Source organism: Daejeonella sp., from assembly GCF_030695525.1.
Lineage (GTDB): Bacteria > Bacteroidota > Bacteroidia > Sphingobacteriales > Sphingobacteriaceae > Daejeonella.
The window spans coordinates 1-57,671 of record NZ_JAUYSS010000020.1; the positions used below are offsets into that span (position 1 = coordinate 1).

49 protein-coding genes (1 of these 49 running past the window's edge) are annotated in these 57,671 nt (G+C 37.8%); 2 read left to right on the forward strand and 47 right to left on the reverse strand.

The annotated features are described in order from the left end of the window. Positions 1–581 precede the first annotated feature (581 nt). Positions 582–1,742, forward strand: a complete 1,161-nt coding sequence (locus tag Q8S11_RS04140) for a glycosyltransferase family 4 protein (protein WP_305660804.1) — start codon at positions 582–584, stop codon at positions 1,740–1,742. Continuing rightward, the gene (locus tag Q8S11_RS04145; protein WP_305660805.1) at positions 1,735–2,961 is read left to right on the forward strand and encodes a flippase; all 1,227 of its coding nucleotides are present in this window, start codon (positions 1,735–1,737) and stop codon (positions 2,959–2,961) included. The genes Q8S11_RS04140 and Q8S11_RS04145 overlap by 8 nt, the downstream gene beginning before the upstream one ends. A gap of 490 nt (positions 2,962–3,451) precedes the next feature. On the opposite strand, the gene Q8S11_RS04150 is transcribed toward Q8S11_RS04145, so the two are convergent. The 47 genes from Q8S11_RS04150 to gmd form a co-directional block, all read right to left on the reverse strand. Then, complete coding sequence (locus Q8S11_RS04150; protein ID WP_305660806.1) at positions 3,452–4,660, reverse strand: ATP-binding protein; 1,209 nt, start codon at positions 4,658–4,660, stop codon at positions 3,452–3,454. Between the two features lie 522 nt (positions 4,661–5,182). Beyond that, the gene (locus Q8S11_RS04155; protein ID WP_305660807.1) at positions 5,183–6,847 is read right to left on the reverse strand and encodes a capsule assembly Wzi family protein; all 1,665 of its coding nucleotides are present in this window, start codon (positions 6,845–6,847) and stop codon (positions 5,183–5,185) included. Between the two features lies 1 nt (position 6,848). Continuing rightward, positions 6,849–7,511, reverse strand: coding sequence for a hypothetical protein (locus tag Q8S11_RS04160; protein WP_305660808.1), 663 nt, complete (start codon positions 7,509–7,511; stop codon positions 6,849–6,851). Positions 7,512–8,307: 796 nt separating this feature from the next. Beyond that, positions 8,308–9,912, reverse strand: a complete 1,605-nt coding sequence (locus Q8S11_RS04165) for a capsule assembly Wzi family protein (protein WP_305660809.1) — start codon at positions 9,910–9,912, stop codon at positions 8,308–8,310. A 30-nt stretch (positions 9,913–9,942) separates the two neighbouring features. Beyond that, on the reverse strand, positions 9,943–11,913 hold the full coding sequence (locus Q8S11_RS04170) for a nucleoside-diphosphate sugar epimerase/dehydratase (protein ID WP_305660810.1): 1,971 nt from the start codon (positions 11,911–11,913) through the stop codon (positions 9,943–9,945). A 590-nt stretch (positions 11,914–12,503) separates the two neighbouring features. Further along, positions 12,504–13,643 carry a DegT/DnrJ/EryC1/StrS aminotransferase family protein gene (locus Q8S11_RS04175; protein ID WP_305660811.1) on the reverse strand — a complete coding sequence of 380 codons (1,140 nt, stop codon included), beginning with the start codon at positions 13,641–13,643 and terminating at the stop codon, positions 12,504–12,506. Beyond that, positions 13,636–14,331: a metallophosphoesterase gene (locus tag Q8S11_RS04180; protein WP_305660812.1), complete on the reverse strand. Its 696-nt coding sequence runs from the start codon at positions 14,329–14,331 to the stop codon at positions 13,636–13,638. Before Q8S11_RS04180 ends, Q8S11_RS04175 begins: the two co-directional genes overlap by 8 nt. Then, complete coding sequence (locus tag Q8S11_RS04185; RefSeq protein ID WP_305660813.1) at positions 14,280–15,089, reverse strand: NAD(P)-dependent oxidoreductase; 810 nt, start codon at positions 15,087–15,089, stop codon at positions 14,280–14,282. The genes Q8S11_RS04180 and Q8S11_RS04185 overlap by 52 nt, the downstream gene beginning before the upstream one ends. Position 15,090: 1 nt before the next feature. Continuing rightward, positions 15,091–16,128, reverse strand: a complete 1,038-nt coding sequence (locus Q8S11_RS04190; protein ID WP_305660814.1) for an ATP-grasp domain-containing protein — start codon at positions 16,126–16,128, stop codon at positions 15,091–15,093. A 1-nt stretch (position 16,129) separates the two neighbouring features. Beyond that, positions 16,130–16,744 (reverse strand): sugar transferase, encoded by a 615-nt coding sequence (locus tag Q8S11_RS04195; RefSeq protein WP_305660815.1) that lies wholly within the window; start codon positions 16,742–16,744, stop codon positions 16,130–16,132. After that, a complete protein-coding gene (locus Q8S11_RS04200; protein ID WP_305660816.1) occupies positions 16,737–17,948 on the reverse strand; it encodes a glycosyltransferase family 4 protein in 1,212 nt (403 codons plus the stop codon). Before Q8S11_RS04200 ends, Q8S11_RS04195 begins: the two co-directional genes overlap by 8 nt. Continuing rightward, positions 17,949–19,085, reverse strand: a complete 1,137-nt coding sequence (wecB, locus tag Q8S11_RS04205; protein ID WP_305660817.1) for a non-hydrolyzing UDP-N-acetylglucosamine 2-epimerase — start codon at positions 19,083–19,085, stop codon at positions 17,949–17,951. Positions 19,086–19,097: 12 nt separating this feature from the next. Next, positions 19,098–20,219 (reverse strand): NAD-dependent epimerase/dehydratase family protein, encoded by a 1,122-nt coding sequence (locus tag Q8S11_RS04210; protein ID WP_305660818.1) that lies wholly within the window; start codon positions 20,217–20,219, stop codon positions 19,098–19,100. A gap of 176 nt (positions 20,220–20,395) precedes the next feature. Continuing rightward, on the reverse strand, positions 20,396–21,433 hold the full coding sequence (locus Q8S11_RS04215; protein WP_305660819.1) for a polysaccharide biosynthesis protein: 1,038 nt from the start codon (positions 21,431–21,433) through the stop codon (positions 20,396–20,398). Between the two features lie 463 nt (positions 21,434–21,896). Continuing rightward, the gene (locus tag Q8S11_RS04220) at positions 21,897–22,982 is read right to left on the reverse strand and encodes a glycosyltransferase (RefSeq protein WP_305660820.1); all 1,086 of its coding nucleotides are present in this window, start codon (positions 22,980–22,982) and stop codon (positions 21,897–21,899) included. A gap of 1,089 nt (positions 22,983–24,071) precedes the next feature. After that, positions 24,072–25,013, reverse strand: coding sequence for a glycosyltransferase family 2 protein (locus Q8S11_RS04225; RefSeq protein ID WP_305660821.1), 942 nt, complete (start codon positions 25,011–25,013; stop codon positions 24,072–24,074). Positions 25,014–25,189: 176 nt separating this feature from the next. Beyond that, positions 25,190–26,197 (reverse strand): hypothetical protein, encoded by a 1,008-nt coding sequence (locus Q8S11_RS04230; RefSeq protein WP_305660822.1) that lies wholly within the window; start codon positions 26,195–26,197, stop codon positions 25,190–25,192. A 1-nt stretch (position 26,198) separates the two neighbouring features. Beyond that, positions 26,199–26,837, reverse strand: coding sequence for a hypothetical protein (locus tag Q8S11_RS04235; RefSeq protein ID WP_305660823.1), 639 nt, complete (start codon positions 26,835–26,837; stop codon positions 26,199–26,201). 39 nt (positions 26,838–26,876) lie between these two features. Beyond that, on the reverse strand, positions 26,877–27,698 hold the full coding sequence (locus tag Q8S11_RS04240) for an SDR family oxidoreductase (protein ID WP_305660824.1): 822 nt from the start codon (positions 27,696–27,698) through the stop codon (positions 26,877–26,879). 5 nt (positions 27,699–27,703) lie between these two features. Beyond that, the gene (locus Q8S11_RS04245; protein WP_305660825.1) at positions 27,704–28,468 is read right to left on the reverse strand and encodes an SDR family NAD(P)-dependent oxidoreductase; all 765 of its coding nucleotides are present in this window, start codon (positions 28,466–28,468) and stop codon (positions 27,704–27,706) included. 3 nt (positions 28,469–28,471) lie between these two features. Beyond that, on the reverse strand, positions 28,472–29,158 hold the full coding sequence (locus Q8S11_RS04250) for a cytidylyltransferase domain-containing protein (RefSeq protein WP_305660826.1): 687 nt from the start codon (positions 29,156–29,158) through the stop codon (positions 28,472–28,474). Then, positions 29,159–29,965 (reverse strand): sugar phosphate isomerase/epimerase, encoded by an 807-nt coding sequence (locus tag Q8S11_RS04255; protein WP_305660827.1) that lies wholly within the window; start codon positions 29,963–29,965, stop codon positions 29,159–29,161. Between the two features lie 39 nt (positions 29,966–30,004). Continuing rightward, on the reverse strand, positions 30,005–30,988 hold the full coding sequence (locus Q8S11_RS04260) for an aminotransferase class IV (RefSeq protein ID WP_305660828.1): 984 nt from the start codon (positions 30,986–30,988) through the stop codon (positions 30,005–30,007). A 2-nt stretch (positions 30,989–30,990) separates the two neighbouring features. After that, positions 30,991–31,647 (reverse strand): trans-aconitate 2-methyltransferase, encoded by a 657-nt coding sequence (locus Q8S11_RS04265; protein WP_305660829.1) that lies wholly within the window; start codon positions 31,645–31,647, stop codon positions 30,991–30,993. 9 nt (positions 31,648–31,656) lie between these two features. Beyond that, on the reverse strand, positions 31,657–32,514 hold the full coding sequence (locus Q8S11_RS04270; protein ID WP_305660830.1) for a class I SAM-dependent methyltransferase: 858 nt from the start codon (positions 32,512–32,514) through the stop codon (positions 31,657–31,659). Between the two features lie 129 nt (positions 32,515–32,643). Then, positions 32,644–34,536 carry an N-acetylneuraminate synthase family protein gene (locus Q8S11_RS04275; RefSeq protein WP_305660831.1) on the reverse strand — a complete coding sequence of 631 codons (1,893 nt, stop codon included), beginning with the start codon at positions 34,534–34,536 and terminating at the stop codon, positions 32,644–32,646. 1 nt (position 34,537) lies between these two features. Beyond that, positions 34,538–35,917, reverse strand: a complete 1,380-nt coding sequence (locus tag Q8S11_RS04280; RefSeq protein ID WP_305660832.1) for a CBS domain-containing protein — start codon at positions 35,915–35,917, stop codon at positions 34,538–34,540. Positions 35,918–36,038: 121 nt separating this feature from the next. Further along, entirely contained in the window at positions 36,039–37,460 is a 1,422-nt protein-coding gene (locus Q8S11_RS04285) for a hypothetical protein (RefSeq protein WP_305660833.1), read from the reverse strand. A 320-nt stretch (positions 37,461–37,780) separates the two neighbouring features. After that, a complete protein-coding gene (locus Q8S11_RS04290) occupies positions 37,781–38,497 on the reverse strand; it encodes a PIG-L deacetylase family protein (RefSeq protein WP_305660834.1) in 717 nt (238 codons plus the stop codon). Then, positions 38,487–39,224: a metallophosphoesterase gene (locus Q8S11_RS04295; protein WP_305660835.1), complete on the reverse strand. Its 738-nt coding sequence runs from the start codon at positions 39,222–39,224 to the stop codon at positions 38,487–38,489. The genes Q8S11_RS04290 and Q8S11_RS04295 overlap by 11 nt, the downstream gene beginning before the upstream one ends. Next, entirely contained in the window at positions 39,221–40,102 is an 882-nt protein-coding gene (locus Q8S11_RS04300; RefSeq protein WP_305660836.1) for an NAD(P)-dependent oxidoreductase, read from the reverse strand. The genes Q8S11_RS04295 and Q8S11_RS04300 overlap by 4 nt, the downstream gene beginning before the upstream one ends. Further along, on the reverse strand, positions 40,095–40,889 hold the full coding sequence (locus Q8S11_RS04305) for an ATP-grasp domain-containing protein (RefSeq protein ID WP_305660837.1): 795 nt from the start codon (positions 40,887–40,889) through the stop codon (positions 40,095–40,097). The genes Q8S11_RS04300 and Q8S11_RS04305 overlap by 8 nt, the downstream gene beginning before the upstream one ends. Positions 40,890–41,039: 150 nt before the next feature. Then, positions 41,040–41,756, reverse strand: a complete 717-nt coding sequence (locus tag Q8S11_RS04310) for a TylF/MycF/NovP-related O-methyltransferase (protein WP_305660838.1) — start codon at positions 41,754–41,756, stop codon at positions 41,040–41,042. Between the two features lie 22 nt (positions 41,757–41,778). Then, on the reverse strand, positions 41,779–42,810 hold the full coding sequence (locus Q8S11_RS04315; RefSeq protein WP_305660839.1) for an N-acetylneuraminate synthase family protein: 1,032 nt from the start codon (positions 42,808–42,810) through the stop codon (positions 41,779–41,781). A gap of 33 nt (positions 42,811–42,843) precedes the next feature. Next, complete coding sequence (gene pseG / locus Q8S11_RS04320) at positions 42,844–44,259, reverse strand: UDP-2,4-diacetamido-2,4,6-trideoxy-beta-L-altropyranose hydrolase (protein ID WP_305660840.1); 1,416 nt, start codon at positions 44,257–44,259, stop codon at positions 42,844–42,846. Next, positions 44,256–45,620, reverse strand: a complete 1,365-nt coding sequence (locus Q8S11_RS04325; RefSeq protein WP_305660841.1) for a glutamate-1-semialdehyde 2,1-aminomutase — start codon at positions 45,618–45,620, stop codon at positions 44,256–44,258. Before Q8S11_RS04325 ends, pseG begins: the two co-directional genes overlap by 4 nt. 36 nt (positions 45,621–45,656) lie before the next feature. After that, complete coding sequence (locus Q8S11_RS04330) at positions 45,657–46,409, reverse strand: cytidylyltransferase domain-containing protein (RefSeq protein ID WP_305660842.1); 753 nt, start codon at positions 46,407–46,409, stop codon at positions 45,657–45,659. 5 nt (positions 46,410–46,414) lie between these two features. Beyond that, positions 46,415–47,416 carry an N-acetylneuraminate synthase family protein gene (locus tag Q8S11_RS04335; RefSeq protein WP_305660843.1) on the reverse strand — a complete coding sequence of 334 codons (1,002 nt, stop codon included), beginning with the start codon at positions 47,414–47,416 and terminating at the stop codon, positions 46,415–46,417. A gap of 15 nt (positions 47,417–47,431) precedes the next feature. Further along, positions 47,432–48,301 carry an aldo/keto reductase gene (locus tag Q8S11_RS04340; RefSeq protein ID WP_305660844.1) on the reverse strand — a complete coding sequence of 290 codons (870 nt, stop codon included), beginning with the start codon at positions 48,299–48,301 and terminating at the stop codon, positions 47,432–47,434. A gap of 108 nt (positions 48,302–48,409) precedes the next feature. Next, on the reverse strand, positions 48,410–49,579 hold the full coding sequence (gene pseC / locus Q8S11_RS04345) for a UDP-4-amino-4,6-dideoxy-N-acetyl-beta-L-altrosamine transaminase (RefSeq protein WP_305660845.1): 1,170 nt from the start codon (positions 49,577–49,579) through the stop codon (positions 48,410–48,412). Between the two features lie 203 nt (positions 49,580–49,782). Continuing rightward, on the reverse strand, positions 49,783–51,552 hold the full coding sequence (locus tag Q8S11_RS04350; protein WP_305660846.1) for an ABC transporter ATP-binding protein: 1,770 nt from the start codon (positions 51,550–51,552) through the stop codon (positions 49,783–49,785). 95 nt (positions 51,553–51,647) lie between these two features. Further along, positions 51,648–52,142, reverse strand: a complete 495-nt coding sequence (gmhA, locus tag Q8S11_RS04355) for a D-sedoheptulose 7-phosphate isomerase (protein ID WP_305660847.1) — start codon at positions 52,140–52,142, stop codon at positions 51,648–51,650. A gap of 112 nt (positions 52,143–52,254) precedes the next feature. Further along, a complete protein-coding gene (locus Q8S11_RS04360) occupies positions 52,255–52,971 on the reverse strand; it encodes a sugar phosphate nucleotidyltransferase (RefSeq protein ID WP_305660848.1) in 717 nt (238 codons plus the stop codon). Beyond that, positions 52,961–53,503 (reverse strand): HAD-IIIA family hydrolase, encoded by a 543-nt coding sequence (locus Q8S11_RS04365; RefSeq protein ID WP_305660849.1) that lies wholly within the window; start codon positions 53,501–53,503, stop codon positions 52,961–52,963. Before Q8S11_RS04365 ends, Q8S11_RS04360 begins: the two co-directional genes overlap by 11 nt. A 4-nt stretch (positions 53,504–53,507) precedes the next feature. Then, complete coding sequence (locus Q8S11_RS04370) at positions 53,508–54,698, reverse strand: lipopolysaccharide biosynthesis protein (RefSeq protein WP_305660850.1); 1,191 nt, start codon at positions 54,696–54,698, stop codon at positions 53,508–53,510. Positions 54,699–54,700: 2 nt separating this feature from the next. Beyond that, positions 54,701–57,193 (reverse strand): SLBB domain-containing protein, encoded by a 2,493-nt coding sequence (locus Q8S11_RS04375; protein WP_305660851.1) that lies wholly within the window; start codon positions 57,191–57,193, stop codon positions 54,701–54,703. A 120-nt stretch (positions 57,194–57,313) separates the two neighbouring features. Then, on the reverse strand, positions 57,314–57,671 hold the 3' end of the coding sequence (gmd, locus tag Q8S11_RS04380) for a GDP-mannose 4,6-dehydratase (RefSeq protein WP_305660852.1). The gene runs 779 nt beyond the window's last position; only the last 358 of its 1,137 coding nucleotides appear in the window; its start codon lies beyond the right edge, outside the window; the stop codon is at positions 57,314–57,316.

Sequence of the window (57,671 nt, forward strand, 5' to 3'; positions counted from 1 at the left end):
AAGGCCATAAGCTGGACTGATTCAGTTAGAATCAATTTCTCCGACTTCGTTGCAATGGAACAGAAACAGCAAAGTGCAAAAAATAACCCAATACATTCACTGTCTAACTTGTTTTACGCTCGTAATTAGCCAAACTTTAGAACCCGCCTAAAGGCGGGTCCTATTGAGCGATACTTCTATACCCGAGATTAAAATAAACAATCATTAAGAAAATACCCTCATTCCTAAATATGGCAAGAGTTTCAATTCTGCTGCTCGGATAAACCTTAATAAAAAATTTCCCCGGACACTAGTAATTTGTGAATGAGCAACCCAGATAGCTATCGGGTTAGCAAATGGGGGAAACCGTTCTCCATCTAACATAATGCCGAGGAGCGATATTTATTCACTTACTTGCTTAGGCCTTTCATTTTGTCTGAACCATGATTCAGATGATTTAGGTGATTATTATGAATCATTACAATCAGGCTAATCGGACTAATCAAAAAAATGGCAGTTCAAACAAAATACTGCTTATTAAATCATTAATTTTAAAACCAACCTGACAGGCAAAATTAAATAATAAACACCTGCCACGCTGCATGAAACAAAAACCCACATTTCATACCATATTTACAGATACAGAGAACTTCCATTTGGTTAAGGATGTTGGGCAGATTCCATACTTCATGTACAAAACAGAAGGCTATGATGCAGAACTAATCAGCTATAGAAATAATGAAGCCTATCCTTACATAAATAAAGAAGTTAAGGGCCTAAAACTAAGGTTCATCCCTGATAAGGGCAGACTCTTTTATTTTGAATTGGGAATAGTATCCTACCTGTGGTCCTTTGCAAAATCAATTGATGTTTTAAACCTCTTCCATTTCAAAAAAGATCATTTACTTTATCTGCTTCTCTATAAAATACTAAATCCGAAAGGAAAAGCTTATATAAAACTGGATATGGATATCCTGTTTTTTAAAGATTACAATGCTTTTCTCTATTCCAGGTATTCCGTCAAAAACTACCTTCTAAAAGGTATAACAAAATGGATGTTTAAATTAACACATGTTTTTTCTGTTGAAACTGAGGAAGCCAGATCATACCTTATTAAAGTGTACCCGGAGCTGGAGCAAAAATTAATCTGCATCCCAAATGGGGTAGATAACCTCTATCTGGATGAAGAAATTAAATTAAAACCCTGGGAAGAGAAAGAGGATATTATCATCACAGTCGGTAGAATAGGAACCCTTCAAAAAAACACTGAACTATTTCTTGAAGCATTGAAAATAACAAAGCTTAATAATTGGAAAGTATATATTCTGGGGCCTGTTGAGGAAGATTTTCAGAATTATATTAAACAATATTTTCTGGAAAATCCCCAATTAAAAAACAGCATCATATTCACAGGAAATGTCACTGACAGAAAGGAGCTTTTTGAATGGTATAACCGGGCTAAAATATTCTGTTTAACATCCCGCTTCGAAGGATTCCCGATTGCGTTTCCCGAAGCACTATACTTTGGGGATTACATTATCAGTACCCCAGTTTCAAGTTCAGTACACATCACAAATAATGGTCAGTTCGGAAAGGTAGTAAAGGCTGACACACCTGATTTTGCAGCAGCAATTATTGAATGTATAGCAGATGGCTTTTTGACTTCCGAACAGTTTGAGAATACAATAAAATTCTCCAGAGCTAATTTCACCTGGCCCGGTATCGCTAAAAAACTCTCTGAAAAGCTGAAAGAAAATGCGTAAGCAAATACTGAAAGATTCAGCCACTTATTTAAGTGGAAGCATCATCGTCCAGATTCTGGGATTTATCGGATTAATCTGTTTAATGCGCTTTCTTCCGGTTGCAGAGTATGGGAAGTATACCTATATCATTGAATTCATTTCCATTTTTGGCTTTTTCTCTGATGGGGGGTTTACTCAGCATATTATTAAAGAAAGCAGTCAAAATCCGGGATCGGTCGAAAAAATATATGCTAAAGCACAATCAGCTCAGTTGCTGATCAGCGGATTCATGCTTGCTCTTATCCTTAGTATCAGCTATCCTACGAATTCGATACAGGACTTTTATTATCTCTCTGTTTTCGGACTTAGTGTTGTAATCAGTGCCTGGTTTGCACCAATGCTTGCTATATTAATTGCATCAGGCAGAAAAGACCTGATATTTTTTAAGGATGTTACTTTGAGTGTTACAAGACTGCTGTTTATCCTTCTTGGAATCTACCTGCAAGCCCCTTTTGCTTACTTTATTTACCTCGGCTTTATTAACTGCCTCGTTTTATTCATACTGTTCCTATATACCAGGCGACAGACAGAGTTTAAGCACATTCTAAACTTTAAGCCGACAGTGTCAGATAGTATGGGATTTATCAGGCATGGTTTTCTATTTACCGTCCTGATGGCTGCTAATGTGATCTACAATAAAATTGATATCATTATGCTGGAGAAGATGATTGGGAGTACAGAAGTAGGTTATTATTCGGGTGCAACCCGATTCATCTATCCCTTTATGTTCATTTCGGGCGCATTTATGACTGCCATATTCCCAAAACTGGCAAAACATTCCGAAGAAAAAGATAAATTCAGGAGCATCCAAAACCTTGCTTTATATTATCTGGGGGGGATCGGGATATTACTTAGCAGCTCACTTTTCTTTGGTGCAGATCTGATCTTTCAATTATTTTTTGGAGATAAATACGATAATTCGATCCCAGTGTTTAAAATACTGGTTTGGTACCTCGCTATTGTTTTCATTTACGGACCGATCAGTAATAGCCTGGTGGCCAAAAACAAGGTTCAATTTCTGGTATACCTGAACCTGATTATGATTGTTCTAAATGTTGCATTGAATTTCTTTCTTATCCCGGTTTACGGAGCAAAAGGTGCGGCAATGGCTACTATTATTTGTGAAATACTGATACTGGGTTCTGCGGTAATATATTGGAAGGGAATTGAGACACCTTAGCTTTCGGGTGGAGATCCGTCATTGAAATGACGGGATGGGTGTCCGTCATTTGCTCAGTAGGATGTGACTTACGAAATCACTTTCCGCTCGCCCATGTGATTTCGGTAAGTCTTTTCATTGTCAACTGTCCTTGCCTGTCAACTCTCAATTATCAACCATCTGTCTCCGGGGAAAGCTTGAAATGGAATTTCATGAGCGTTAGGAGGTTCCAGCCTTCGCTGGAATGACCGGCGTTGTTTGAAGGATTGAGGAGGTTTTCGCTTTCGCGAGAATGACAAGCATGGGGGGGATGAAGGAGATTCCGGCCTTCGCCGGAATCTGATTGGTATCAATTTCTAGTTTTAATGAAGGAATTTTTCAGGCAAACGATCCTGACGAAGGTCAGGATCTCCCCAATACTAAAAAAATGCATTGTCATCCGATAGGTATCGGATCTGGCGAAGGCCAGAACCCCCTGCCTCTTAAATAATGCCTGATAAAAACCAAAACCTTATAATTTCATCCATTCATTACAAGATATCACATCCACAGCAAGTCCTTTCCTTTCTAAACGGTCATTTTGATTCAGGGTAACAATTGTCCCTCGTTTTAGTTTGAAAAACTCCATAGCTTCAATCATTCCATTCAGCTCACGATCAAGATTGTCCTGATCTAAATGATAACATACCTGTACTGCCTGAACTATAGCTCCTTTACTAAATACAATAAAATCACATTCTCCTTTCTCTGAGAAATAATAGATTTCTTTATAATGTCTTCTTAAATGTAAATAAATGAGATTCTCAAATTTGTGTCCTTTATCATCAGTAAAAGAACCTGAATTTACACTTACCATACCCGTATCAATAGCATATACTTTCCGGGGATTAACCAATTGTTTTCTGATAGAATAGCTGAATTTGGGGACAAGCTGTATTAAATATGCATATTCCAAATGCGATAAATATTCCATTATCGTACTGGTAGAGGCAATATCAAACATACTTTTCAAGCGATTACCGGTGATTAGCTTTCCTACATTAGAAACAAGATACAATGCCAGCCGCTGCAAATTTTTTACATCTCTTATTCCATACCTTATGGCAATGTCTCTTATGAGGATATCCTCAAATAAATGCTGAAGGATCTCATCTTTCTCATGTTTCACATATTCGGGGAAGCCTCCGGTATCCAGATACTTTAATATAGAATCTTCATTTGATTTTAGTTTGTTAAATAACTTGAATTCGTGATAGGAAAAGGGAAATAACTCTTTGGTTATATGTCTTCCAGTCAATTTTGTTCCTAACTCCCGGCTCAATAAAGAAGCATTAGACCCTGTAACAACTAATTTATACCCCTCATCTAACTTCTGGCGCACATACTTTTCCCATTCGGGTATAATTTGGATTTCATCAAAAAGCAATACTTTAGTTTCCGAATCTTTAATCACCTCATCCAGCCGCAAAAAATCATTAGGCTCAAACTCATATAGTCTTGGATCTTCAAAATTAAGATATAAAGCATCCTGGTATTTATCTTTCAACAATTGGAAAAGTAAGGTACTTTTCCCGCATCTGCGTATTCCGGAAACAATCAATACGTGTGAAGACAGATCAGGAAGTGAGCTTAATGCTTCTCGTTTCAAGCCGGTTTCCTGAATGGAAAGATTTGCTTTTTGAGCATCTATGATCCGGAAAATAGTTGATTTAAGCAACATAATAAAGATGTTTGATATAAATGTACAATTTTATACTTTCATAGCAAACAAAATTGTTTGTTAGTAAACAATAAGTATGTTTGATTATTTAATCCTGGTTGCTTAGAAAAAGCCTGCTGATCTCATGGTTGGCTCACATGCACCGACATAAGTATTAAACCTGGCAATGAAGTATGATATGAAGACGAAATCTACTTTCTGCTCGTCTATTTGATTTAAGTCGGGAAATCAGACCCGATAGCTATCGGGTTACGAATTTACCTGGGCGTCATGCATTTAAATTCGTCAGTCGCCCCTTAATAGTATGTGACTGACGAAATCACTTTCCGCTCGGCTAGGTGATTTCGTAAGTCTTTACTTCACTGTCAATTATCAACTGCCAACCCGATAGTACTATCGGGTGTCAACTAACCTAATTCCACCATATACTACAATTGTACAATGAAGTACTCTTTCCATTTTCAAATTTGCTAATTCTCAAATTTGCTAATTCTCAATTCTCAATTCTCCACTCTCAATTAACTAAAACCTATACATCACCCCCACCTTCACCTGATAATTCAACCTGTCCCAGCCCGTAACAAAATACTCAGGTGGTCGGTTATAGAGCACATATTGATAATTAAGTGAACGGATCATAGCACCCTTAGCACTAAATACCAGATTTTTATAATCCCAGTCGGCCGAAACCGCAGCACTCATATCCACATAATGTTTCCTGAAATCAGGAGGGTCTATGTACATCTGATAATAAAAATCGTTATTATGAAGATATCGTTCAAATTGAAGCCCTATTCTTTTCAAACCCTTAAACCAGCTGATATCCAGCGACTGAAGATTACTTCCGGGACCAATACCCGCTCCCAGAACCTGACCCATCTGCGTATAGCCCTGCCTGACAACAGAACTTGTATACCAGCCACCTTTTTCAGGAAGATGGGTTTGCTGAAGCTCGGTAAACTCCAATGAGGCCTGAATATATTCACCCGGCCGTTTATTCAAAGGCAGAATTTTTCTAAATCCAAGCAAATAAGCTGCTGACCTGTCGGGTTCTCTTAAAAATGCAGTTATACTATGTTTCCCCTGGTGTCCGTATTCCCCATAGATTTCAGCCTTTGCTTCCTGCATGACCCAACGAAAAAACAGACTGGAATACCTGTCTCTAATAGATGCGGCTTCCTTACTTTCAAAGGGCAGCAACAAGGGCAGAAAATCTGAAGGCCTCTTTCCTGCATCCTGATTATACATCTGGGAAACCTGACTTGCACCAATAAACAGTCCCGGAACTCCTTTTGGATTATACGTTAAAACAAATCCCGAAAGATAACGCCAATCATCCCTTTTGGGGATATAAAGCGATTGGCCTTCGTAAACCCTGTTCTCCTGTGGAGGTAAAATTCCGGAGTTCTCCAGACGTCCGGCAATTAACTGAGCCTCAAAGGATCCTATCGGTGTTTGAACCGGTCGACTGGTATTTAGTGTGATATGTTTAAACCCGGGTGCATTATTACTCATCAGCAGGGAACTCCTTCTCCCCGGCCCCCACCAGAGATTTTCATTAGAAATTCCCACAGAAATTGGGTCGAAAGTTAAACGGACGCTGCTTTGTCCCCAGAACAATTTTGAATAGGGATCTTCTCCATAACGTTCCGTGATATCAGACACATTAAAATAATTATTATAATACCTCGCCCAAACCACATCATACTGTTCCGATGGAAAGCCCTCAAATTCTGCATTCTCTGCATAAACATATTCCGGTTTTAATTGAATACTTAAAGGTCCGTATTTAAAGAACGCTCCAAAACTCAATTGAGTCTGATTCCCTTTTGCAGGAATCATGGCTCCATCATTCCAGTCGTAAGGAAGAAGAGAATTGTACTGATGCTGCAAATTAAGAGGAAGTAGTTGAAGGTATGCCTTATCTCCTTCAAGGCTAAAACGGCTGTTGAACTTAAAAAGTCGGTTTTCAGCTGAAAGGGTATCAATTCCGGATCTCAATTGATCCCCGGCAAACAGTGGTCTGATTGTAAAAGAAATGAGTGAATCCTTACTACCCAACAATTGCTCCCTGCGATAAGTATCTTCAAGAACAGGCATACCTACCGGCAGTGTCTGAGCAATGCTTATTCCTGAAAAAATCAGGATTTGCAAGAGGATAAATAATAAGGCCTTTTTCCGCATCATATCATCTGAATTCAATCGTCTTAACCATCATATTATCAACCGACCAGCTTTCATTACAATTCTTATTGGCTGGATCAGGATCTTCAAGCTGTGCATAGCAGCCTATATCCAGAGTGCTTTGGGTATGCTCAAACGTGTATAATATCTTGTACATAGACGTTCCTCCTTTGGTATCCTTTAATATACAGGCTCCCGGCAGATCGGTTTTAATGGCATTACTATTTGGCTTATTATTAAAGAAAACAAATCCTCCATTAACATGGGATGGCTGCAGTACCGGAAAAGCCTGTGAACAATTTGTACACAAACCATTCGCAAAGGTTGAATAGATTGCACTCCAGCCATCTATATTCATGATCCAGATATCGGGACCTTCGGGCTTTGCCGCATTCCCATCCCAGGTATCATGTATATAGAGGTCAAAACTAATTTGAACCATATTATGCTTTGGTAAACTATCTAATTTTAAGAGAAACCCATTTTGAGAATACCTCCCGATAACCTTTGACCCATTATAATCCTCAATTTTACCATCAATAATCCCCGACAAATTACCGCCCTCAAAATCATTCTTGTAAATTATAGTATCCTTTTGCAAGCCTTTGCAGGATGCAAATGAGATTATAAGGATAATTACAAGTATATGTTGAAATCTATTTTGCATTGGTGGAGTATTGAGTAATGAGTATTGAGTATTGAGTATTGAGTATTGAGTAATGAGTATTGAGATTAAATTGTGCTTCATTTAAAATATCCGTCTTAGTACTGTCATTCCTGCCTAGCCGCAGGCAGGCCGAAATAGAAGGGATTTTCTGCCATTTCACTTCAATTATTGTAATGGTACATTTTATTACTATTTGCTAATTATCTAATTTGCTAATTAACTCATTAATAGATTTCTCTTCGCGTTAATCCTTTCTATCCTTTCAAAAATCCCTGTGCGCTTCGTCTGAAGGAGTTTGAATTACAATCACTCTTCTCCGTCTGGGCGGGATGGAACAGGTTCCAGCTTTCACCCAATGTTATTATTTAAGAGACAGGAGGTTCTGGCCTTCGCCAGGATCGCTTGCCCCAAAAAGCACCTGTAACGATACCACTCAGATTCCGGCGAAGGCCGGAATCTCCCTATTCCACCCCTCGGATTGTCATTCCAGCGAAGGCTGGAACCTCCTAAACTCACGAAATTCCATTTCAAGCTTTCCCCGGACATAGTGATTATCTAATTTGCTAATTAACTCATTAACAGATTTCTCTTCGCGTTACTACTTCCTATCCATTCAACAATCCCATTCGCTCATCGAAATGATGAGACCATTTGCTCATTTGCTAATTATCTAATTTGCTAATTCCCTACCCCTCATTTAAACCGGAACATGTGAAGACGAAATCTCTCTTCCGCTCGCCCATGTGTTTTCGTAAGTCTTTCCATTCTCAATTCTCAACTCTCCACTCTCAACTAACTAAAACCTATACATCACCCCCACCTCCCCATTCACATGAAAAACATTTTTATTAGCAGAACCATAAGATCCCGAGAGCCACTGATAATTCACCGACTCTATCGCCTGTAATTTAGCATTCAAAATAAATTTCTTATAGGTCCAATTGCCAACAACGGCGGCGCTGAAATCTATCCATGGGCCATAACCATATACATTTGCAAGATCTCCATTATGCTCATAGCGCTCCAATTGCAGACCGATTTGCTTCAAACCTTTTACCCAAAAAGCATTCACTGACTGAAAATTTCCCCCCGGGCCTATACCTGAACCCAAAACTTCTCCGCGATTCGTATAGCCATGTAATACCAGACCATGAGTATACCATTCACCAGCATCCCTAACTATCCGGTCAATGGACTGTTCCATATGAGTAAGTTCTATACCCAATTGAATGTACTCATCCTTCCTGCCTTTATAAGGAATAAGTTTACTCATCCCCAGAGTATATGCTCTCGAATGTTCAGGACTCATCAGGAAATCGCGGGTATTATAAGCATGGTCATTTTTACCATATTCAAAATAAAGCTCTGCTCTGGATCCGGTCAAAAGCCAGCGAGCGAATACTGAAGTAAGCTGATCCCTTCTTTTAGCATCTTCGTTTGTATTTTTTTTCTGAAAAGCCTGAAAAAGGGGCAGGTAATCAGCAAAACTATCATCCATGTCCTCATGATAGGTCTGAAAACCTCTGGTCAGGCCAAGGAACAGACCCGGAACCCAACGGGGCTGATAGCTCATTACCATTCCTGATAAATACCGCCAGTCATCAGGCATGCCCACAGTAAAACCGGATCCTTCTAAACGGCCTGAAATGATCTGAGCTTCTATAGATCCAACTGGAGTCTTTACCGGTCGACTGGTATTTAGAGTAAGATGTTTAAATCCAGGAGCTGTATTGCTCATCAGAATCGAATTTTGCTTTCCGGGACCCCACCAGAGGTTCTCATTGGAAAGGCCGAAAGAAACCGGGTCAAAATTTAGACGTATACTGCTTTGCCCCCAGGATAGCCTCGAATAGGGATCCTGACCAAAACGTACCGGAAGATCTGCAGAGCCATAATGAGAGCTAAACTCCCTGAATTCTCCATTACCTGCAAAGACGTATTCAGGTCTGATTTGAACACTAAGCGGCCCTGCTTTTGCAAAGAAACCCGCACTTAACAGGCTCTGGTATCCCTTGCCAGGGATCATTGCACCGTCATTCCGGCTGTAAGCCGGATGCCCATTATATCGCTGTTGCCAGGAAAAAGGTAGAATAAGAATTTTGTTTTTGCCGGAAGCTGAGCGATAGAGCTGTTTACCAAAATCTAATAAGGTATCTGCTGCCCTTCCGCTTTCACCCTCAATCGAAAAAGGAGAAATGGGACGTACTGTAAACGAAATGCTCGAGTCCAGATCCCCAATTAACTGCTTTCTTTGTAAATAATTTTCCAAAGCAATTGTACCGGGAGGTAGGCTTTGTGTAAAACCCAATTCACAACTAAATAATAAGGTAAGGAAAAGAATAAAATACTTTCCTCCAATTCTCATGTTTAATCCTAAAAGTACTGAATTAGATCTGATCACAAATTTCAATTATATCTTCAGCTCTACGGATTATAGATCAGATAGGGATTTGTCAGGTATTTCTACGGGGCTGTCAAGCTCCTCGTAAATAGAATTATTACTTTTAAATTCCGGCACAATTTCCTTCATCTTAATAACAACCTGCCTGTCCTTATATTCGCAGCTTAATTTGATCAGCTCTGATATATGCTTACTGATGGTTTGAAAATGATATTCCCTTACCTGTGCGACCATGATCTTTTCATGATGGGTAGGCATGGTATTCTCCAGATCATTTAATAATTCTTCATAAAGTTTTTCACCCGGTCTGAGTCCTGAAAATTCAATCGTGATATCCTGATGAGGCACCAGACCCGACAAACGAATCATTTTCTTCGCCAGTTCAATTATTTTAACCGATTTACCCATGTCGAAGATAAAGATTTCGCCCCCTTCACCCATTGATCCAGCTTCCAGAACCAAACGGCAGGCTTCAGGTATGGTCATAAAATAACGCGTAATATCCGGATGAGTCACAGTAATCGGGCCCCCTTTCTGGATCTGTGCTTTAAATCTTGGGATTACAGAACCATTTGAGCCGAGCACATTACCGAAACGGGTGGTAATAAAGAGTGTGTTTACACTGGAACGACTCTTCTCATTGAGATGGCTCAGACCATTTGTATAAATTGTAGGCTCTATATACTTAAATGAATTAAATAAGGATTGTACATAGATTTCTGCAATTCGTTTGGAAGCTCCCATCACATTGGTCGGGTTAACAGCCTTATCCGTTGAGATCATTACAAATTTATTCACCCCATACTTCACAGACAGATCAGCGACAACCTTGGTTCCCATCACATTGGTCCGTACTGCCTCTCCCGGATTATGTTCCATCAGGGGGACATGTTTATATGCTGCGGCATGGTATACATAATGGGGTTTGAAAGTCTGGAACAGCAGCTCCATACGGCAACGATCCCTCACATCCCCGATAAAAGAATGAAAATTATTTTCCAGATTATTTTCCTGAAGCTCAAGATGGAGTTCATGCAATGGGGTCTCACTCTGATCATTCAGAATGATCATCTGAGGTGCAAACTGGGCGATTTGACGAACGATCTCAGAACCGATAGAACCTGCCGCGCCTGTAACTAACACCCTCTTCCCTTTGATTTGCTCGGAGATGATATCATTATGAATCTCAATAGGCTCTCTTTCAAGCAAATCCTCAATCTTGATATTCTGCAATTGCTTACTCGATAGCTGTCCGTTAATCCAGGAACGTACAGGAGGCAGGGTCAATACTTTTATATCATTCTCAAGGCAAAGATCTACAATCCTGTTTTTCCGGTCGGGATGGATGTTTTGAGAGGCAATAATCAGATCATCAATTTTGTCGTCCCGTATCAGACTCAGAAACTCCCGGGTATGAAAGATCTTGATCCCGTCTATAGCTTTACCTGTTTTACGCTCATCATCATCAATAAAGGCTGTTAAAAGCATATTAACCTTATTATCATGATCCAGAGTCCTTTTGGCCGCAATCCCTGCTTCCCCTGCACCGTAAATAATAACCCGGCGTTTATCCATTCTGAAATTCTTTACATACATAAAGAAGTATTTCACCATCACCCTATAAGTGATCAGTAATAAGAATCCTGTTAATCCATTAATCACCAGAATAACATTGGAAATATAAGGCTCCTTTTTAAAACTGACCAGAACTAAATTAACGAGGACAAATAGGCCATTACTGATCAGAACTGAGAATAATATACGGAAGGAATCCTGCGCACTCGTATAGCGGATAATCCCTGCATAGGTCTTGATAATCAGGAAAACAAAACTATTTAATATAGTGAATACCAGAATATTCCGGCTCAGCTCATTGGCATTAATTTCCTCTGCATTAAAATTATATTTCAGAAAATAAGCAAAACTGAGGGAAAATGCGCAGACAAAAAGATCTAAGCAGAAAATAATCCAGCGCGGTACAATGTTGATATGATTAAACAAAGCTGTTTTCTTAGTTTATTAGCAAATATAGTATAAATTCTATTCAAAATAATTGAATAGAAAATTGATTTGAATAATTGACCGTGGCAATTCAAAGAATTCTGCTAAATAGGTTCTTCGATTAGGAGGTCAGAGGAAAGACAAGCGAACTTATTTTGGGGTTTTATGGAGTGATTGATGTTTGGGAGACTCACCCCTATGAACTGAACAGCATTCGGTTCAGTTAGACCCTCCTTACCGAGTGATCAAGGATTAAAGATTCTATTATGAACACTTTCATAATGGGATATTATCCGGACTAATAAAAAGAGTCATTCCTTTGTAAATCATCTAAGATGTAGAAGCAATCTCACTTTGACATCTTGTTATTAGTCTCCTTGAGTTTCATTCACCTAGTTTCAGTGGGGAAATAGCTGCATTAGAATTTTGATTTTCGAACACTGTTATCTCATTAACTAAAAAAAACTCATTGAAAAAACAATCTCTTACCATTTTCTCTAAAAATCTATAATTAAACCGTTAGAAGAAATTAAACGAAATCCCTTCTGTACCACAAATCCCTGAATTGTTAAATTATATTAAATGTAATATCAAACCTCAGCTTTCTGAAAAACCCTAAGTATAACATTTACAGTCCGTTCCAGTTCCTCTTCTTTAAGGTTTGATCCTGAAGGTAAACACAATCCGTTATTAAACAATTCCTCGCTCATTTTTCCACCATAAAATGGAGAACTACTAAAAACAGGTTGTAAATGCATAGGTTTCCATAGTGGTCTGGATTCTATATTCTCAGCTTCCAGTGCCAAACGTATTGTTTCTCTTGTAATACCATTTTCTGGATTAACCAGAATAGCTGAAAGCCAACGATTGGAAAAATACCCTTTGGGCTCCTCTAAAAAAGATATAGAACTTACCCCCAAAAATGCTTTTTTATAGAATTCAAAGTTTGCTCTTCTTAAGGCAATATGCCTATCCAAAACCTCCATTTGCCCCCTGCCGATTCCTGCACATATATTACTCATCCGATAATTATAGCCGATCTGAGAATGCTGATAATGCGGTGCAGTATCCCTCGCCTGAGTTGCTAAAAAAATAGCACGGTCTGTATTCCTCTTCTCTTTTGCGACTAATGCCCCCCCCCCAGAGGTTGTAATTATTTTATTTCCATTAAAGGAAAGACAAGCCATTTCGCCAAAAGTGCCACAATGTTTGCCATTAATTTCTGAACCTAAGGCCTCTGCTGCATCTTCAAGTACCGGAATGCCATATTTTTCAGCAATAGCCATGATATCAGACATTTTTGCGGGCATACCATATAGATGGACAGGTATAATCGCCTTTGGCTTCCTACCTTTGGAAATCCGATCTCTAATTGCCATCTCGAGGAATTCGGGGGACATATTCCAAGTATCAGGCTCTGAATCAATAAATACTGGAGTCGCCCCTAAATAAGCTATTGGATTAGCTGAAGCTGAGAAGGTCATACTTTGACAAATAACCTCATCGCCCGGAGAAACACCCAAAAGAATTAAAGCCAGGTGTATTGCTGCTGTGCCTGAACACAAAGCTACAACATTTGAATCTGCATTTAAGTATAACTTTAAATCTACTTCAAAACCTGTAACATTGGGGCCCAAAGGTGCGACCCAATTAGTAACGAAAGCCTCCTGTACATATTGCATTTCATTTCCACCCATGTGCGGTGAAGAAAGCCATATTTTATCATCCATTACAAATACTTTTATTTAAATAGTAATTAACACAAATTTCCGGATACTTCCTTAATTTCATTTCATTTATTATAATGAAATGATCATATACAACATTTTTTAAACTAATAGTGTTAGAATCGGTATCATATATCAGATACTGGATAACATTTATCCATTTTCTATTTTGCCCAAGACTCCCAGTATTAATCAAAGAAAAATTATCTACTATACGTTTAAACTGATGATGTGAGTGACCTATTATATAATTTTTATCAATTGATAAGAGTGGAGTATCAGGAAAGATATAACGATTCTGAATTGTATGCTGCACGGTGTAGTCAACACACACCAGAGACGAAGCATAATTTAATATCGATTCCTGATGATAAAAGAAGGGATAGCAAAAATCAAAAAATGCACGAGCCACCTCATTCTGACCAGAGTAAATCCCGGAAAGAAAATATTCTTCATGATTCCCTTTCAGCAATGTAATTTCATCCAGTCCTGCAAGTAGTTGAACGCATTCGTTGCTCCAGGGACCGTAATTAACTACATCCCCATGGCAAACTAATCGGTCGAAATTGCCATGTTCCCTACTTAGCGCAATTTCAAGGGCAGGTAAATTCCCATGGACATCTCCGAAGATTAGTACTCTCATTTCATCATCTGCCTTATTCCATCGGTGAATGCTACTTTTGGTGCCCATTGCAGCTTTTGGAATGATAAGGTTGGATCGAATCGGTAGGAATCCCCCATTTCTATACCGGTATATTGAACTTCACATTTGGAAATCTTTGCTATTTCCTCAGCAACTTCTCTATTGCTTATTGAGATACCGGTAGCACCTAAATAAATATCATTCGATTCGGTTTCCCATACTCTAACACAGAAGTCTACCGCATCGTTGATATAAATATAATCCTGTTTTCTTCCCCCATTCCCAAATAACATAATTTTTCCGTTTTCCTTTGCGCTCTTAATAAGTTTTGGAATAAAAGACTGATTAGTTATTCCTGGTCCATATATGTAGGTAAAACGAATAACCGAGAAATTACTCAAGGAGGTAACAATAAATTCTGCAGCTAATTTTGAAAGAGCGTACAAGGTTGGGTTATTGAAAGAGCTCGTTTCATTTATGATGTCGCTGTGAGAGCCATAAACATTTGAGCTGGATATATACACACATCTGGCATTTACGAATTTTCCAGTGATAGCGGATAGAAGCTCATTAATACTCAACAATTCCTTGTGAGAGCACGTATAGTTACCGATTGCAAAAAATATACACTGGGGATTCATATCCGACTCTAATAGCTCATCCGATGTCATTATAGTAGCCCGTTTGTCTATATTGTCTTTTCTTTGATTATAAACAGCCGTTACATTAACCTTTAAATCTAAGAATCTCCTTACCAATTCAGATCCTAAAAAGCCATTAGCTCCAACTACAGCAATAGTTCTCATACTATTTAAAAAATGGATGATACACGCATGTTGGGTTCTGTAGCGAATTGTTGCTTTTAAAAACCTCCATCTCTTTTTCTTCGACAAAGATATCTGCCCATGCTCTCATTATAACTCCATTTTTTAGCTTTGGCTGAACGACATTCTTACTCTCAAAAAGATAGTCAAGTGTGGCAACTACTTCATTAAAACCGAAAAAACTTCGGATTGGCGTAGTACCGCTAAACCTTGAATTAATTTCAAAAATAATCGGCACTCCATTCTTTACTCTAAATTGAAAATTGCTTGGTCCAAAAATATTAAGACTCTCGGATATCTGAGCAATAAATTTTCCATACTTCTCGTAGGTTTTATCATAGTAGGCACGGTAGGTATTACCATCTCGAAGATCTCGTTTTAAAGTAACCACGACCTTACATTCACCACCAAATACAAGACAGCCCGAAGTGAATTCACCTTCATCTTCAGAAATATATTCTTGTACTACTAAATTGTTGGCATACGAAGCAATTTGATCTAAATCCCGCTCTGTATTAATCATTAATAAACCCTTAGACCTTGCGCCATCAACAGGCTTAGCTATGTAGGGGTATTGATTGAGTTCTTTTAAATGTTTGATTCCTTCGATATCGTTAGACATATACGATAGAGGAAAGGGAAAGTTATTCGCTTTCAAGTAATTAGCAGTGAGCCATTTATCATTTGCAATCTCAATAACCCTCTCATCCGATACGACTACACTCAATTGATACTTAGATTCAAGGTAGGCCTTTTGCTTCGAAAAGATTGGAAGTTCTGCATCTGTACCAACCAGTATAGCATCTATATTTTCAGCGATGATGATTTCCTCAATAGAGTTTATAAACTGAGGGTCATTTGCAACCAAAATTGTATGCGCCTTGTCTCCAAGCCAATGGCCGGTCGATCGCACATCTGGATCTGCCGTGTGTATCTGATACTTATCTTTATCTTCTCTTAAACATCGAAGAATCCCCTGTCCCAAAACCGCGCCTGCACCTGTAACTAATATTTTTCTCATTTTACTTATTACTTTCGTTCCCTTTAAATACTTCCATCAGTATCGAATCATTAGGGCTGACCCCTTCAGATTTAAAAACCTTTACAAGAGTTAATAATAGTATCTTTAAATCAATAATGAAACTGATATTGTCGACATACCAAACATCAAGTTCGAACTTTTCTTTCCATGATATTGTGTTTCGTCCATTCACTTGTGCCCAACCTGTAATTCCAGGCCTTATTTCATGACGACGCTGCTGTTTTTCATTATATAAGGGTAAATATTCAGGGAGGAGTGGTCTGGGTCCAATTAAACTCATATCTCCAATGATTACATTTAACAACTGAGGCATCTCATCTAAAGAGGTTCTACGAACCAACCGACCTAAAAGAGTCAAACGTTCTACATCAGGTAGTAACTGTCCGGCTTTATCTTTTCGATCATTCATAGTTCTAAACTTCACGATCTTGAAAATTTTTGCGTTCTTGCCGGGTCTTTTTTGACTGAAAAACGGTTTACCCTGATTAGCCACGTACAATGAAATCGTAATTACAACAAATAGTGGCAGAAGTGTCAAAAATCCAAAAAGAGCAAAAATAAAATCAAATATTCTCTTGAAATAATGCTTATACATTTGGAAACTTGCTCATAATTTTATTGTAAGAATGCTCTACCAGGTAATTTTCAAGTAGAAACTGATATCCATTTTCTCCCATTACTTTACATTTATCCTTGTCCGATGCAAGCATGTCTAAGTAATAATTGAAAGCTTTAAAATCACCACTTTCGACCCAATATCCATATTTATTGCGTTCCATAATTGTGCCCAGATCAGTACTTAGATCAATAGCTGATAAAACAGGCATTCTCACTTCTAAATAAGATAACAACCTCGAAGGATAATTCGGAACGGTAAATCGCCTATCCAAAAATATCAATCCAACATCACAAGCCTGTAGTAACTTATCATATTCTGGTTTGATAAGGCTTTTCATCAGAATAACATTGCCAATTTGATGCAGACGTACTGCTTTATTAATTGCTGAATATTCTGTGCCATCTCCTACAATAACAAAAAAAACACTTCTGTTTTCCTTATTTGAAATTAATACTTCTATAAGGAAGTTTACTCCCTGAGGTTTACCGAGATTACCTCCGTAAATAAACGCGGCAACCTCATCCGGGATACCATATTGTCGTCTTACCAAGTTTCGTTCTTCTTCGCATATCAAGGCCAAAAGAGGTTCTATACTATTAGGATTTATTTCTACTTTATATTCATCAATCTGAGGGTTTTGTTTAATCACAAAGTCAACATTCGCAGGCGACATGCAGCCTATGAAATCTGAAACTTCGTATAATTCTCTTTCCTTCTTCAAAAAAAACTTATGAAGAAGCCCATTTTTCTTAAACAGGCCTAAATCGACAGCATTTTGAGGAAATATATCTTTTAAAAGCAAATAGGTTGTTGCATTATCCCTATTCTTAATGTAGGAAACCGCCTTTGTAAAGGTTATTGGGGGTGTAGAATAAAGTACCAAATCAAAGTGAACATCCTTAAAATACCTTTTGATTTGATGCAAAAACTGCCTTTCTAGCATCAAAGTAGCAAGACCTTTTTCAATAAATCCCGTTTTCTGGAAATTCATGGTTCTCACCTTCAGGAGTTTCAAATGTCCCGCTGAAGTGAGTCCGGTTTTTTCCTTATTTCGTCGCTCGGACGGATAAACAACGTAAACGCTATGATTTTCTGACATGAATTTTCGTATCAAATCCATATAGATTCCCCGATCATCAATATTGGAAAAACGAACAATACTTAAAAAAAGGATATTCATTTACTTTTCAGACCAGACAACTCTTTTCACATAATCAACGTAGCTAATGATAATCCGAACAATCTTTCCACTGACATTAGGCATGCTATAGTCTTTAACCTGCTGGAACTTTCTTTCCTCCCGAATTGATCCGGATAAAACCCTTAAACCCTGCATAATACGGGCTCCATTCATTCCGACCATCATCACTGTAGCTTCTTCCATTGCTTCAGGCCGTTCATGCGCATCTCTAAGGTTTAAAGCGGGGAAATTAAGAATAGAAGATTCTTCTGAAATAGTTCCACTATCGGATAGCACAGCCAAAGATTTCATCTGTAAAGCATTGTAATCGCTGAAACTCAGAGGTTTTAGAAAGTGAACAAGAGGATCCATCTTAATATCCTTCAATTCTATCATCTTACGGGTACGTGGATGCGTGCTTACAATAATTGGGTGACCATATGTTTTAGCAATTAGATTGAGACTTTCCATCAAACCTGAGAAATTCTCTTCACTACTTATATTTTCTTCACGATGCGAGGAAACTACGAAGTAATTACCCTCTTTCAAATCAAGACGTTCTAATACATCAGATGAGTCAATCTGAGGGCGGTAATGATTCAATACCTCAAACATTGGTGAACCAGTTTTAATAATCCGATCCGCAGGCAATCCCTCCCTAAGTAAATACTCACGCGCAATATCACTATACGTTAGGTTTACATCAGAAATATGGTCAACTATCTTCCGATTTGTTTCTTCCGGAACCCGCTGATCAAAACATCTATTACCCGCTTCCATGTGAAATATAGGAATATGGCGTTTCTTTGCCGGAATCGCACATAAGCATGAATTAGTATCCCCTAAAACCAAAAATGCATCGGGTTTTTCGTTTTCAAGCAAAGAGTCGATTTTAATTAAAATATTACCAATAGTCTCCACCGCGCTACTACCAGCGGCATCTAAAAAAAAGTCTGGTTCGCGTAAACCTAGGTCGGCAAAGAATATTTGATTTAATTCATAATCATAATTTTGGCCCGTATGAACAATAACATGGTTAATAGCCGTGGATTCGTCCAGAGCGGCAATCACTCTTGACAGTCGTATTATCTCGGGGCGCGTACCCACTACGGTCATTACCGTAAGTTTAGATTCCATTTTAATCTCTTATTAAACCGCTTCTGAATATGTATCAGGATCATTTGGGTCATAAAACTCATTAATCCAAAAATTCATATATAAATCATCATCACCTATATTCTGTATATTATGCGCATACCAAATCGGCATATCTAAAAATGCAGGTTCATCTCCGTCGAGATAAAACGCAAGTATCTCCTCATACCCAACTCTTCTTAACTTAACTAACGCCTTTCCTTTGATCACTGCAAATCTTTCGATTTTTCTGGTATGAAAATGATTTCCCCGGGTTATTCCAGGTTTCGTCATAGAAAACGAAACTTGTCCACCAATATTGAGACGGATTACTTCAACAAAACTTCCCCTGGCATCAGAGTTCTTTACATAGTTAACAGGATAGTGGGTTTTAAAATCTATATAACTTCTAAAAGTATTGAAAAGATTTAGTTCAAAAGAGTTATTTAATTTAGGGATTACTCCAAGCACGAGATACTCATTTTTGAAGCATTCCAGAAGCGAAAGAATTTCAGAAACTTTGTATTCGTCACTATGGGATATATGGTGCAACTCATGCCCCATACCGCACCTTATCTCATTTAAAATCAATTTTATTAGATCGCTGACGTAAATAAGCTTCACAGATGCATCCTGCATAATTTCGGGTTGTTCATTATGAGTTAGTTGATAGCAAAAGGTAGCAATAAATGAATTGTAATATGGTTTACCAAAGGGTCCAAAAATATTTGGCATTAGCAGACCTGTAAATTTCCCTCCCGCATTTTTGGACCATCTTTCCAGCAATTGTCGCCCTTCTCTTTTACTTTTACCATACAAGTTATCCTGCTCCTCTTGAGAAGAAGAGGAAAACAATACGTGTGCCTTGCTTTTAGATTTTTCTAAAGCTTCTACTAGTTTTTCAACCAACTCTACATTGGTTTTGTATAAAACTTCGGGGTCCGGATGCCTATTCATCGCAGCGAGATGAACAATAATATCACACTTGCCTACAAACTCCGTAAGTTGAGGAGGATTCTTGAAAAAATCAGAATGATATTCAACTATCTCGAACTCATAAGGAAAAAGGCCAAGCGTGTTATAGAGATGCTGTCCTACAAAACCCTCCTGACCAGTTATACCAACATTTAATTTCATGCAACTGTTTTTACTGACCTTCTTTGTTTCTCTGCATCTAACGCTAGCTGAATGAATAGAAATTCAGACCAAATCTACGTTATAAGAATGCCTATTATATAGAGATATATTTAGAAGCTTATATATGAATTTAAAATATAGACTTATATGTCTTAGATAAAGTCTCTGTGAGTTGATCAAACTAAATATTGCGCGGCCTTAGCATCCCCAAAAATTTCATACTTAATTAACGGCAAATCACTCAGGATCTGCTTTATACCTATTACGTCAAGTTGGCGGGTATTGTGAGAATGATAGTCTTCAATTTTTGACACGTCAATTTCACCGTCAGTAAAATACTGATTATAATTCAAATTTCTATTATCTGCTGGAATTCTGTAAAAATCGCCCATATCCTGAGCTTTCGCCATTTCCTCTCTCGTACATAACGTCTCGTATAATTTCTCGCCATGACGGGTTCCAATGATCTTTATAGTATTATCAGCATTACAGAGTTCCTTAAGGGCCTTTGCCAAATCACCTATCGTACTTGCGGAAGCTTTATTTACGAAAAGGTCTCCCTGCTCCCCGTGTTCAAAAGCAAATAAAACAAGGTCTACTGCTTCATCAAGGGACATGAGAAATCTTGTCATTTTAGGATCTGTGATGGTAAGACTCTTCCCTTCCTTAATCTGTTTTAAAAATAAAGGAATTACAGAACCGCGTGATCCCATAACGTTTCCATAACGTGTTAAGCAGACCGTCGTTGTGTTATTAATAATATTTCTTGCAGTAGCGATCGCAACTTTTTCCATTAATGCTTTTGAGATCCCCATTGCATTGATTGGATAAGCTGCCTTATCAGTACTTAAACAAATTACTTTTTCGACACCCTCGTGAATTGCAGCATTTAATACATTTTCTGTTCCTAAAACATTCGTCTTTACAGCCTCCATCGGATAAAACTCACAGGACGGTACCTGTTTCAAAGCTGCCGCATGAAAAATGAAGTCAACACCAATCATCGCTGATCTAATGCTATTATAATCCCGTACATCACCAATATAAAATTTCAATTTTTCATCTTGGAATTTTTCACGCATGTCGTTTTGCTTCTTCTCATCCCGACTAAATATTCTTATTTCTTTAAGATCGGAATTAAGGAATTTTTGCAAAACTGCATTACCAAATGATCCAGTACCACCTGTTATTAGTAGAATTTTGTTTTCATACATATTTATAGTCATTTTATTACAAATTTCATTCCGCCAGTAACGCTTAAAGAAAACTTCCTATTATTAAAAGCAGGCTGATTTTTTACAAATCTACACCATCAATCACACAATCTGAAATCAGATTGCCATAAACATCATTAACAAATAAGGTTTATCGTACTTTTATGGCACCCTTGCCGGTAAAACAGTTACCCTCACTTACAGTTAAATCTTAAGAACAGTTAAATATTTAGAATTTTACGACTAAAACTTCAATTTGCAGTCACAATTATTCGATATCATATAGTTTTATTTTTCCGTTCAGGAGAGGCCGTGTTCTTCCAATAGCACGAAGACTAAATCATTTCTCATCCCGAATGAAAATATGAATTCTCTTTCATCTGTATGCGGAATTCTTTTTAAAAGGCCATTGCCGGATATGGACTAGCACCATCAACAACTAATAAACGTTGCTTGTAACATATTACAATGTTTTTTTGATTATTCTAAAAAAATCTTTCCAAGATTTTGTGTTTCCTTTTGTATAAGACTCGTATTTTTTCCCCTTTGCTAAACACAATTCAATTATTGCATCCCCCCAAGCACCAACATCTTGATAATTCAAATATTTAACACCACTATAACCATCTAATACTTCTCTTGAATAAGGTAAATCAGCAACAATAATTGGCAAACCGAAAGAAGCAGCTTCAATTAATGGTAGCCCTAATGTTTCAATATAACTTGGGAATATAAGAGCATCCACATTATTAAATAGCCAAATTACTTCTCCATGAGAAATTTTGTCTAAAAAAACGATGTCAATGTTTTCATAATTAGGCTGTAACTCAATTTCATCTTTCACAGTTGTTAGATATAAAACAATCTTATTCGTTAAAAGCGTATCAATTAACTTAAACGCTTGAAAAATTAGCGCATGGTCTTTATATATATATGGTGCTGCAGGGTAAAATAGATTTATTTTTTTTTGCTCAAGTTGAACTCTTGATATTTCAGCGGTTTGTGGTATTTCCAAATCTGGAAATATTACATGAACTTTAGTTTCATTAAAATCGAATTTTTTCACAAATTCTGTCTTTATAAATTCCAGTTGCACAAATATTTCAGTCCGTGAATTCATGAATATCTTCACAAAAAAGGGATAAATATATTTATAAAACCATAGAGAACGTTCTCCCTTTTTAAATAAATTCCATTTATTTGAAAATAGGGGAATCGGTTGATGATAATAAATATAATTTGGAATTTTATAACCAACTTGAAAATTAGTATTTTGAAGTGAAACAGTAATTGCAGGATTGACATTGTTAATTTTCAACCATTTTTTGACGCCGAATGCATCCCACATGATTCGATTTAAGAATGAGGTAACATTTACATGAACTAAACGAAGATTCTTTTTTGAGTGAGTTATAACAACAGACCTGTCAACAAACACTAAATATGTTATATTATCGTCAGGTATCGCATTTATAAACTGATGTAAAATTGTTAATGCACCTCCCGATCTCAGAGCTGAAGCATTTACAACTATTATTTTTTCAACCATGGTATATATTTAATCAGACTCTACCGCGTGGCGTATTAGGGCTAAGATATTAAGGATTCTTAATGGGAGTCTGTTATTTCAAATTATTGAGTCTAACCATCTTTCAAAAACCGTGTCCGTTTTTCAGTACATTCGAAACAAAAATTATTGATTTGGCAAAATAATAAAACGATGTGACTACAACTCCAAAATTAATTCCCTTATTAATTCTGAGGGCGTAAAACATGAAATATAAGTAAGCCATCATGGTAACTCGTTCTGGTCCGACAATGGACGATGATATAATAATAATAAAGAAAATGAAGAACGTTGCCATTTTCTCGCGGGAATAAAAGAGTGAGAGAACCAAGAATATTAATGGCTGGAATGTGTTTAAAAGTAACCCTTTCGACGCACTATTATCGGAATATGCATTAAGCTTATACAAAATGTGTTCACTTAGAAATATTATAGGAATAAAAAGAATAATTATAAAAACAACTTTCGTAAACTTCAGCTTAAACTTTAAGGTTAAAAAAAATGATACCACGGACTGCATTACCATTGCAAAAAATCGACTCAAAACTAATATTAGCATCTGTACGTGAGTAAGGATGGACAATACTATGAAGAGGTACGTTTTTTTGACACGGAGAGATAATAGAACTGCTATAAAGAAGAAGATAAACGCGAATTTGAGTCGCTCTGCAGAAAAATACAACACAAGCAGATAAAAATTCGTGAAGATAATAAAAACGATAATGCCTATAGAAACCCGCCATTTAAAAAAAAGACGAGTCAGGACATTAGCTAAAATAGCATTAGCAAATGCCATTACAACATCTTTTGGGATCCCCAAATTTGAAAATATCCACAGAATCAGAAAATGGATCGGTTCGTCAGAAGTTATATAAAGATGATATTGAAGGTAACCTTGTAATACATTCACGCCTTTTATACCATCATATGCATTATTATAAGGCACCTGGTCACCTTCAAAATAAAATGGAGAAAAGAACAAGCTTAAAAGTAAAACCAGAATTGTAATGGTATTACGAATCAGCAATTCAATTGATATTTTATTTCTGGACGATAAAACTTGAATAAAGCTCATTTTGCCATGATAATTCTTTTCACCCACGAAGCAGGAAGTATTTTTTTCAGTATACCTCTAAAAAAGGTATCCGCAATAATAAATGAATAATAAGCTGAAACAAGAGGGAAAGAACCATGATTTAAAGCAACTTTTCGTGAGGCCCGAACAGTTTCCAGGCGATTAGAATCGGACAAACCACCGGAAATCACACTCGATATAATAACGTCTTTATAATTGAAAGTTACACCATCGGAGTAAGCTTGATAAAAAAATTCCATGTCGGCAACTATCTTGTTCAGTCTATTGTACAAGTTTCTCTTATGGTATTTCAAAGAGATGAAAGTTGATTGGTGCGAAAACTGCATCCCTTTCCACAATTTAGCAGGGGAACCAGCAGATTGAGCTCTGGAAAAACCATTATATCGTATGTCTACGTTTCCATAAATAATATCGCCATCATTTACATTTTTATCAAATATCGTTTCCAGCGTGGTCGAAGTGAAATATGAATCACCTGCATTCATGAAATTAATCCAGTCCCCAGAAGCAAGTTTGATACCTTTATTCATAGCATCGTATATTCCATCATCTATATCGCTTATTATGTAATCTATTGTAGTCTCATACTTCATTATAATATCCAATGTACCATCAGTTGAGCCACCGTCTATAACAATATACTCAACATTGTCATAAGTTTGACTTAATACGTTTTGAATGGTTTTTTCAATGAATTGTTCACCATTATAAACAACAGTCACTACAGTAATTAAGCTTTTTCCTGGCAAACTTGTTTTAAAATAACCCTTGGTTCTTAGCCCTCCTTTTTCGCCTTGGGGCAAGAACAAATCAATTTCGGATGCAGTGTCCAATACCCGATCATAATCAGGCTTTTGGGCTGTCAACATTCGAGTTGTACTGGCAGAAGGGTCTAAACAAATTATTTCTTTTGGCATCTTTTCTTTTGAATCTACTCTTGGTCTTACGATATCTATTCTAAATATTTAATGGAAGCCGCTCTCATTCTGACTATAAAAAAGGCCACTGTAATCCGTAATGCGGATTATAGACATTAGTTAGCCCAGCTGGCCTTGCGATAAAGGTGAATAAAATGATACAAGAAAGTTGTACTTCAGTTCATTTTATTAGTGAGTAAAATCTTCGCGTTCTTCCGAAGGTTTTCTATTGACAGAATCAGATCGCTAAGAGATGTAGGGAAATTTATCTGTATTTCACCGGGTAAGTGGCCCAAATGATCAATTCTACGCTTTACCAAATCTTCCGTCATCCCACAAAACTTAATTACCGAAAAGGCTTTTGAACCGAAGCTAACTAATGCTGTGGAGGCACAACCGATAACAGCTACAAAATCCTGATCAACCAGTTCTATTGGTATATGGTTAGGTATTTCATTAAACAAAAGGTGGCTCGGTAGCGGAAGTTTTCCCTCTTCCCTGGGATGGTTCTTAGTAAATATTTGGAATCCACGAAGTGTGAGTTCGTCTGTCAGGCTCCGATAAGTTGAGATTAAGGCTTCATCACTAACAGTTTCACTGGCTAAAATAATAAGGATATTAGACGTTGATTTCTTTAGCGAAGTCGAAAAGGCCCGTCGAGCAGAGATAGAATCTTCGATCCTATGATGAAGAATGTTATTCCCGTAACTAACCTTAGACAAGACGTAATATGAACCAGCATTGTTGTCATGTGGCACTTCGTATTCGACAAAATCCCTGGACATCCCAAGAAAATGAACCAGTTTTCGATGGTAGATTGAGCTTATCGGAACACCCTCTACTTTGCGAAAAGAATTTAATGTAACTTGAGGGTAGAACTCACCTTTGGCCCTAATTATGTCGATAACTACATCGAAATTAAACCAGCAACACTCATGGAAAAAATATACTTTAGTATTAGAAAGCTTTACAGAAAGTAATTTTCTAATAATAAAAAACCAACCCGCTATATGTTGCTTGGGAACGACAGACAATTTTATATGAGGCTTGTCCTTAACAAAGTATTCATAAGATTGCTGTAAACTTACCCCAGTCATAACAATCTCACAAATATCCCACTCTCCCGATTTGGCTTTAAGTAGCGGAACAGGTAATGTAGATGCAACGAATGCTATATTACCCATTTTAGCTTTTCAATCCTTTGACATTTAAACTTATGGGTACAGGACCAATTTTTGAAATAAAATCACGGTCTGACCAGTCTCCAATAGATTGACCAAAATCCTCTGCAGTGGTCCACTCACAAACGGAGACGAAACCGTTAGAAATTAATAATTCAGATAGCAGTGACAAATTATAAATTGAGCGATGAAAATTATAATCATAGTCTTGTCCACCCATTAGCGCATACTTGACAGTTTCCAAATTGTTGTCATTGTTACCGTATATCTTAATAATTGAATCGAATGATGGAACTGAGATCCTCAAAGTTCCTCCTATTTTTAATTTACTAAACACCAGCTTTATAAAAGATTGGGCTTCTTGGAACGAAATATGTTCCAATACATGGCATAAATATATTTCACCGATGCTACCCTCTGTAAATTCGTCCAATTGCATATTATTTGAAACGATATGAACATGATCAAAATTTCTAGCATCAACATTAACCCAACCTTGCAAATTTATCTCACCGGTTCCTATGTGTACTTTCAATCCCGGGCTGTTCACCTTTGTAAAAATTGGTTCTGGTCTATCATTGTTTTTAAAAGCATTTATCTGCCTTCTAATAATGTCTTGTACTGACTTTAAGATCTTTTTCATTTTTTTTATAAGATTAAATTAATTTTACTGTAGGAACTATTACCAGGCAGTTCTGCCGCCATCAGCTGAAATCGTTGCTCCATTTATATAACTTGAAGCAAGGCTTAACAAAAAGATTATGACACCATGATATTCAGTTTTATGAGCCATTCTATTCATTGGAATTCGTTTAATTAGCTCACTGACGAACTCTTCATTTTGATTATTTTCCACACCGCCGGGACAAACAACATTGCATCTGACATTACGATGCGCCCAGTAGGTGGAAACATATTTAGTTATGCCTATTATGCCAGTCTTAACCACAGAGTAAGTGATAGGTTTCACGGGTTGCATAGACTCCTCAACCCCATCTACCCGATACAACCTTTGATCAGGCGATATGAGACCGAGATCCGAAGAAATATTAACAATACTACCACCATCCACGTTCTTGGAAATTTCAAATCCATAATACTTTATGCAAAGAAAAGTTCCTTTTAAGGCAACATCCAAATCCATGTGCCAAACATTTGAAGGGAAATTTTCAAGTCGCGAAAAATTAATATCCGTCGTATTTTCCACTTTTGGATTATTTGCCGCATTATTAACTAGTCCATCAATTTTTCCATATTTAGCTATTATGGCCTTACAGCTTTTGTCAATTTGGTCCTCGTCGGTAATATCAACCGAAAATGCACTTGCATCGATCTCATATTTGCTATTTAAGTCTGAAACCTGCTTATTTAATATCTCTTCGTTTAAATCTAACAATACCGGTGTCCCGCCGGCATCTGCGATAGCAGCGACATGTTCCCTGCCTAATAAGCCAGATGCGCCAGTTACAATGACAATTTTGTCTTTTAATGAAAATAGGTCCATGTTGTTTAAAAAGTTATTGTTTGTCCACCATCAATAATAAAACAAGAACCGGTTATAAACGATGCTTTTGGAGAACTTAAAAAAAGAACTAAATTCGCTACTTCTTCGGGCTGACCAAATCGTTTCAAGGGTACTTTTTCATTAAGCATTTTCAATACCGCTTCTGAATTGTCATTCATTTTTTTCCCCCATGTACCATTTTCTACCCAGATATTTCCGGGCGCTACAACATTAACTCTGATGTGAGGCGCTAGCTTGTGGGACAAGATTTTTGAAAATGATATCAGTGCTGACTTAGCCACACTGTAATCAGTTGGAGCGCCTATATATTCGATTCCAGCAATCGAGGAAACAAAAACAAAAGCCCCTTCTTTTACCGATCGACTGAATACCCTGGCGGTATTTACAGCTGTATCAAAGTTTGTAGCCCATGAATTTTTCCATAAGTCCTTTCCGTTTATTGCATTATTTAGACTTTGTCCATTTCCAACATTTGAGATAACCACATCGATGGATCTGTTTCCTTTTAGTGTTTTCGAAATTTTCACCAAACAATTTTCAAGTTCCGACTCGATTTTTGCATCAGCGTTATAAAAAAAAACCCGGTTCTCATACTGTTCGTTTAATGCTACTTCAACCTCTGTCTTTGAATTCCTGGATACAACGTGTACAACAGCTCGCTCTAATAGAAAGCTCTTGACTATTGAAAGACCTATTCCATTAGTACCCCCAATTACCACTATGGTTTTATTGTCTAATTCCAGCTCCATTGGTTACTTTATTAAAAACTCTTTCATTAAGGCAGAGCACATTTTTAAATCTTCCGACGAATCAATCTCAAACATTTTCCAAAAATCCATTTCAACAAGGCCAATCCTATCACCAAATCTATTATTACCATTGATAAGAACTTCTGGTTTAAAGAGGTAAAAAGATCCATTCTCAATATATTGTTTCGGAATATCCTGGCGGCGTTTTCTATTTCTCCAATCGTAGTTTACGCTTTCTAAAATTCCCGTATCGTTCCTTTGCCAGAAAAACAGATCTTCCGCAATACTACAAGAAAAAAAGGAATCGAATTCCCCGGATTGCGCCAGCTTAATACCTCTAGCCACGTCGGCTGCTTCTCTTAAAGGAGAAGTAACCTGAGGAGCTAGCACCCAATCAATTTTTTCGTCTTCAATTTTGGATATGTAATCAATACCATGAATCCATGCTTCTTCAGATGTAGCAAAGTCCCCAGAAATGTCATCTGGTCGCTTTATTGTTTTAGCTCCATACTTCGCCGCAGTTTCTAAAATTTCATCCGAGTCCGAACTTACCCACGCAGAATTTGCACCTCCTTCCAGGCAATTTTGAATTGTCCAGGCGATCAAAGGCTGCCCACAAAAATCAATTATGTTTTTCTTGGGCAAGCCCTTTGACCCGCCTCTAGCTAAAATTATAGATACCGTATTCATTTAATTTTGTAACAATTTTTCTTTAAAATATTTTAGTTGCTTTTTAAATATCTCCACACCTTCATCGTCCCGGTATACCTGCATAATAAAAGGCGCTTTATAGCTAATTTTATTTAGCGCAATTAGAAAATTGTCGAAATCAGTGTCGCCCGAACCCAGCTCAACTGATCCTCCGTTAAGTTTTCGATCCTTGATATGAATATCAGAAATTCGGGAACCATAGGCTTCAAATTCCTCGATTATGTTAAAACCAAAAGAGGCACTATTTCCAGTATCATAGTTAACAGTAACTCTAGATGACGGCAATTCGGATAACAGTTCATAGAAGTCTTTCGGCCCTAAGTCTGTTTCCAGACTTAGATTCACATTCTGTTTTTCTGCTTCCTCAATTAAGATTTGTATATTATCAATAAATCGCTCGGTTGAGCCATCACCTTTTAACGACGATTGATCTACACAAGGGATAACTATGTCTTTAATGTCCAGCATGCTGGCATTTTTCAGCAAGTTGATCATCACCAACTGGCTGTTTTCAACTACTTTTTGATCCGAATGGTGTAATGGAGCTTCCATAAAATAATCTGCACAAATCGAACTCACGAAAACACCTGTTGTATCAATGCTGTGCTGAATCTGGTCTAGTCCCTTTCTGGAGTATAATGGGTTCAGTATATAGTCGTTATGATCAAATATGAATTCAATACAATCTAATCCCAATTCTGCTGCTATAGGAAATTCCTTATCCCAGTATCCAAGAGGGTGTGCCTGGAATCGGCCATTAAGTTTAGGTAAAAGCCTACCCTGCATTATTCCTATCTTATTGCTAACCATTTTGTGCTTGTAATGCTATTTTGATTTGAAACGGTACGGAGTCGGGGCATCTGAAGAACCCGCTCCGTCTGTATTATTCCAGGTTTGGATCTGTTTAGATATATCAACACCTGTGTTTTCTGACCATGCTTTCAACAGGGAATTGAAAACGCCGCCAACTTTACCATCTCCTATTGGCAAGCCATTCAGTCTGGTTACTGGAAGCATACAGAACGGAGTACCAGTCATAAAAGCCTCATCTGCTGTATGAACATCATAAGGATCAATGTTTTTCTCTAATACTTTCAACCCTAATTGTGGGCATAATTCCTTCATAACATACTCTCTGGAAATTCCTCGGAGTATATCACGACCTTCAGGGCTTATGATTGTATTATCTTTGATTATAAAAAAATTATCTCCAGTTCCTTCAGAAATATAACCCGCTGTATCAAGGAGAAGAGCCCAATTATCATCGCCCGCAAATTGTGAGGCTTCAATATTAGCCATGAGATAGAAAATTCTGCTTCTATTTTTGATCTTTGGATCCAGCAAACTTGCAGGGATTGCGCGCTGTGAAGTAATAACCGCATTTATACCTTTCTCAAATAAATGACCCATACCAGCTACTGTCCATCTTAGCGGGAAGTCGGCAATAACTACATTGGGACCCTTATGTAAGCCTTCAATTCTTTGATATATGCCGAGTGTGCCCCTTGAAACATCAATCATCAAACGATGTTCATCGTCAGCACCAAACAGATGGTCATTAGCCTCGATTGTCTCATAGCAATGTTTCTCCATTTGTTCTATAGTCATGTCAAGAGGAATTCTCAAGATTTTCAGTCCGTAATAAAGCCGTTCCAGGTGCTCCCTTAATTTAAACTGCTTTTTGTTAAAAGACCGTGTCATTTCAAATACCATGTCTCCAAACATTAGCGCAGAATCATAAACGGAAATCTTCGCTTCAATTTCGGGAATAAGCTTCCCGTTCATCCATATTAATCTACTGTTACTCATATCTATTTTTTGAATTTACCTATAAACCAAGAATCGTTAGCGTTGTCCTTAAATTGCTCATACCAGATGGACTTCTGAAGAGATAATGTGCTTTTATCTATTAAACTAATTAAAGTCTGCGGATCTGGAATGACATCTTTCCCTACAAAATTTGAACTTAACGGGGGAAAGTTCTGTACAACTAATAAGGTGTCACCCGAAGACATTTGATCAAATATATTTTTGATTACCACTGATAATTTTGGAAAAACATACCACAACGTACCTCTGATTACATGAATGGACTCTTCGTTTATTGATGCCACGTCGAAGCTGTTCGGGTTCATCAGATCCCCGGTCTTAAAGCTATAGTTCGGAAAATTGTTTTGAGCTTTTACAATAGCCGTTTCTGAAATATCGAAACCTAATCCGTTACCGCCTAGACCCCTTACTAAAATATCCAGATAATGGCCTGTGCCACAGCCATAGTCGATGATCCTGCTGATGTTCTTTTCATCTGCCAAAAGTTCCTTAGTCAATCTTACATCGATCCAGCTTTCTTGTTGATTTTGGCGCCATGGGATGTCACTGGCATTTTTATACATTTGCTCAAATTGAGCAATTAACTTACCATCCTTAATAACATAATCATGATAGTCTGTAGAGTTGATCTCATTCATAACAATAAATTATTTAAGGCTTATACTAGCTACAATTGTGTCAGCCTTTCCTATTGATGCCAATTGCTGAGCATAAGCGTTGTCAAGTTCTTTGGAACTTAAAAACGACCAATTTGCGTGTCCCCCTGGCCTATCATTGGAAAGCCAATGAAGGTGATTCGACAGTCCGTATCTTTGGACTTGTTTCACCCAGTTTAATTTTAGGCCGCTTTTCCTAATTAAGTCAACCATTGTGTGTTGGTTAAACAAAAAAAGATGTTGGCTCCAATATGTAAAATTTGAAAAAGCTTCGTTCTTATACAAGGTCAGCAATGCATCATCGCTACTAGGAACTTCGATAATAATTTCTCCATTCACATTCAACAATTTTGATAGTTCGACTAAAACTGAAGCTGGATCCGAGAGGTGTTCAAACACATGGAATGAAGTAATAAGATCGTATCGGGAAGTCGAATTAGCTAATGCTTCACTTAAGGACTTCCAAACTTTAAGGCCTTGTTCAGCAAAAAAGGGCTGCATTCTTTCTTCAAGCTCTACACCATCCGACTTATTGGAAAATAATTTCGATTTGATAAGAAATCCGCCATTTCCACATCCAAAATCCAAGACATTTTTACCAATTAATTTCGGTTTAAACATCTCAAATCTACGTAAGTCATCTGTCTCAGTCGATTTAAGCCAATCACTGATTGAAATTTCTGTGGAGTGCATTTTGCCTTCCTCGTAGTGTCGTTCTGAAATGTGATCAGTACGGGAAAGTGTAACCAAACCGCAATTAGTACATTCAATTACTTTAATTTCTTCTATGTCTCTGACTTTTCCAGGTCTATCTACGAAATCACTTTTATCACATAAGTAACAAACCATATTATATTTCTTTTATTTTTTGGTTACCTGGCATGCCCGGGCAATCTATAAATTTGATTATCTAATTGTACAAATCTGAAGGGAACTGCAGATCCCGGTTACACTCAGGATAATAAATGATATTTTCATCTACATCAGTTTCTGTAGTTTTTCGAGTGCTATCCAAAAGCCTTCTCCATTATTTTTGTGGCCCTGCCATATTTCAGGAATAAACGTAGCATTTGGACACCCCTCATTTAATATTTTACCAAGTCTCACAAAATCCATGTCACCCTCACCTATTTGCAAGCCCTCGCCATTTAACCCTTTAGCATCACCCATATGAATGTGTGCTGTAAATGGAGCAATTTTCTCGGCAAAATCATAGAAATCATACTTAAAATAATTACAGGTCAGCATACTATGTGACACATCAAAACACATTCGCAAGTTATACTGCTTACAGTATTCTATAATCTCGTCCACATGAACAAAAATATTCTGGTAGCGCTGCCCGCCGAAATGCCATGGAAAAGGGGCCATTGTCTGAGGAATAATCTCAACACCTTCAGTGTCCAGTTCTGCCAGGCTTTCAAAAAAACGCTCGTAATATGATTTTTTTATGCTCTCCGGAAAAGGAGCATCCATACTGAATCCGCCAATATTTGCAACGATCTGTGGTTTGGCTTCCTTCGGAAAAAATGCCTTCAACTTCCGGGTTATATCAATAACCTTTTGCGTTTCTATCATGGAAATTTTCCGATATTCAGCGTCTGGCGATGCAAGATCCATTAAATGACTGCCTTTAAAGAGTTCAGGTGCATGAACTACAAAACCAAAATCATATGTCCCCCTTAAAAAATCGTTAATATTTAAGTCCATGTCCGAATAGGAGAGGTGGAACTCAAACATGTCGGGCTTAATCATTTCAACATATTTCCCGAAATCGTGATATCGAACCGGAACTCCCCATGGATGCTTGAAAGTATAATTCTTTATAATCTCTTCTTCATCGCTTAAATCCGTTTTGAAAAAGAAATCTTCAAAATCCATGTCACGGTTTAGCTTCAGACCAATTAAGTCCTCGTAGTTTTGAGGCGATAAGCCTTGTCCGGGACTAAGAACTTTTACATCTTCCGGATTTACGATTGCTCCCTTTTTTAAATCCCGAGCCGCTACCAGGCTTTTACCTAGATTCTCCCTGTTTATCATCTCCCCCTGACTCAATTTTCGGCTTCCCGCTTCACCTAATGCCATCTCTATTTCTCTGCAGCCGTTGACCATACTCTTGAACTCTTCAAATTCAAGGCTTGCCGCGTGATCTGGCCCCTCCATTTTCCTGTCTAAAGTGAAATGACGCTCTATAACTTTAGCTCCCAAAGCGACCGCGGCTAAAGTTACATTAATTCCCCTTTCGTGTCCGGAGTATCCAATTAGTGGATGAATTTCCTTCAATGATTGCATCCAGTTTAGGTTAATATCATGCAATGGAGCTGGATATGTACTATTACAATGCAATAATACGAATGGAGCTTTTCTTTTATTTAGAAAATCTACAGTGAATTTTACCTCTTCTGATGTACTCATTCCGGTAGATAGAATCAGAGGCTTTTTAGTCTGTGACAATCTATCCAGCAATGGTAAATTTGTTAAATCAGCTGATGCGACTTTAAATGCAGCAACGTTGAACGATTCAAGTATATCTACACTAGTAATATCCCAGGGAGTACATAAATATAAGATCCCTTTGGTTCTGCAGTACTCAGACAATTTGCGTTGTTGGTCGACTGTTAGTTCAAATTTATTCAACAGATCAATTATATACTCAGTACCAAGATCTTCTCCGGATTTTTCTAAGCTTCTGGAACGGTACACCTCTTTAATATGCCTCATCTGAAACTTAGCACAATCGGCTCCCATTTCAAGGGCTTTATCAATCATAAATTTGGCTCGTTCAAAATCACCATTGTGATTATTGCCGATCTCTGCGATTATAAAGGTCCTTTTTTCGCCAACCAAAAACTTGTCTATCTGTATTTTCATCCTAATTTGATTTATTTGCCAAACTTTCTCTGATTGACCATGTTTTTAGGCCCTCTCCTTCGAACTTGAAATTTCTAACTTCGTGACCACGTTCCCTCAACGCTTTGACAAGAGTTTGCTTTCTAAATGGATGGCAGTAGAAAAGGAAGTAACCTCCTCCACCTGCCCCAAGTATTTTACCCCCAATAGCCCCATTATTGCGGGCAAAATCATAGATATCGTCAAACTGCTTACTCGAGATATTCTCTCCAAACTGCTTTTTCAACTCCCAAGCCTGGTGCAATGAATTTCCAAACTCAAACAATTTCCCTCGTAGTAGCTGGTCACGAATTTCGTATGTAAGGGCTACATTTTGTTTCACAAGCTCCTTCACGTTGGATTTACTCATTTCCTTTTTTTGGTTTACATGAATATCCCCGGAATCATGATTCACTCCGGTATAACACAAAATTAAATTCTCTTCAAGCTCGGAAACTATATCGTTATGAACTCTCAGCGGATAAACTTGATTTTTTTCATATTTAAATTCCATGAAGTTGATACCGCCAAAAATCGTGGCGTACTGATCTTGCCACCCTCCTGCAATACCCTGGTAAACCCGTTCTGCCTGATAAGCTAATTCAGCCAGCTCGTAAGAATCGAATTTATCATTCCTCAACTGGTTAAAGCACCCCAAAACCGTTGCTGATACAACCGCAGAACCACCTAATCCGGATTTCATGGGAAAATCTGAATTTAAGTACAATTCAAATCCAAAAGCGGGCTGGATCGCTTTAATTGTAGATTGAATTAATCCGAAAGACGACTCTTTTCCTAAAAGTTCTTCTAAATTCTCAGCTTCAATACTTTGATCTAAATCACTGGAAACAATTCTTATAGATTCATCGTTTCTTACCTTTAACAGAGCGTGGGCATAAATGTTAATCGTTGCATTTATCACTGCTCCCGGCTCGTCTACAAAATAGTGAGTCAGATCCGACCCTCCGCCACCAAAACTAATCCGTACTGGTGATCTCGCACGAACGTAAATGGAATCCTCTAGTTGTGTGGGAAAGTAAGTGTGAGTAATAATATCCAATAGCCTTCTATTCTCATCGAGAATTGGAATGATGCGAATTTTATGGTCTAATTTTTTTAAAAGTGTTTCTCTCGATGTAAATTTATCGGCGGATACAAAATCTGTATTTAAGCAGTCCTCTAATTTCTCGTTTAAAGAAACACCTGAAAGTATTTTCCTGCGAATATCTCCGTCGGTTGCAAGTCCTGTTACGCAACCGTTGCTATCCGTTCCAAATATTATTCCAAAGTGATTAGCTTCTATTTTTTCCAGACCTTCTTTCAATGAGGCGCTAAAAGCCAGCTGGAGCAAGTTCAAATTCATATTTATTATTTGATCATTAGTTAAGCAATTTAAAATAATTTGCCTGATTCTGTAAGGTACAAATCATGAGCTTTTGATTTGATATTTAAAAAATAAGGATTCTTTCACCTTAATGTGAAGTTTAAAATATTTCTAATAGTTTATCAAACTCACACTTAAATTTCCCAACTAAGGTATCATCAAGCTTTCCCGTCAAACCAATACCACTGGCATTTGTTAGGGTTTTATTAGACAATAAGGATACTAAAAATTCATGCGATTCTCGGGCTATTGTTTCATTAAATAGTAGTAAGTCAGAAGAAAGGCTACTTAAATCCGCCAAATCGTCAATATGAATAACTCCTGGGAGGCCTTTATACCATGGAAACCCAGTCACAATCGTATGCAGACCATTCAGGGCACGTTCAACAGCCACAGTTCCAGTAATAGTTACAGGTAAATATTTCCGGCATCTCGCACCTCCGTATTTTTCTCCCGCTACATCTTTAACAAAAAGGCAATTTAACGACTCTAAGTGCTTATAGTAATCTATATTTCTGTAAGCTCCAACTTGTGTTGCTCCAACCGATGTGAAGTAAAATGAACTTGCAAAATGTTCCTTATAATATAGCTTGTCTCCATATCCTAACGACCGCAGTTTGTATATTATATCTATATGATTACACAATTTTCCACCTTCAGGAAAAGAACTTGCCTCAGGTTGGAAGTGAGCCATTATAATTAAGTTCACTCTAGGATTAACAGGAAGAGGTACCCCAGTTAGTTTTTTTTCACAGTATAAAAGTGCCTTTCTTTGGGCTATTACTTGATTTAGATTTTGAAACGGATAGCTGTCAGTTGTATAAGCGAAATCGTTATTATCTGCAGATTTCCGGCTTATCAATATATTCCTAGTAAATCGAAAAACTGAGCGAAGGTCGTGATATAGAGAGAAGAAAATCGCTTTAATATAATTGTTCTCATTAGAAGCAATAACATCCTGTCCGATTTTTGGCGCATGGTTCTCCTTTGATCTTTGGGAGAATGCTTGAACATCAGCACTAGCATCATATTCGGAAATTTCATAATTCAACACTTTTCTGGTTACTATATCTTCAATTTGATTTAAGGGCAATAAATGTCCCGTTATAATATTGAAGGCTAGATATATTCTGGGAACTGAAGCCAATCTTCCTGCGAGGTCCAAAATCGTTGAATCAAGGTGGTGATATACACTAGTACTCATCATACATTTACTTATACCATAGTACTTTAGACCTGTCGCTATACAAAGGACTTGTCTAGCGGCTCTCCTTAACAGTAGTTCATATGTATCACCACGTGAATTCCATCGACTAATTGTCGGCATATTAGCCCGTAGCGTATCTATAATTTGGCTAAATTCTTTTGTATAATCTAGCGGTTGAAAATGATCAATCGCTATACTCCTTCTAACTCCATCAATTAGTATTGACCATCCATGATTGCCAAATAGCACAACATTTTCATTATCCTCATATAGATGACTAACTTGTTTGTCAAAAAAACATAAAGCAATCTTCATAAATAATTTGATTATTTTCTAATTTTAGATACTATTCGTTTACTGTTCTTCATTTCAAATAAATGCACTCACTGCTAAATGAAGTAACTGAAATTTCAAACTCCTGTGAATAAATAACATATATACTAAGTATGCAGATCCCAACTCTCCCAGTCAGCATTGTGAAAAAGAGGGATAGGCGGGTGGCGAGAGGGTACTTTAAAACGAAATGTAGAATGGAAAAAATCCCGACCCGGATATGTCTCTTTGCCGTTCTTTATCATGACCTAATACAAAAGTCTTTCAAAATAAATTCCAAAAACCGCCTGATCATTCCTTAATTAAGCCTGAATACATCTTACAAGGGTAAATGCCTCTGCGAGCGGACACCCGACAGCTACCCCCCAACGCTGAGCTTGTATTTTCAATGCTTCGGGGGACCGTGGATGTGGGAAATCACGTTTCTCAAAATCATACATCTCCATGCCCGTAATTTTTGCATTTAGATTATCTTCTGAAATGCTAAAAAATAAGTTCGGCAAAAAATGTCTCGGGTCTGTTGGCGATCTCCACTCTGTACCGGATGGTGTTTCAAATGTAATAATTGTTTTGACTGATTCATGCGACATTGGACGACAAGCAGTAATAACAGCTTCAAAACATCTTTGGTGATCAACATTCACATCTCCCCCATGATGTGTAAAGATAACTTCAGGTGAAAACGATTGCTTTTCGGCCTCCACAATTTTAATAATATCCAATAAAGCAATACTATCAAACCTATTATCGGGAAGGTCGTAAGTCCTTACACTTTGGTAGCCAATTGATTTTTGAGCTGCCCTAATATTTGCATTATGAATGACCAGCTCCTTTTTCCATAGTTCTGGATCGCGGTTGTTTGATCGGGATGTTATACCTTCCCCAAGTATAATGACGTGTGCGGCAACATTAAATTCTGAAATCAATTTATTCATTGTGCCACCCAAGCCCAAAACCTCGTCGTCTGGATGTGCGACCACCACCATAATTCTTTTATTTCTTAAAAGGTTAATTATCATATCTCCAGGGGCTTGTTCTTATTATATTAGGGCATAAATTTTCATTGAAATCATCAAGGTCTCTAATGACTCCATCTGAATTTAAGATCGCCATTTTGTCGATGCAAAATGAACTAATGGGTTGGTCGGCAAGAAAACACGCGGCGGTATCAATACCGATCTTTGATTTTGACACAAACGGCGTGAAAAAACCTGTGTGCCCAAAAATCACGCGGTAGCTCTGCATGTAAAGTTCTTCATGACTTATAAAATCATATCTGTTGAAAAGCAGTTCCTCAACTCTAATATTTTCAATTTTAATGGAGTAATTCTCAGGTTTAATTCCGCTATGAACTGCGATAAAAGAGTCGCTTTTCCAATAGGGCTTCAAACTTGCAAAAAAATCGCCATATTCAGACATCAGAATTTTCTTCCCTTCGTAAAAATCAGTTAGTCCTAAAGATTTAAGAGTGGCAATTCCTCCGTACTTTGCTAGATATTCTTTTGTCTTTATGTCTTCTGCTTCCAGTTTCATCCAGCAATGCTCATGATTACCAAGAAGAAAAGTACAATCCATGTTCTTACTTAGATTGATGATAAAATCTAATACAGCTCGTGGATTATCCCCTTTATCCAGATAATCTCCGATAAAAATCAGCTCAGGGTTCTTATCATAGATGAATATATAATTCATCAATGATGTAAGCTTACTTATTTCTCCATGAACGTCACCAATTACAAACCTCATACACTTTTGATGTAGGCTGCCAATTTTCCGTAGTAATCCTCTTTAACTGGAATTAATCCTTTCAATTTTTTATTTGAAAGAAAGAATGGTTCATAGCCTTTTTTTTCTTCATATAACTCGCCCTTGTTACTCAAGGTCTGTGCTTTTATGAATTCAAAAGTGTTATAGAAATCTGTTTCCATACCATAACAAACATTGAATATGTTTGTCCTTTCCTTCCATGCGTACCGTTCGATGAAAGAACCGATCATCTCACACAGATCATCAATATGAATGGTCTCCCAGTAAATTAAGTTCTTGGTGGAAAGCTGAATTGGAATATTATTTTTCAGCTTATATATCATATTGTAAATAAACCCGCTTTTCTTGTCCCCTCCATAAATACCAGGCAAACGCAGGATCACACAAACAACTGCAGAACTTTGACCAAAGAACGTCGTTATGCACTCGCCCATATATTTGCTAAGCCCATAAGTACTTACCGGACCGATCTTATCCTCTTCGCATACCGGAGGTTGTTCCACAGGAGCATACACCGTCATCGATGAAATATAAATCACCTTTTGGGTTATATCATGATCCTTCAGATATTGAAGAAAAGAAGCATAACCTATGGTATTCACAGCCAAGTCAGGATGACTGAGGTTGGTTGAGGATATCGAACTCAACTTTGCGGCAAGCACAATAATAAGATCGAATTTATAGGACTTCAACGAATTGTAGCTCTTAGGATCTTCAAAATCTATCTGAAAATAATTCGGTTGCTTAGAAATGCGCGAACCTGTTATGAAAACCTCCGAACCTATTTTATCTAAATAAGTGCATAGATGCCTACCCAGATAACCAGTAGCGCCAACAAGAAGAATTTTTTTAAGCATTATAGAAGATATTTTCCCAGCGCCTGTGCAAATACATATTTTCTACAGGGCTTTTGAAAGGGCCCTTGTAGTCCTTATCAAAGTATTCCAGATAAGCTCTTATAGGATCGGCTCCTCCCTCTATTTCCATTATGGTTGTTGTCGAAAACCTGGGATTAATTTCAAATACTTTAATGTCTCCAGATGGGGTCAGTATCAACTGTACATTGAATGGACCGCAAGGTTTAAATTCTTCAACAATCTTTTTAACAATTTGATCGATCGCTTGATTATTTTCGGTTATAGCAATTTGAGTTATACCCTTTTTCTTGATTATTCGTTTACTGCTAATGCTCAAAAGATCGTTTCGATTATTTGTTAATGCACCAACAGTATACTCAACACCTGTGAGCATTGGTTGAATTAAGATTTCCTCGGGAGTATATCCTTCCAACTTGTAATAGGCATCCAGTTGGTCAGCATCCTTTATTTTCATTATGCCACGGCTGCCACGGCCTGAGATTGGTTTAATAAAAATAGGAAAACCAAGCTCGGAATTATAAAAATCACCAGTGTAAGAAATAACGTCTGATATATTCGCTTCTTTTAAGCGTTGCATCAATACAAACTTGTTCAAACAAAGTTCAGAAAAATCTGCTGCAGGGCTAATTACTTTAACATCCCCGAAATCTTCAATATTTCGTTTCGCTTCTACGATTTCCTCATCAATAAGAGGAATGTAAAAATCTATTTTCAAGTTTTCTATCAATTCCTTAATCAAAATCCAATAGCTTTCGTCAGAAATCAAGGGACTGACATGGAAATTTAAGTCAGGGTATAGGAACTTTAACTGAGGGTCAGCATCCACATAATGAATTTCGTAGTCAGAACTAAGTCTATCATGTAAATATGGGAATAAAGATCCTCCCAGTCCAGAAATCAGCAGCTTCCTCATTTCTTATTCACCGTTCTTTTTTAAGGCAAGTGTTGGTTGCCTGGTGTTTGTAATATGTAGCACTTCATATTTATCACCATGCTCATTCAGGAATTCTCTTGCTGCGGTCGTCTCGCCTGGCCAAGTAGGGTGATTCCATTCATCGAAAACAAAAAGACCTCCCTTCATAAGTCTTGAATGCAAAGAATCCAGAATGATTTTAGTCGAGGCATAAAGGTCGGTATCGCAGTACACCAATGAAAAGGAAAGTGAAGGATCAGCCGCTAACAACGCAGGTAAAGTATCCTCGATATATCCCTTTTGAATATTTATATTATCCTCAAGGCTATTTAGCGCCATAAGGTCCGTTAACTCTTCCAAGTTACCCCTATATGCCCCCTTTAAACTTACAGCTTCATTATCCTTTTCATCAAATTCAGTCAAACCCTCAAAACTATCAAATGAGTAAACTAATTTATTTGAATATGGATCTATCATATTTAGCACCTTTGCCATAAACATTACATTGGAACCCTTCCATGAACCAAATTCGGCTATATGTCCAGGAACTTTAATTGTGGTTTTCAATAGCTCGTAAATAGATAATACCCGTTGTAAATTAACATTTCCAACATAAAGCGGCCAATGATCCATAACCTCCCAAATATCTCTTTTCCCATATTTTAAACTAAACTTCTTACGTTCAGTTAAATACTTTTTGTCAATTTTTTCGAACTTCATTTTTTGCGTTTTAGGTTATAAATTATATCATATCCCATGTTATTGGGTTATCGGCTTCAATATCTCTAGTTGCGGCTCTTCCAATGATCATGTTTATCATTGACGGCTGAATTCCATATCCCGGTCTTTTTATTACGATATCCTGATCCTGAATAATTTCTCCTTTGGAGATACTTCTAGCAGATAAGATACTTCTACGAGCGTTCTTATAGAATTCCATCTCCTCGTCCCGTGGCCCATTTTTCATCCCATCTCCGAGTCCAGACTCAATGTCCCGAATCTTCCTCACCATATCCGCAAGCTCATGAGGTTCAATTGCAAAAGCATGATCTGGCCCTTCCATTTTGCGGCTTAGGGTGTAATGTTTTTCAATCACTTTAGCACCAAGTGCAACTGCTGCGCAAGCAATATGATCGCCCATCGTATGGTCAGAATAACCTGTGATTACATTAAATGCCTTCCTGATCGTATCCATTGCATTTAGGTTAGAGAGGTGGGGCGGGGCAGGATACACCGAGGTGCATTGTAAAACTATCAGATTATCGTTACCATTTCCCCTACAAATATTCACTGCGTTTTCGATCTCAGATAATTTACACATCCCTGCTGAAAACATCACAGCCTTCCCTGTTTTGCTAATCTCGTCTATCAGCCTAACATCAACCATATCAAATGATGCAACTTTTATAATTGGCATATCGACCCCCACCGCTATTTGAATTGCTTCCGAATCACAGGGAGAGTCAAGAAAATCAACTTGTTGCCTTTTACATATCTCTGATAATCTAGCATGCCAAGAACGGTCGATCTCAAGCTTTTCAATTAATGAGTAAATATCTTCTTTATACATCCCCATTTTGGGAGTATTTTTGGAATAATGATTTTTCGCTTTAAAAGTTTGAAATTTTACTGCATCTACACCCGCACCGGCTGCTTTTTCTATTAATTCGCAGGCAAGATCAAAACTGCCATTATGATTACTTCCAATTTCTGAAATAATGTAACATGGGGATTCATTGGATATAGTCCGATACAGCGTCTTAATTCCTTTCATCTCGATATGCGATTTTTCAACATTGTTTACAATTCAATAATAATTTAATCGGAAGACTTTATATTTTATACTGTTATTCACGTAATCTCCCGCTTCCTCGAAACTAAGCGACTTAAAAACAGCTACTGAGCTGATATTTTCAGCTTTTACGATAGCCTTAAAACTCCCTTTGCCAATGCGATCAATCGATTTCTTTAACATCAGCTTACCTAGGCCCTTGCTTCGGAAATCTTTGTCGACTGAATAATCAATTATAAAATGATCGCCTTTCAGGTCAAATCTCACTTGCCCGACCGGTTTGCCACTCCTTTCTAAAATAAATATCCTGGAGTTGCCTCCGGATAGTATCTTACTGAACCAAGCGATATGCTCTTTCCATTCTATTTTATTGTTATTTACTGCATTCATTCGAACAGCAGGCTCATTTGCCCAGGAAAACAAAAGCTTACAATCTTCAGATTTTACATCTCTCAGACTGATTGTCAACCCGAGAATTTTTCCTAATATTCTCTTGCTTGATTTTCCGTCTATCAGCCTCTTATTACCTCCAGAATTACTCAAAACAGATTTCACAGCCCTCGCGATATCCTTTTCTAAAAAATTTGCTGCATTTTCAAAAGCTCCCGATTGAAGGAACCTTTCAAAAATTATACGCTGATTTTCGGCATAAGTTCCCGAAATTACAATGCAACCAGCAGCAAGGGCTTCAAAAAGTATCCCGCTTGATGGCACTATGGCAAGTTCTGATCTCAACATTAGCGCTAACATCTCATCCTCATTTATAGAATGATGATGTTTTATCCTGATATCCTTGCCTACAAGACTTTTGAGGCTTTCCATTTGATCATATGCAGGACCTGTTATTACCACAATCTCCCGGAATTGTTCAAATGGAATTATTGCTTTGGTGGTCGAGAGGGTCAGATTTTTGTAATCCCCACCCCCAAAACAGATCATTGCCGATTGTATTGTTGAGATTCTCCTTTTTTTTTGAGCCTGCTCTAAAAATGCGGGCCTTAGCAGAACGTAATCCAGTCCAAGTGCAAATTGTGTTGATTTTGTCGCCCGGTAGTCACTTTGAGAAACTCCCGGAGCGTGGTTAATTATGAGATCTGCAACGAACTCTGTTTCGTGCAGATCATCAATATAGATCAATTTTCCGGAAAGGGATTTAACTTTCTTTTGATACTCAATATCGAACGAGTAACCATCCAGCACAACCATGTCCTTATCCGATATGAGTGAATAGAAATCATCCTCGCTCTCGATAAAAATTACTTCAAACCCTGCCTTGTTGAGATCATCCTTAATACTTTCAGGGATGTGCCGGCAAACAAAAATAGGCTCAAATTCCGAATTCAGCATCTGAGCCAAAGCGATACAGCGCATCAAATGGCCCAAACCGATGCTCAGGCTTCCATCTGTTCTGATGTAAATCTTTTCTCTCAAAGAACTTTCCTGAATACGGGTTTTGCCGGTGCACCGATCAATAAACTTTCAAAACCATTTTCTAAGGCCTGTTTATATAATGGCAATACTTCATCAAAAGCCTTTGCAAAATACAGCACATCTTCTTCTGAATGAGAAAAGCATGGCACAAATGCACCTTGGAAAAGAACACCTCTTTTAATCATTTCCTGCATGACAAGTGTTCTCATTCCGTTAGAAACCTCGTTGAGGGAATCATAAAAGCTATAACCAATAAGCCAGTTGGTAGAGCTTATTTTAATACATTTGGAAAGACCGTGATCATTTATGATTTGATTGCACATCGAAATTAGCTTGTCGCCTATGGCATGATTATGTTCAATGACATTATATTGCTGAAACTCATCAATAGTAGCAATAGCTGCCGACATCGTGTGAGTTTCCCCGCCGTGAGTTGTGGATATCAAAAAAACCTTCTCTTCACCTTCTTTGGTAATACCGCCCAGATCCATTACATCGTTCTTTCCAGTAAGAGCGCAAAATGAAAAACCATTAGCAATCCCTTTGCCCCAGGTTGCCATATCGGGATCGAGATTCCATTTAGAGATAGAACCTGGGAAACTCGTTTTAAAACCAGTAACCATTTCATCCATGATAAAAAGAGCTCCGTTTTGATGGGTAAGCGCGATTAGTTCTCTGATATAAGTTTCCTTCTCAGTGTCGCTTCTATTGTCACTTTTTTCAGGTTCGGTTATGATGCAGGCAATCTGACCCGGGTAAGTCTCGAACATTGCTTTTACAGAAGCAATATCGTATGACTGGAATGTTACCGAAAGCTTTGTAATTTCTTCAGGAATACCTTTGTTACAGAGTGTTGTTCCTATGAACCAATCATCATAACTATAAAATGGGTGATCTTTAGGAAACGCAACAAGATTTCGCCCTGTCTTTGCCCTTGCCAGCTTAACAGCAGCTGTTGTCACAATGGAACCGTTCTTGGCAAATTTAATTCGATCATGGGCAGGCACCAGGGACAAAAATTTCTCTGCCATTTCTTTTTCAAGAACCGATGGTCTTTGAAAATTCACTCCATTGCCCAACTCATCTTGAATCGCTTGAAGTATAGATTGATATGCGTGGCCTAAACTTACAGATGTAAGCCCCATTGGGCAATCCAGGTACTCGTTCCCATCGATATCCCAAATATGAGAGCCTTTACCATGGGAAATAGCTGCAGGTGCTAATTGGGGAAACTGGTCATCGCCTTTTGAATAAGTATGGGCTCCCCCAGGAATCAGATTGTGAATCGCTTTTTTGTATGCGTTCGATTTATGAAAATTAGTAATGTTTCGAAGTTTAACTCCATTAAATGTACTTACCATAATAGTTAAAGCTGAGATGTTCTTGTCGATCTGGTGTTATCTGTTCATTGTAGAGTATCCGATCTCTGTAAACGGTGCGATCAAATCCTTCAGCGATGGATGGGAGTCCAAATAGTCCACCATAGCCTGAATGGAAAACCTTGGCGCATCTTCCTTAAATTCCCGGAACAATATTCTGCACACCGCGAGATCCTCCGGATTATCAACAGTTAAACGCAAATCCTTACGGTTAAGACTGTCCGGACATATCACCTTTGAAATCTTGAAATCGTTTTTATTTTCTCTGATATATAAAGAACAATGCTCAGATTGATGACGAGCATCTCCTTTATCATGAGATATTTCCATGGCAGATTGCGACATAATTTCGAATCCTGTTCCATCTATAATTTCATCCAAAAAAGTTGCATCCAACCCTTCATCAACATGTTTTTTCCATAAATATTCAACAGGTTCATAATAAAGAAAAGGAGATTCGCTTGTCACCCTGAAAATATCTGTCGCCTTTGCAAGCTTGCCGCACTCAACCAGTCTAGACAAAACATCATGCTCGTCACCGACAACATAACGCAGCCCTTTTTCTTCAGCAAGATGCTTAAAGACCTCGTTTTCAATACCAGTGGAAATTCCCAAAACGATCTCATCAATACAAGGTATCGTTTGAAGGCAGTTGATAATATTATCCAGTATACGCGTTCCCTGATCAACATCCAGGTTTTGAAGCGGTTTCCCATAAAGTCGTGATCCTTGATTCCGACACGCGATAGCAGATACGAGACGTCTTTCCATAATTATTAAACAATATCCGAAGGTGTAACCGCAGCATTTCGTGATATGCTATTAGCAAGCCTTTTATTATAAACTGAATTTATATCTGTTATAAAATTTTCCGACGAGGTTCGTTTAAGTACCAGATCCTGAGGTTCCAACACCTTACCACTCTCCAAACTATTTGAAGTAACAACATGTCGTCTAATCATTTTTCTGTATCCTATTTCTGATTCACTCATACCATAGTCCTCACTTTCTGCAGAAACGCCTAATGCATAGTAGCAGTCTCTCAGGATCCTGGTAAACTCTTGAAACTCATCCGGGTTTAATGCCGCTTCAAAGTCTTCAAGCTTCATATTCTTACCCAAAGTTAAATGCTTTTCAAATACTGTTGCCCCAGCCCCCAAAGCCACTGCAGGTATCGCAAATCGCAAAGGGTCTATTGGATCTGTGTGATCCGCGAAGCCTATTTTAACGTTAGGGTGAATTTTACCCAGCGATTTCACATATACACCAATCCTGGAAATCTGATTACTTTCTGTCGAGGTCGGGTATCCCTGAAATCCTGCAAAAACGCAAACCTTCTTACTTTCAAGAATTTCCAATGCGGTGCGAAGCTCTGATGCATAAGCACCTCCAGCTCCAAGAAGTACATAAGGAATTGAACTCTGACAAACCATATTGAGAAGTCCAATATTCGAAATATCTGTCCCATGAAGTTTTATAGTTTGTACACCGATCGATTCTGCCAGAATTAAGCTTCTTGTACCAAAAATATCCAGATAAAGATCAATGTTTAACGAATGAGCATAGTCAACTAATTCTTTCCATACCTGATCTGGCATCTCCAGGGATCTAAAAAGATCGTAGTATTTATAATCAGGTGTAGCAAGCTCATCGGCATACACCAATTGGAACTTTGCAGCATCCGCTCCTGAATTTGCTGCTGCCCTTATAAGTAAACGTGCCTGTTCTGGTTTCCCCTCAAAACCTTGAGCTAATTCTGCAATTATTTCAACTTTCATTTTTACAAATATTAATCATTCAAATGTAGACCAAAGTGCCGGATTAATTAGCTCAGCATCTTGATTTTTAAAAAAATCAGGATAAACAATATTTTTTTTATCTGCGGCGGCACATATTTCTTTAAGCTGTTCCAAACTGTCAACTCCTACAATAACATTATCCACCTCTATGAATGACAACACATAATTAATACAGGCTTCTAATCTGGTGGTTCCTGACTGTTTAAGAAATTCCTCATAGCTGTCCCAGATAGATTCCCATCGGCTGAATTTTTTAGGACGTTCTTCTCGTTCCATCAACAATAGACCCTGTAGAAATGCCGACCTTACATGAACCTGGTTGCCATTCTCCTTTAATTTTTTAAAAAAGTTCTCGAAGCGCGTGTCTATCAAATTAAAAGGAACTTGGACAATACTCAATCCAGTAAGTTCATCTATTAAGCTTAATTCATCTGTTTCATAAACAGAAATACCCGTTTGTTCAACCATAGACGAGGATTCCATTTCTGTCAGTGCTTCGTATAATTCCGCACCTCTATCTTCATTTAATTGATTAGGTTTGTGAAGCAATAAACCATATAAACAAGGAATTTTCAACCTTTCCAATGAAGCTTCTACTGATTGATAAACCCATTGCCTAATGTTGGGGCATTGATTCGACAATGGGGGGAGTTTTGATATAACTCTCCATCCATTTATACCCACTTTACCCAGTTGGGCTTCACTATCGCCATAAGCTATTGCTGTGTCGATGGTGTTTATACCTTGACTATTGGCGTAATTCAGAATGCAATCAATTTCCGACAGCTTAACTTGGCCCTTATTGTTAGCAATGCCATAATTTAACCCAAACTGCGCAGTTCCTAAGGCTAATTTGTCTATCATAGATGCTTAAATGAATTTCCCAGGTTGATAACCTACGACCTCTAGTATTTGTACGTTCAGTGTGATAATATCTTTTATGAATTTTATACAGTGGCTTAACGGGTTCTTCTAATTAAAAATACTTTTCAAAACCTCAATGACTTTTGACTGTTGATCATTAGTCAATGACGAAAAAACCGGAATACTAATGGCACTTTTAAAATATTTTTCGGCTTCTTCGCAATATCCAATTTGGAAACCCATACTTTCATAATATGGTTGCCTATATACTGGGATATAGTGAAGATTCACATTTATTCCTGCCTCTTGAAATCGATCATAAACCTCTCTTTGGCTCTTATGGGTTGCCTTAACGTTAATTCGAATTGGATACAGGTGATAACTTGAGTATGTATCAGGATTCTGCCAGGGAGTTACAACTGGTAAATTCTTCAGTTCATTATCATACAGCTGCGCAATCCTTTGACGCTCCTTCACAAATTGATTTAATCTGGTCAATTGGCTTAACCCTAATGCTGCATGGATATCTGTCATCCTGTAGTTGTAGCCTAGGGTAATTTGCTGATAATTCCAGATTTCGTCTGAGGGCCTTGATTGCATTTCATCTTGGTCACTGGTGATACCGTGACTACGGAGCCGTTGTAGTCTCTTCGATAGTTTCGAGTCATTTGTGGTTATCAACCCTCCTTCTCCTGTAGTAATTATTTTAACCGGATGAAAGCTAAATATGGTGATGTCACTGTAACGGCAATTACCAACCGGATCCCCTTTGTATTTACCCCCAATTGCATGAGAAGCATCTTCAATTATTCTAAACCCATATTTCTTCGACAGTGTGTGTATGGCAGTCATTTCACATGACTGGCCTGCTAAATGTACAGGCATCACGATCTTAGGAAGCTTACCTACCTTTTCTGCTGCGACTAACTTTTCAGAGAGTTTCTCAACGTCCATATTGTAAGTGTGTGGATTTATATCGACAAAGTCTACTGAAGCACCACAATAAATCGCGCAATTAGCTGAGGCTACGAAGGTAATAGGACTGGTCCACAACAAATCGCCTGGCCCTAGATCAAGTGCCAGACAAGCGAGATGTAGTGCTGCAGTTGCACTACTTAAAGCAATGGCGTGTTCTGCATTACAATAATTTGCGATTGCCTTTTCGAACGCTGGTAAGGCTGGACCCTGCGTTAGGTAATCTGAGTGCAACACGTCAACTACGCTGTCTATATCCTGCTGACTAATGTCCTGCCGACCGTATGGTATCGAAGATATCATTTTTTTCGTTTTTAACTTTTTAATTCATTCTATAGCTGGGCACTAACTAGTAAACCATCCGAACTTTTGTAAATATGTCTACTCTTTGTGACAGTAATTGTTGTGAGCATTTCGATCTCGGATTATAAAATTCTAAGTTAGAAGAAGTTTGCTTTTAATTGACAGATTAAAGAAGTTTGTCAAATTGAGAATAACTTTTTTGTTTAGGGATTCACAATTTCTTCATAAGTGCCTGTACGGATAATATTTCCGTTTGCTAACTCTACAATATCTGTGCATTTTCTTAGCGTTGAAAGCCTATGCGCAACAATGAGAATAGTTAGTTCGCTACCGAGGCTTTCTATCGCTTCCATTACATTTTGCTCTGTTTCATTATCCAGGGCACTAGTTGCTTCGTCAAATACAATAACATCAGCGTTCTTGTATAGCGCTCTAGCTATGCCTATTCGCTGCCGTTGCCCGCCCGAAAGGCGAACCCCCCGTTCACCAACAAATGTATCATACTTTTTGTCCCAAGATTCGATAGTTACAGCAATCTGTGCCTTTGACGCCGCTTCTCGCACTCGGGCATGATCAATTAGTTTTTCAGGTACACCAAACGCAATGTTCTCTGCAATTGTACTATCTGCCAGAAAAATAGCTTGCGGTACATGTGCAATATGTGCCTGCCAATTCCTGCAATTTTCTTGACAAATAATCTCATCATCAATCAATAAGCTTCCTGTAGTAGGCTGTAATAACCCCATCACAATATCTAACAAAGTACTTTTTCCACTTCCTGTGGAACCGATGAACCCTATGCGGGCACCCTTGGGAATAGTTAGGTTAAAATCCCGCAGAACCCATGGAGCTCCCGTATCATACCTGAACGAAAGGTTATCAAGTTTGATATCAGATTTAAATGAAATTGGCTCGGTAAATGCTGAATTAGCAAAATTTGGTAGTTCCTGATCAAGCAGATCCAAAGTGTCACGTAATAATTCCTCTGTGCCACGCATTGCGGTCCAGCTACTATAAGCCTGTTGCATAATTGGCAACATACGCTGAGCACCCAGTGCGAGAGCGCCTAAAACAGGAATTGCAGTAACGAGGCCATTTTTGCCACCGGCAAGTGAAAAAGCCAATACCGCAATCAATACCATTCCAAGAGCTTCTATTCCAAAGCGAGGTGTATTGGCTATAATAACAACGTTTGCCTGTGCCCGACGTAATGGGCCATCTGCTTTTTGATAAACCTCACAATAAACTGACTGAGTGCCATCAATAAGCATGTCCCGAATACCACCCAAACCTTCCTGCAATGCTTTGATAACATGATTAGATTCCTGATTAATCCTTGCACTATGTCGGCGTAGTCGCCTCTTAGTAATTTGAATAACCAAGATATAAATTACACCAAAACCAGCGAAAGCAGAAAGTGCTATTGTTGGGTTTATAGTCAGCAGAACAGCTAATATCATTAATACCATCAGTATAGAATTCAGAATAGTAAGTATAGACATCAGTATATTAGATATCACACTATTCACTTTACTCGAAATGCTTGAAATTACCTCGCTACTATTCCTTGAAACATGTACCGAATATGGCTGAAAAAGTGTACGCCTGTAAATGCTCAAACTCAAATCGGCCCCTACCGCATAGCTGAGCCGGGTTTGAATCCACAAAGCAATTAGTCGCATAGCCGCAGAAAAAAGTATAGCTATTGAGAAAGCAATGGTAAGAGGCAGTAGCAATTCCTTTGGTGTCGAAATATTGAAAAAAGTCACGAACGGCTTTGCGAAATGATGATTAAATATAACTTCAGGAGAAGTTAACACACCTAAAAATGGAAGAACAGCACTAATGCTTATAACCTCCGCAAAAGACGAAAAGATAATTAGAATGAACAGAATATTCAATTGTACTCGTCTACGCCCATCTATATGTTTCCAAAGACGCTGTATTAATCTCCTTAGGTTACCCCTTTCCATTCCTAACCTTGCAGTGTTTTAATAATTCTTAGTTAAACTCATAATATCTAATCTGCAGCAATCTATTTTTATGTATCTAAGCTTCGCTAATTTATCTAAACAGATTTAAATAACTCCTCTTCTACCAATTCACAGATGATATGACCTATTAAAATGTGACATTCCTGAATTCGCGGAGTATCCGTTGAAGGAATATCTAACAGAATATCAGAATGTTCTTTCATGCCGCCGCCATTATTACCCGTCAAGGAAATAATATTCATTCCTTTACCTTTGGCAACTTCGAATGCTTTTATTATATTTTTCGAATTACCTGAAGTACTAATTCCAACCAGTACATCTCCTTTTGCACCAATTCCGTCGACAATTCTGGAATAAACATATTCATAGCCATAATCATTAGCAACTGCTGTCAAATAGGACGTGTTACAATGCAATGCCTCTGCTGGTAAAGATCTTCGGTCCTTGTAAAATCTCCCGGAGAACTCCGCAGCTAAATGTTGAGCATCAGCAGCACTTCCACCATTGCCACAAAACAAAACCTTATTTCCATTTTTAAATGCCCCTGAAATAGTTCCAACTGCGGCCACGATTTTACATATTAGGTCGGAATCATTTAAGATATTTTGTTTTAAACTTATTGACGAAGCAATTATTGATAGTGTTTTGTTAACCATATTATCTCTTGACGTTCTTGTTTCTTTACTTTAATTTATAAGATTTACCCTCATTAATCCAATCACAAAATCTTTGGTAATCATCAGGTATTCCAATATCAATAAATTCTGTATCTATCGAGATTGCCTTTAGTTTATTGTCTCTTATTAGTTTCGGGAAAATATCAGTCTCTAAAGAAAAGTATCCTTCTTGACCAACAAAAATTTCCGAATTGAGATGATAGATCCCGGCATTGATCCAGCCAGGCTTCGCAACATCAGTCTTTTCCTTAAAACCCACTACTTTTTCTTCCAATACTTTTACGGTTCCAAATCTAGCAGCATTGTTAATTTTTGTAATACCAATACTGTTAATTGGTGACTTCACAATTTCGCCATAACCTGAACTCAACCATGTGTCAGCATTCGTAACTATAAAAGAATCGGTTAACTTCAATTTCATTACCGCATTTGCAATCGACCCACCGGTTCCTAAGGGCTTGTTCTCAACTATAAACTGAATGTCACAATTCGCCAATACACCAAATTCTTTCTCAGAATTTACAAACGTGATAATTTGTTCGGCCCGATGATGCAAGAGAAAAATAATTTCTGTTATACCATTTTCAATCCATTTCTCGAGAATATAATACAAAAATGGTTTTCCATTAATTGGAGCTAATGGCTTAGGTACATCATTAATGATAGAGCTTAATCTAGTTCCAAACCCGCCAGCCAGGATTATAAGCCTTCTAATTTCCACGATGTCCTAAGATTATGTTAGTTAAATCTTTGTAGTTATCTACACAATTCAATTTACTATACGAAATATTGGAATCTTCAGATTTGATACTCCACTCGGACGAGAACCAAATAGAAAAGCAATTTGCTGAAATAGCTGTTTGAATATCACTGATGTTATCTCCTACCATAAATAAATTTTGACAAGGGATATTATATTTATCCATTAAATATCGAGCAAATTTGGGAGAGGGTTTTCTCAGAGAGTTCTCAGACTCGTCCAAATCTGTAGCAATACAAACTTCTTGAAATTGTAGATTATCCAGTCCAATTTGTAAAAGCATTTCATTATTAACTTTCTCAACATCATCTAAAGTAAAATAACCTCGGCCAACCCCTGATTGATTAGTATGCAAAAAAATTAAAATATCATTTTCTATTAATTCCTCTAAGCACTCCCTTACTCCATTAATAAGTTCAACATCTTCAGCTTTATGTAGATAAGGTTTGTATTTTATGAGTGTCCCGTCACGATCAAAAATTACCCCTCTCACAATCCTACAATATCTCCTTTAAGAAACGTGCTAACAATAGGTAAATAATTGAAACAATACCAAATGCTAAACCAGTAAATATTATTCCATTTCTTTTACTCATCTTCTCTTGGGGCAAAGGTAAAATAGGTGTATCAATAATTTGGATCAATGGTGTTTCCCTTCTCAAAGAGACTTTAGAAATTTCCAAATTTTTAACTAACTCACCCAATATTACAGTATTGGCCTCAACATCTACTTGCCTTGTTTGTGAGGGCACAAGTAATTTCTGTCGGGCTGGGTTTACATTAGGATTAGCATCTATAGAAGAAGCCATACCACCTAAAGCTGAGTATAAAGCTCTTCTAACAGAGTCAGTTTGGTGCTGTAATATCTTCAGATTTTGAACCGACTTCTTTGTCTTGGTATCCACATAAAAGTCAGATACTTCCTTAGCAAGTTTTTCAGTAAAATATTTTGCAAAAAGTTCATTTTCAGAAATAAAACGTACTAGAATTATACTTGACTTTTTATCAAGTTTATCTACAGTAAGAGGTCCTGATATTATTGTTCTATAAAATTGTCCCAATACACTATCTTGCTTTAAAGTAAATTTAGAACGATCAGCATTCGGCAAATATAGTATATCATCCAATTCAGCCTTACCTTTCCAGCCTTCACGAAGCTTATTAAATGAAATGTAGAATTCTGCAAGAGTTTGATTCTTACCCTCTATAGTCACTGTTGACAATAAAACTTTCTCAACCATAGAACGTGACTTCATCAATTGAAATAGATTATCTCCTGCAAATGCTCCTCCACCACCTCCACCTAAGTCGAATCCAAATTGGCTGGCAATACCCAACGCGCCCCCCATCCCACCAGATTTTTCTTCTTCTAAAGCAAAACTTAATTCAGCCTTATAAGCAGGCTTTTGGGAGTAAGTATATATAAACCCCAAAATTCCACCTAAAAGTCCAGCAATGAGAATAGTACTCCATTTAGAAAGAAGAAAACCCGAAAGTTCCTGAACCTTCAGGACAATTTCCTTTAATGAGATATCGTCCGTACTGATACTGCTTTCGCTAAAGTAAGATCCTTTGGGTTGTGAATCTAAATCACCATGATTCTTACGACTACCTGTATCAAGTCGCTCATTAGGAACCAATCCAGGAGGAGTAGATTCAGGAAACTTGTCCTTATCAAATTTCTCCATAATTATTTAACTAAATTCAAAATAATTACTGCCAAAGAAGCCAATCCACTCGAAATACCAACAATTTCAGCAGCTGACATAGGTCTCTTGTCTACTTTCTTTGGAACAAAAATCTCAGCACCCGGACTCACTTGAGGGTAATTATTAAAAAAAAATATTTTCCTTGTACTCTTAACCGCACCATTAGCATATAATATGTAAGATCGCCTCTTTAATGAACGGTCTGAAAATCCTCCCGACTGAGAAATATAATTTTTAAACCCTCTACCTTTTTCATAAATTATTGTCACAGGTGAAAGGACTTCTCCACTCACTTTAATCGTTTGTAATTGTTTAGGTATAGTAATTATATCCCCTTCTTCCATGATTAGATCATATCCAGATCTGGGCGATGCGAGTATCCTTTCAAGATTAATTCCAACGTTAGTATTTTTTACCGCCTCTTCCGCCTGATCGTCAACATTCGTTGAATCTCCGAAAGTAGCCTGAAGTCGTTTGATCTTACTCAATTTCTCTTTTGCTAAAGCCGCACTATCTGCATCAGCATCCGGGACACCTGGTCTCTTTAAAGAAGCTCCGGGAGTGTATGCAAGAGCAGTCAAGCCTCCTGCTCTTTTCACGATATCTGAAATACGTTCATCTTTATTTAATATAGTATATGTACCAGGGTATAATACTTCACCTTGGATCTTGACTTGTCGCTGAACTTCATAACCGGATGAATTTCTGACAGAAACGATATCAAAAGGCTGCAATACAAAAGCTTCCCTGCTGAATTTAAGATCTCTGTCTATATCTACCTGAAAGACCTCGGCAGTAACAGCAGACTGTGATAACACATCGCTATTTTTAACCCTTCTTGAAACCTCAACACGACGGGCACTTGCACCTTCGGTAAAACCTCCCGCTTGTATAATAAGTTCTTCAAGGGTAATATTTTCTGCAAATGGGAAACGCCCGGGCATCCTGACTTCACCATCTATACTTAAGGTATACTCCTCCCTTAAATCAAAGATGGAAGATATATTGATCAGATCTTCCCTTAACAACTGGATGTCTGGAGAAGTTCCATTTATTACTCCTCCAACATTAAATGACAGTACTTCTATCTGATTGTCGGGCTTTAAACGGGTTATGTACCCCCTTTGCATAAAAGCATCTTCCTTTAAACCTTCAGCCTTTTTAATCAATTGGGAAAGCTTCAAGCCCGGTTCAAGTTCATATTGCCCGGGTCTGAAAATTGCTCCTTCTATACTAACCCGGTTTGCAAATCGTTCCAATACACGGTCGACAAAATACTTATCTCCAGTTGATGGTTTATATTCAGAAAAAGCGTCAGAACTGATGTCAGCAATCCTCCGTTCCGTATCCGTATTTTTTAATACCTTAACTCTTGACTTAAATGCATTTTCCGTGAAATCACCTGCAAAACTAAGAAGATCCTTGAAAGACTCTCCCGGACGTAATTCAAAAATTCCCGGACGTTTTACCTCACCAACGATTTCAATCCGGGATTGATAAACAGGTAAACGAATTATATCCTGATCTTGAAGTCTTAAATTATTAGCAATCTCACCTCGCATCAGAAAATCATAGACATCTATAACTGCTATCTTTTTCCCCCCACGAATGAGCTCAATAGCTCTAAAAGATCCATTTTCTGTAGGGCCTCCTGAAGAATAAAGGGCATTGAATACATTAGCAAGAGAAGGCAGGGTATAAGTTCCTGGCTTAACAACCTCCCCGGTCAGAATTACTTTGATACTGCGGATATTACCGATAGCAACATTGAGATTTGTACTGCCGTTACGAAGACCTCCGTAAACTGAAGTCATTCTGGAGCGAATTCTGGTTGTTGCAGCTTCTATTGTTAGGCCGGAAACAGGAATTATTCCTACATATTGAACATTGATTGTTCCTTCAGGGCTTACTTTTAAATTATAAGAAACTTCCGAATTACCGTAAATATCGATAAGAATTTCATCATTTGGGCCAATAACATAGTTCTGCGGAGTAGCCATATTCAAGTTGGGCTCAAAAGTCAGGTTGGAATTTTTGAACAAATCTGCACCGAATATTTTGGAACGAAGTTCCATTAAAGCTTTTTCGGCTTCCGTCTCCGGATTCTTTTGCTTTGCCAAACTATCTGTTTCATAATTCAGTTGCCTGCCATCTACACCAGCCTTCGGCTGAACCTTATTCGGATCTGCCTGATCTGACTGGTTCTTGTCTCCTTTTTTTATTTTTTCAACCCGATCACGCAACTTTTTTATCTCTTCAGGGCGCATTCCACGAGCCTGAGCTATCTGTTCCAACTGGGCATCACCCATACCATTGGCTTCAGCCTGCCTCATAAATGACCTGACCTGATCATCACTCAACTCATCCACGCGGACATTTCCCATGTTTTGGGGATTTACCTGAGCTAACGCAGGTATGCTGACAACTAAAAGGAAGAGGAAAGCCAGATAGCTTAATGTATGCTTTATTCTCATATCTAAATTAATTCCGCGCAAAGCTAATTAATCTTTAGTTTATATATACACTTAAATAGGGTATTTAATATCCCTAGACTCATTCGGACAAACCAGATTATTCAATGTGGGAGATACCCACTATTCAAAATAATTCAATGTGATAAATCCACCTTTTTTAAGATATTCATCTTTTTGCATTAGCTGAAGGTCAGATAAGACCATCTCTTTAATTAATGCACCCAGATCATATTTCGGTTTCCAGCCTAGCTTCGTATTTGATTTAGTCGGATCACCAATCAATAAATCCACTTCAGTCGGCCTGAAATACTTAGGATCCACTTTTACTACCGTAGTCCCTGGCTTTAAGCTTTCCGCTTTAAGCTTTAAGCTCGCTACTTTAGCCTCATCGATATCAATGATCACCCCTCTTTCATGTTCATCTTTTCCGCTAAACTCTACTTCAATTCCTAATTCTGCAAAGCTCATTTTTACAAAA

Coding starts and splice junctions, on each gene's coding strand:
- Q8S11_RS04290 (WP_305660834.1), bottom strand. CDS start 38,497: ATGATAATTAACCTTTTAAGAAATAAAAGAATTATGGTGGTGGTCGCA.
- Q8S11_RS04140 (WP_305660804.1), top strand. CDS start 582: ATGAAACAAAAACCCACATTTCATACCATATTTACAGATACAGAGAAC.
- Q8S11_RS04190 (WP_305660814.1), bottom strand. CDS start 16,128: ATGAGAAAAATATTAGTTACAGGTGCAGGCGCGGTTTTGGGACAGGGG.
- Q8S11_RS04335 (WP_305660843.1), bottom strand. CDS start 47,416: ATGAAAGTTGAAATAATTGCAGAATTAGCTCAAGGTTTTGAGGGGAAA.
- Q8S11_RS04375 (WP_305660851.1), bottom strand. CDS start 57,193: ATGAGAATAAAGCATACATTAAGCTATCTGGCTTTCCTCTTCCTTTTA.
- Q8S11_RS04185 (WP_305660813.1), bottom strand. CDS start 15,089: ATGAGAACTATTGCTGTAGTTGGAGCTAATGGCTTTTTAGGATCTGAA.
- Q8S11_RS04160 (WP_305660808.1), bottom strand. CDS start 7,511: ATGCAAAATAGATTTCAACATATACTTGTAATTATCCTTATAATCTCA.
- Q8S11_RS04270 (WP_305660830.1), bottom strand. CDS start 32,514: ATGGTTTGTTACTTATGTGATAAAAGTGATTTCGTAGATAGACCTGGA.
- Q8S11_RS04255 (WP_305660827.1), bottom strand. CDS start 29,965: ATGCAGGGTAGGCTTTTACCTAAACTTAATGGCCGATTCCAGGCACAC.
- Q8S11_RS04210 (WP_305660818.1), bottom strand. CDS start 20,219: ATGAAATTAAATGTTGGTATAACTGGTCAGGAGGGTTTTGTAGGACAG.
- Q8S11_RS04310 (WP_305660838.1), bottom strand. CDS start 41,756: ATGAAGTTCGAAAAAATTGACAAAAAGTATTTAACTGAACGTAAGAAG.
- Q8S11_RS04145 (WP_305660805.1), top strand. CDS start 1,735: ATGCGTAAGCAAATACTGAAAGATTCAGCCACTTATTTAAGTGGAAGC.
- pseC (WP_305660845.1), bottom strand. CDS start 49,579: ATGATATCTTCGATACCATACGGTCGGCAGGACATTAGTCAGCAGGAT.
- Q8S11_RS04235 (WP_305660823.1), bottom strand. CDS start 26,837: ATGAAAAAGATCTTAAAGTCAGTACAAGACATTATTAGAAGGCAGATA.
- Q8S11_RS04150 (WP_305660806.1), bottom strand. CDS start 4,660: ATGTTGCTTAAATCAACTATTTTCCGGATCATAGATGCTCAAAAAGCA.
- Q8S11_RS04220 (WP_305660820.1), bottom strand. CDS start 22,982: ATGGTTGAAAAAATAATAGTTGTAAATGCTTCAGCTCTGAGATCGGGA.
- Q8S11_RS04180 (WP_305660812.1), bottom strand. CDS start 14,331: ATGGGCACCAAAAGTAGCATTCACCGATGGAATAAGGCAGATGATGAA.
- Q8S11_RS04250 (WP_305660826.1), bottom strand. CDS start 29,158: ATGAATACGGTATCTATAATTTTAGCTAGAGGCGGGTCAAAGGGCTTG.
- Q8S11_RS04200 (WP_305660816.1), bottom strand. CDS start 17,948: ATGAATATCCTTTTTTTAAGTATTGTTCGTTTTTCCAATATTGATGAT.
- Q8S11_RS04295 (WP_305660835.1), bottom strand. CDS start 39,224: ATGAGGTTTGTAATTGGTGACGTTCATGGAGAAATAAGTAAGCTTACA.
- Q8S11_RS04240 (WP_305660824.1), bottom strand. CDS start 27,698: ATGGACCTATTTTCATTAAAAGACAAAATTGTCATTGTAACTGGCGCA.
- Q8S11_RS04245 (WP_305660825.1), bottom strand. CDS start 28,468: ATGGAGCTGGAATTAGACAATAAAACCATAGTGGTAATTGGGGGTACT.
- Q8S11_RS04300 (WP_305660836.1), bottom strand. CDS start 40,102: ATGCTTAAAAAAATTCTTCTTGTTGGCGCTACTGGTTATCTGGGTAGG.
- Q8S11_RS04340 (WP_305660844.1), bottom strand. CDS start 48,301: ATGATAGACAAATTAGCCTTAGGAACTGCGCAGTTTGGGTTAAATTAT.
- Q8S11_RS04265 (WP_305660829.1), bottom strand. CDS start 31,647: ATGAATGAGATCAACTCTACAGACTATCATGATTATGTTATTAAGGAT.
- Q8S11_RS04325 (WP_305660841.1), bottom strand. CDS start 45,620: ATGGTAAGTACATTTAATGGAGTTAAACTTCGAAACATTACTAATTTT.
- Q8S11_RS04195 (WP_305660815.1), bottom strand. CDS start 16,744: ATGTATAAGCATTATTTCAAGAGAATATTTGATTTTATTTTTGCTCTT.
- wecB (WP_305660817.1), bottom strand. CDS start 19,085: ATGGAATCTAAACTTACGGTAATGACCGTAGTGGGTACGCGCCCCGAG.
- Q8S11_RS04215 (WP_305660819.1), bottom strand. CDS start 21,433: ATGTATGAAAACAAAATTCTACTAATAACAGGTGGTACTGGATCATTT.
- Q8S11_RS04260 (WP_305660828.1), bottom strand. CDS start 30,988: ATGAGTAACAGTAGATTAATATGGATGAACGGGAAGCTTATTCCCGAA.
- Q8S11_RS04280 (WP_305660832.1), bottom strand. CDS start 35,917: ATGAATTTGAACTTGCTCCAGCTGGCTTTTAGCGCCTCATTGAAAGAA.
- Q8S11_RS04230 (WP_305660822.1), bottom strand. CDS start 26,197: ATGGGTAATATAGCATTCGTTGCATCTACATTACCTGTTCCGCTACTT.
- Q8S11_RS04330 (WP_305660842.1), bottom strand. CDS start 46,409: ATGGAAAGACGTCTCGTATCTGCTATCGCGTGTCGGAATCAAGGATCA.
- Q8S11_RS04175 (WP_305660811.1), bottom strand. CDS start 13,643: ATGGATGATAAAATATGGCTTTCTTCACCGCACATGGGTGGAAATGAA.
- Q8S11_RS04285 (WP_305660833.1), bottom strand. CDS start 37,460: ATGAAGATTGCTTTATGTTTTTTTGACAAACAAGTTAGTCATCTATAT.
- Q8S11_RS04315 (WP_305660839.1), bottom strand. CDS start 42,810: ATGAAAGGAATTAAGACGCTGTATCGGACTATATCCAATGAATCCCCA.
- Q8S11_RS04370 (WP_305660850.1), bottom strand. CDS start 54,698: ATGGAGAAATTTGATAAGGACAAGTTTCCTGAATCTACTCCTCCTGGA.
- Q8S11_RS04155 (WP_305660807.1), bottom strand. CDS start 6,847: ATGATGCGGAAAAAGGCCTTATTATTTATCCTCTTGCAAATCCTGATT.
- Q8S11_RS04275 (WP_305660831.1), bottom strand. CDS start 34,536: ATGAAAATACAGATAGACAAGTTTTTGGTTGGCGAAAAAAGGACCTTT.
- Q8S11_RS04225 (WP_305660821.1), bottom strand. CDS start 25,013: ATGCCAAAAGAAATAATTTGTTTAGACCCTTCTGCCAGTACAACTCGA.
- Q8S11_RS04350 (WP_305660846.1), bottom strand. CDS start 51,552: ATGGAAAGGGGTAACCTAAGGAGATTAATACAGCGTCTTTGGAAACAT.